Below are 55,402 nucleotides of genomic sequence, written 5' to 3'. Positions count from 1 at the left end.
AGCCGACGACGTCGTGACCGCCGGGCCCGACGTCACCGGCGTACCTGCCGACGTGGGGCACCCGGTCGGTGCCGTTGTTCCGGGCGTGGAAGAAAACGGTCTCGGGCGTACCGGGCCGTGAGGGTTCTTGACCCGTCCATCCGTAAGTTGTAGCTTACCGTTCGTGCCTACTTACCGAACTGATGACGGCTGGGACGCGTTGGGGGACCCGACGAGGCGGGCCATCGTCGCGTGCCTGGCCGAACGGCCGCAGGCCGTCGGTGAACTCGCCGACGCGTTGCCGATCAGCCGGCCTGCGGTGTCCCAGCACCTGAAGGTGCTCAAGGACGCCGGACTCGTCACCGACCGCGCCGCCGGGACCCGTCGGGTCTACCGGCTCAATCCGGCCGGCGTGGCCGCATTACGCGATCAACTCGATACGTTCTGGAACCGCGCGCTGGACGGTTATCAGGACGTCGCCGAGCAACCCACCGGGGAGAAGTCATGACAGGAGCAGAAGCAGAAGCAGCCGAAGTCGTCGTGCGCCGGCACATCGTCGTCGCGGCGCCGGTCGATCGAGCCTTCACCGCCTTCACCGAGCGGTTCGGCGACTTCAAACCGCCGGAGCACAACCTTCTCCGTGCCGCCATCGCCGAGACCGTGTTCGAGCCGAAGGTCGGCGGACACATCTACGATCGGGGCGTCGACGGCACTGAATGCCGGTGGGCGCGGGTCCTGGCCTACGACCCGCCGCACCGCGTCGTCTTCAGCTGGGACATCAGCCCGCAGTGGCAGGTCGAGACCGACCCGGACAACGCCAGCGAGGTCGAGGTCACGTTCATCGCCGAGACCCCACAGCGGACCCGGGTGGAACTGGAGCACCGCCACCTGGACCGGCACGGCCCCGGCTGGCCGGCCGTCAGGGACGGCGTCGCCAACGACGGAGGATGGCCACTGTACCTGGCCCGTTACGCGGCCCTGTTCGCCGAAGACAGCTGATCGTCGCCGATCAACGGCATGACCCACGTGGAGCGGTCCGGGCCGGTTTTCGCCCGCACCACCGACCCGGTCCGCTTCGCGGTCGACTTCGAGGGACACGACGGCAAAGCACGCCGTTCTGGTTCCAGGGCATCTACGTCCCTGGATTCCTTCCGGGGTCGACGGGTACGCGGGTCCGTGGCCGAGCGCCCATTCTGGTTTGATACCGCAGTGACCGTGCCGGTTGACACCACAGCACCGCCATGTCGGTCCACGCCGGAATAGTCCGGTGTCGGACGCAACCTTCTGCCGGCACGCAGCGTCTTGTCAGATGTCCGTCCGGACATTTTCAGTGAGGGGTGCCGGTGCGAAGGCGACTACTGCTGCGTTCGTGTGTCCTCGTGCTGGTGGCCAGCGTCGCCGGCTGCAGCGAGTCGGGCCCGGAGGCGGACACTCCGGCTCTTGCGCCCCGCGGCACGGCCATGACCACGGCGAAGCCGACCCGCCAGGACCTCGACAACCGGGTGAGCCTGTCCGGCAAGGTCACCTTGAACCCGGTGTTCGGAGTGGTGGCTCCCACCGCCGGGGAGATCCGGTACCGCGATGTCGAGGTGCCGGAAAGCACACCGACCAAGCCGACCAGGGTGGCCAGTGTCTGGGCGAAGGGCAGGCCGAACCGCGTCGAGGTGCCGGCCGGCGCGGTGTTCGCCGGTCGACTGGCGGACGACCGGTCCAAGGTGACCGCCGGGATGCCGGTGGTTTCGGCCAAGCGGATCGGGTACGGGCTGGTGGCCGACATCGACGGCTCCCAGGCGTACCAGATCTCGGATTCGCTCACCACCGTGCAGGCCCAGATCAAGAATGGTCCCGGACCGTTCGCCTGCAAGGTTCTCGGCACCATCGCCGCGCTGCCGGCCGGCACGGTCCCGATACCGGAACCCTCCGTCGATCCCTCCGCCGACCCGTCGGCCCCGCCCGTGCCGGTGGACCCGGGGCAGCCGGTCCAGCCCTCGGAGCCGACCGGCATGCGGCTGGTCTGCACGGCGCCCTCCGGAGTGAAGCTGATCAACGGTGCGAACGCGACGATCGAGGTGGTGACCGCCCGGGCCAAGAACGCGCTGGTACTGCCGGTCGAGGCGGTCGCGGGAGGTCAGGGCAAGGGCAAGGTGGACGTGGTCGGCCCGGACGGCACCCGGGAGACCCGGGACGTCGTACTCGGATTGAGTGACGGCAAGGTCGTGCAGATCAAGTCCGGTCTCACCGGCGACGAGACGGTCGCCCTGCCCGGCCCCGACCTGCCGTCCGCCAAACCCGTCGAACCGGGTGGGCCCCTCGACCCGAAGAGTGGGAAATGACGGATCTGCTGGAGTTGCACGGCATCACCAAGACGCTGAAGGGGCAACAGGCACCGCGCACCATTCTCGACGGCGTGGACCTGACCGTCGACAGTGGTGAGAGTGTCGCCATCCTCGGCCGGTCGGGTTCGGGCAAGAGCACCCTGCTCAGCCTGATCGGCCTGTTCGACCGGCCGGACACTGGGCGCTATCTGCTGGGTGGCCGCGATATCAGCCGGGTCGCGGAGCGCCGGGCCGCGGCGCTGCGCAGCGCCGAGTTCGGTTTCGTGTTCCAGCGCTTCTTCCTGCTCAAGCACCTTACCGCCGCCCAGAACGTGGCGATGGCTCTGGTCAACGGCCAGGGTTGGCTGCCCCGCCGCAAACGCCGGGCCCGGACGATGGCAGCGCTCGACCAGGTCGGCATCGCCCACCTTGCCAAGCACCGACCGGCCCGGCTCTCCGGCGGCGAGCAGCAGCGGGTGGCGGTGGCTCGGGCGCTGGTCCGGGAACCGCGCCTGCTCCTGGCCGACGAGCCCACCGGCGCGCTGGACACCGAGACCGGCAACCTGGTGATCGAGGTGATGCGCGCGGCCACCGACCGGGGTTGCGGCCTGATCCTGGTCACCCACGACTGGGACCACGCCAACAAGATGCAACGGGTGCTGCAGCTCACCGACGGAACGCTCAACCCGGCAATCGACACCAGGGGTACGACGCCGACACCAGCGGTCGCGTCGCCCCCGGAACCGGCTGCGGCGGCATCGGCGTCCGCCACCGTGCCGGGCAGGACCGGGCAGGACGACGCCGGGCTCGACGGGATGTTCCGGTGATCCGGCTCTCCGGGCGGTTCCGGTCCGCGGTGATCATCGGACTACAGGGCATCCGGGCCCGGAAGATGCGTACCTTCCTGTCGATGGTGAGCCTGTTCCTCGGAGTGCTCGCCGTGGTGGTGGTCCAGGCCGGGGCCGAGACCCTCGAACGTGCCCAGCTCGCCGACCTGGAACTGCAGGTCGGCAAGGACGGTACCCGCCAGGCGTACCTGCCGGGAAACCCCGACACCCTCCGGATCAGCAACGACACCCTGACGGGCCGACCGGACGCCGTCGCGATCGCCGCCCGGCAGGCGGTGATCGGAGAGCCCGGGGTGACCCCGGTCAATCCGGGCGGGTCCCCGTTCGACCAGCCCGGCAACGGTCCCTATCCGGCCGGTCCGGACGGGTCGGTGGTCTGCGACGGGAACGGCTACTGCCGGCCGTTGCCCTCCGGTTCCGACGCGGCCGACGGCCCCGTGCCCGGTCAGGCGATCGAGTTGACCCTCAGCACGCTCACCGGCGACATTCGTCAGTTCAAGCCGTTCCGGCTGGTCTCCGGACAGTGGCTGGACTTCTCCGGGGAGCCGTCGCTGTCCCCCCGACTGGTGGTCAATCTCGAGGCAGCCAAAGGCTTCGGCCGGCACCAGGTTCCGGCCGAGCTGTGGACGGAGGGGGCGACCGCCAACCCGACCCCCCGGATCATCGGCGTGGTCGACGACGGCAACCAGACCCCGGCCGCGTACACCCGGGCGGACGAGCTACAGAACTGGGTGAGCGCCTCGGCCGGCACCAGCAACTACGGCCCAGGGGTCCAGGTGATGCTGGCCCCGACGGCGGGCGACGTGGAACGGTTGCTGCAACTGCGGTTCGCCGCGGTCGGAGTTCCTTCGGAGCAGATCCACTTCGAAACCGTTCAGGCCCGCCAGAATATCGCCAGGGACCTGGCGCTGATCCGCTGGATCTTCCTGGGCATGGCCGCTCTGGTGCTGCTCATCGGCGTGGCCGGCATCCTCAACGTCGGGCTGGCGACCGTCGGTGAACGGGTCGAGGAGTTCGCGCTGCGGCGCGCGGTCGGTACCTCACGGCTGCTCCTCGCCGGCATCGTGCTCGCGGAGACCCTGCTGATCGGCCTGCTCACCGCCGCCGTCGCGATCGGGGCGTCCGCGTTCGCGCTGTCGGCGGCCGGCACGCTGCTCGGCGACCAGGTGCCGTTCCTCGCCGACGTCGTGTTTCCGTGGCGGGCGGGAGTCGCCGGGATCATCGCCGGACTGGTCGCCGGGCTGCTCGGCGGGCTCATCCCGGCGATCCGGGCGGCCCGCATCCCGATCGCGACGGTGATGCGCGCCTGACAGCGGGGCGTGCGGTCTTTCCTCCCGGCTGAGCTGCCTGTCCGTTCCCCGGCGGCGCGGGGCCGATCTGCCGCCGCATCGCCCGCATGCCTGCCCGCCGGACGGGAACGCCGGTACATCCGAGCCAGACCCATACGTGCCGGACCGCGCCGGCGGTCCGGCCCGGACGACCCGGCAGCGAGGATGGTGGGGATGAGCGCGAAGAAGCGACCGGTGGACTCCGAATCGAGCGGCCAGCTCGGGCCGATCGACCAGCCGGACGGTGCGGGCGACGGGGGGCGCGGCCCGCAGTCGGTACAGCCGTGGGGAACCACCGGCGGCACCGCAGATCGGGACGCACCATGGGGTGCGGCCGAGGACTCACCGTTGGACGAGGGCAGCGAGGAGGCCGGCCTGCCGCCCGGGCGGCGCGGCGAACGCCGGGCCGACGAACAACCGGTCCCGTGGCCGCCGGAATCGGGCCGGCACGGCTTCGGCCCGGTCGAGCCGACCCGGGTACCCGAGGCCGGCCCCGGCGCCGCTCCGCCGGACCCCGCGCCGGCCCGCCGCCTGATCCCCGACGACACCACCCTTGACGACCTGCGCAACAACCCGCTGGAGGAGCAGACCGGGATGCACTCCGAGGGCGTCGCCCGGCACGAGTAGCGCACCGCGACCAACCACCCGGCATGCGGTGCCGGACGGCGCCGGAGGAATGCGGCGCCGCCCGGTCCCGGCTGTCGGGTCAGCGGAAGCGCCCCTGGATCCGCCACAGCCCGAAGCCCGTCAGCAGCCCGCCGAGTGCCAGGAAGATGGCCGATTCGAGCCACTGGAACGACCAGTAGCGGTCGGCCGGGTGGTACGACCCCACGACGTGCAGGTCGAGGCTGGCCAGGCACTCCGGGACCGCGTCCGGGCCGAGCAGCACGCACTCGTGGTAGCGGGTCGGCTCGACCGGCCCGCCGTTCGAGTCCAGGAGTTCGCCGTGGGACACCACCCAGGCGTTCGGGATCTGCACACCCCTGACGGTGGCGTCGGCCTTCATCGAACTCAGGTTCCGGACCGTCTCGGCGGTCATCGGCTGTGTGACGCTGACCGGCGGGCGCAGGTGCGGGCGGACCAGCATCGGCATCACGATCTGCGCCACCGCGAAGACCACCACGGTGAGCGCCATCGCCGGCACCGTACGACGGATCGTCAGCCCGAGGATCGCGCCGAGCACGACGGCGAAGGCCGCGTACCCGACGGGGGCGAGATTGCGGGTGCCGAACAGCAGCGTCGTGAACCGGTCGGCCGCCACCTGGTCGTACGGGCTGGCCGCCCAGGTCAGCAGGAGGCTGAACAGGCCCGTCGCGGCCATCCCGGCCACACCGACGACCAGCAGCTTGACCGCCAGCCACCGGCGTCGGGTCAGGCTCTGGTTCCAGGCCAGGCGGTGCGTGCCCGCCTCCAGTTCCCGGGTGACCAGCGGCGCGCCCCAGAACGTTCCGACGATCCCGGGAACGGCGATGAGCAGGCCGTCGAGGAGATACAACCGGGTGCTGTACCGCTGCGTGAACTCGTTCATCGGCGCCGTGCAGCCGTCGCCCAGGCTCTGACACAGGGCGGGGGCGGCGTCGTACGAGTGCCGGATCTGCATGCCGAGGATCACCAGATAGATCGCGAGCGCGGTCAGGGCCACGGCCCCCACCACCGCCTGGGTACGGAACTGCCGCCAACTCATCCAGATCATCGGGCGGCCTCCCCGGCCATCGTCCTGGAGCCCGCGGCGGACACGTCGGCCGCCCGGCTCAGATAGCTGAGCACCAGTTCCTCGAGCCGGAGACTCTCGACGCTCCACGGCCCTGCCGGACGGGGACCGTCGGAACGCACCACGAGGCTGTGCCCCCGATCGGTCTGCTCGACCCGGATGACCTCGATCCCGGCGGGCAGCCGGTCGACCTCGATCCCGGCGGGCAGCCGGTCGACCTCGACCCCGGCGGGCAGCCGGTCGGGCCCGCCGCCCGGCGCGACCAGCCGGTGGTGGCTGGCCAACAGGTCCCGGACGTCACCGGCGACCTGGACCCGGGAGCCGGCCAGCACGATCAGGTGGTCGCAGACCCGCTCGACGTCGGCGAGCAGGTGCGACGACAGCAGGGCGCTGGCACCGAGTTCGGCGACGAACGCCATCAGGTTGTGCAGGAATCCGTCCCGCGCCAGCGGATCGAGCGCCGCGGCCGGCTCGTCGAAGATCAGTAGCTCGGGGCGCTTGGCGACGGCGAGGGTCAGGGCGAGCTGGGCCCGCTGGCCGCCGGAGAGCCGGCCCGCCTTCTGCCGCGGATCCAACCCGATCTGCCCGATCCGGCGGGTCGCCAGGCCGGCGTCCCAGGACGGGTTGAGCCTGGCACCCATCCGCAGGTGGTCGGCGACGGTCAGCGCCGCGTACACGGGGGTGTCCTGGGCGACGAACGCGACCCTGGCCAACTGGGTCGCGTTCGTGGCGGGACGGGAACCGAGCACCTCGAGTGTGCCCGAGGTCGGCGTGATCAGCCCGCAGGCCAGTTGCAGCAGCGTCGACTTGCCGGCCCCGTTGGGGCCGACCAGGCCGATGACCCGGCCCCGGGGGATGTCGAGGTGGCAGTCGGTCAGCGCCGGGCGGCGGCCGTACCGCTTGGTCAGGCCGTCGGCTCTGAGCACGGGAGTGGAATCGGTATGTGGCATCGGCTCATCCTGGAGAGCCGGCCGGCCGCCGGCATCGGTCCTCGGCACGGTTCGCGCCGCTGGTGACCGTACTTTTGACCGGTTCGACACCCCGGGGAGATCTCCTAGCCTGACGGGTGTGACGATTCGGAGGCGAGCGGCCGGGCGGACCGTGATCGCGGTCGAGGCCGGACTCGCCGCCCTGTTCGGTGTGGTGCTCGTCGGCCAGGCGGTCGCGATCAGGCAGACCTGGGGCGGCGACTACTGGCAGTTCGAGTGTGCCGCGGGGTTGGCGGTCTGTGTGATCGCGCTGCTCCGCCGCCGGCATCGGGCCTGGTCGGCGGTTGCCGGCCTGGCCCTCGCCGCAGTCGCCATCCTGGTCGCCAGACTCGCCGAGCTGCCCGGCGAGCCCGGCCCCGCCATGGTCCTGGGCCTGTCCGTGCTGGTCGGATCGGCGATCAGAACTCTTCCGGTCCGGTTGGCCGGCGCTGTCGCGGCCGGCGGACTCGCGGTGGTCGCCGGCACCTGGCTCGGTGTCCAGCCGGCCTCCTCCGGCGCGGTGATCGGGCTGAACGCGGCGGGATTGCTGGCCGCCGTCGCCGTCGGGCTGGGGTTACGGCTGCTCGACGCGGGCCGCCGGGCAACCGCCGACCAGGTGCGTCGCGAGGAGCGGCTGGAACTGGCCAGGGAGCTGCACGACGTCGTCGCCCACCACATCACCGGCATCGTGATCCAGGCCCAGGCCGCCCAGATCGTCGCCCGGAAACGCCCGGAAGGGGTGCAGGACTCGCTGGCGGGCATCGAGGCGGCCGGCTCGGACGCGCTCGCCGCGATGCGCCGCGTCGTCGGCCTGTTGCGGGACACCGACGACGCGGCCCCGGCCAACCCCGGCCCGGAACAGCTCAGCGAACTGGTCAAACGCTTCGACGGGCCCGGCCGTACGGTACGGCTGCGCCGGCCCGACGACGAGCCGGCCTGGCCGCCCGAGGTGACCAGCACCGTCTACCGGGTGGTTCAGGAGTCGCTGACCAACATCTCCCGGCATGCCCCGCACGCCCACTCGGTCACCGTCAGCATCGCCCAGGATCCGCGGGCCATCACCGTCGAGGTCGTCGACGACGCGCCACCCGCCCCGGCCCGTTACCCACACCGTGGCGGATACGGCCTGATCGGGATGCGGGAACGGGTCGAGACCCTCGGCGGCACGCTCTGCGCCGGCCCGCGTCCCGACGTCGGTTGGTCGGTCCTCGCCACCCTGCCCGCCCCGGAGCCCCGATGACGATCAGTGTCCTGCTCGCCGACGACCAGGCGATGGTCCGCAGCGGTCTGCGGTTCATCCTGGAGGACCAGCCCGACATCAGCGTCGTCGCCGAGGCGTCGGACGGGGTGGAGGCGATCGAGCTGGCCCGGCGGCTGCGCCCGGACGTGTGTCTCGTGGACATCCGGATGCCCCGGCTCGACGGGATCGAGGTCACCCGCGCCCTCGCCGGCCCCGGAGTCCCCAACCCGCTCCGGGTGATCGTGGTGACCACCTTCGACCTCGACGAGTACGTCCACGGCGCGCTGCGGGGCGGCGCGGTCGGCTTCGTCCTGAAGGACGCCGGCCCCGCGCTGCTCGTCGAGGCCGTCCGTGCCGCGCACGTCGGTGACGCCCTGGTCTCGCCGTCGGTGACCCTACGGCTGCTGCGCCACCTCACGGCCGTCGGAGCGCCTGCCGCGCGCCTGCCGGGGCGCCCGCTGTCGGAACGGGAGACCGAGGTCGTCCGGGCCGTCGCCCGAGGCCGGAGGAACCAGGAGATCGCCGCCGAGTTGTTCATCTCGGTGAGTACGGTCAAGAGCCACGTGTCCGGCATCCAGACGAAGCTCGGCGTACGCAACCGGGTCGAGATCGCCGCCTGGGCGTGGGAGAACGGCATCGCGGGAAACCCGTAGCGAGCCGATCAACGGACGTCTCGGGCCGTCTGGCGTCGCCGCGCCCGCGACACGCATGTCGGACAGTGGGCCCTGCGGCGTTAGGGTCGGGTATGGGGCGTAGTTCTTCTCGTTCGCTTGTGGTTGCCGCGCTCTGGGTCGTGACCACGACACTCGTCGGCTGTGTCCGTACGGCGCCGTCGGCGCCGGCCGAGTCGTGGACGCGGAACGGCGGAACCGTCAGCATCGACGTGATCTCCACCAACGACGGGGCCGGCCACTGTGAATGGCAGCGGGCCCGGTTCCTCCAGATCTCCTGGCCGATCTATTCGGCTCCCGACGGCCAGCCGAAGTCCGCGCAGTACGTGCGGGATCCGGAAGGCGTGCTCGGCCAGGAGGCGCTTCGACTCGCGTTCCGGACCGGCGTCACGCTTCCGCAGGATGCGAAACCGACCGGGTACGAGCGGGAGGGCACGGCGCTCTGGCTCGCCGAGAGCGACCGGCAGTCGACCGCCTATCTGGTCACCGAGGGTCCGCGCCGGGTCGAGGCCTGGCCCCGGGCCGATCCACCGCTGGGGTGCGACTGACGGCGTACCGGACGGTGGAGTGCGGGCGCTGGTCAGGACCGGCGGCGCAGCGTGGTGACGGCGCGGGCGAGCCGTCGTACGCCCTCGTCGAGCAGGGGCGGCGGGGCTGCGACGTAGGTCAGCCGCAGGTGCGGGGCCGCCGGTTCGGTGGCGTACCAGGGGCGTCCGGGAAAGACGACCACCTGTTCGGCGGCGGCCTCGGCGGCGAGGTCGACGTCGTCGAGGCCGTCGGGGAGCCGGATCCACAGGTGGAGACCGCCTCGTGGCGGCGTTGGCGGAACGAATTCCGGCAGGTGGCGGCGCAGGGCGGCGAGCAGCGCGTCGCGGCGGGACCCCAGGGCCGTGCGCAGGGTGCGGTGGTGCCGTGTCCAGGCGGGTGAGGTGACGAGGTCGAGTGCCGCCTGCTGGAGGGGGCCGGCGACGAAGAGGTCGTCGAGGGTTCGGGCCGCACGCAGCCGGGCTCCTGCCGCGCCCCGGGCGCCGATGGCCGCCACCCGTAGGCCGGGCGCGGCGGATTTCGTCAGCGACCGCAGGTAGACGACGTGTCCGTCGGGGTCGTCGGCGGCCATCGGGGGCGGCGGGCTGCCGTCGATGGTCAGGTCCCGGGCGTAGTCGTCCTCGAGCAGGAACGCCCCGGCGGCCCGGACCGCTTCGGCCACCGCGCCGCGTCGCTGCGGGGCAAGGATCGCGCCATGCGGGTTGGCGTGCAGCGGCTGGCAGTAGAAGAGCCGGGCGCCGGTGCGGGTCAGGGCGGTACTGAGCAGGTCGGGCCGGACACCGTCGGCGTCGGCGGGTATCGGGATCACCCGCAGACCGGCGGCCCGCGCGGCCGCGAGTGCGCCGAGGTAGGTCGGTGACTCCACCAGGATCGGTTCGCCGGGCGCGGCGAGCGCCCGGAACGCGGTGGAGAGGGCGGCCTGCCCGCCGGGGCAGATCACCATGTCGTCGGCGTGCAGGGCGCCACCGGCCTCGCGGGCGAACCAGGCCCGCAGGTCCGCGCGGCCCTGCACCGGGCCGCGCTGCCAGGCGCTCGGATGCCGGGCGGCCCGAGCCAGCGCGGTGCCGAGTGCCGCGGCGGGTTGCAGGTCCGCGTCGAGGTAGCCGCTGGACAGCGGGATCGCGTCCGGGCGCGGAATGGCGAGCAGGGCCTGCATCGCCTCCGCACCGGCGGGCCGGGGGCCGAGCGCGATGGCCTGCCAGGACAGGTCGGGCGGGATCCGGCGGTGTTCCGGGTGACCGGCCACGAAGGTGCCCTTGCCCGGTACGGCCTCGATCAGCCCTTCGCCGACCAGCCGGCGTACCGCCCGGGCCACGGTCACCGGCGAGGCGTGGTGGCGTGCGGTCAGTTCCCGCACCGACGGCAGGCGGGTGCCGGGGGTTCGGGAGGCGGCGAGGCGCCGAAGATCTTGGATAACGCGTACGGCTGCGTTATCGTCTTCCATGACAGGACATAGTAGCGCTACTGGATCCGGTCGGGTAACGGGTAGCGCGCTCGGCGCCCTGGGCGTGCTCGCCTTCAGCATGTCGCTGCCCGCGACGGAGATCGCCGTCGGCGAACTCGACCCCTGGCTGGTCGCCTTCGGTCGGGCCGTCGGTGCCGGGCTGCTGGCCTCGGCGTACCTCCGCCTGGTCCGGGCGCCTCGGCCCACCGCGACACAGTGGCGTCGACTCGCGGTCGTCGCCGCCGGAGTGGTGGTCGGGTTCCCGCTGTTCACCTCGCTCGCGCTCACCACCCAGACGGCGGCACACGGCGCGGTGGTCATCGCGGTACTGCCGGCCGTCACCGCCGTGTTCGCGGTGCTGCGCGCGGGGGAGCGGCCGTCACCGCTGTTCTGGGCGGCCAGCGGGAGTGGCCTGGTCGCGGTACTCGTCTTCCTCTTCCTGCGCGGGTCCGCCTCGGGAGCGGTGGAACCCGCCGACCTGTTCCTGCTCGCGGCCGTGGCGCTCTGCGGGCTCGGATACGCCGAGGGCGGCGCGCTGGCCCGCGACCTCGGCGGTGCCAGGACGATCTGCTGGGCTCTCGTCCTGTCCCTGCCGTTGACCGTGCCGATCAGCACCGTCGCGGCCCTCGCCCGGCCTCCGGCCGCCGGCACCGGCGCCTGGCTCGGTTTCGGGTACGTCACCGTCGTGTCGATGTTCCTCGGCTTCTTCGCCTGGTACGCCGGACTGGCCCGAGGCGGCGTCGCGCAGGTGGGCCAGATCCAACTCGCCCAGCCCGTACTCACGCTCGGCTGGTCGGCCCTGCTCCTCGCCGAACCGGTGACACTTCCGGCGATCGGCGCCGCGCTTCTCGTCCTCGGCTGTGTCGTCGTCACCCAGCGGGCCCGAGACCTCCGGGCGGTGCCAGCCGGGACCAACTCGCCTCGTCGCCCCAGATCGAGCCCGGATCGACGTACGGCCGGAGCAGGGCGGTGAGTTCGGCGTCGCCCCGACCGTGCAGTTCGTCCGACGCGATTCTTCGAGCCGTGCCGGCGAGGAAGTCGGCGACCTGGACCCGGGGCTCAAGATGCGAGTCGACGAACGTCAGGCTGGTCAACCGGCCCGCCGGTGCGTAGCGGACCGGCTCGGCGTCGGGCTTGCCGAACACCTCCTGGAGTTCCGCGACGCACTCGGCCGTCAGCGCCGTCTGCGTGTCGTGGACGATCGAGACCGGCTCGCCGCCCGCGCCCCAGTGCGCGACGGCCGAGACGATGGCCGGCAGCATGGGGTTCAGTGCCGGCACCGCCCGGGGATCGTCGCGCAGCCGTGCCAGCAGGGCCTCCAGGCGCGGTCGAGCCGCCGGAAGCAACCCGATGACCTCCTCGACCGCGCTGCCGGAGCCGGAGCCGCTGTCGTCGTTGGCGTTGGCGTCGGCGTCGGCGTCGGCGTCGGCGTCGGCGTCGGCGTCGGCGTCGGCCGAGCGCAGCAGGTCGACGAGGTCGTAGAAGGCGTCGACGGAAACCCGTACGCCCCGGCGGTTTCTGGGGCGCAGCAGGTAGTTGAACGCCTCCAGGAATCTCTCCCAGTGGACCCGCCCGAACGTGCGCGAACCCTTCCGGTAGAGGATGGCGGCCATCGCCCCGGCCGGCTGGCCCTGCCGCAGCCCGAGGGTGGCGGCGTACGCGAGATCGTCGACGAGCAGGTCGGCCATCGTGCGTACGACGAAGAACGTCTTCTCGGCCAGGTGTACCCGGGCGTGCCCGTGGATCGGCCCGGTGGGCCCGAGCAGCCAGGTGAGGACCGGCCGGTGTTTCTCCCGGAGCAGGTGGTTGGCCTTGTACTCGGTTGCCGGACTACGGATCCGGCTCCGCAGTTCCGCGACGCAGTCGGTCGCCGATTCGCTCGTCAGCCGCACGCTGGCGTGCGCGAACACGTCGGTGACGCCGCCGAGGAGCCGCTCGCCCTCCGAGCCGGATTCGTCGCAGGCCAGTTCCACCCGACCCAGACTCCTGACCGCACCGTCTGCCGGCAAGTGGATTCGCCGGTTCAGTCCCGCCGGGTCGGCGTCGGCGGTGGCCGGTTGGTGTAGACCGTGATGCCGTATCCGGAGCCCTGGCGCAGCCAGCCGGCAGCGTCGTAGAACGCCAGCGTCTCCTCGACGTCGGTGACGGTCAGCAGCCAGGACGGCCGGTCGCCGGTCAAGGTGGCCAGCAGTCGGCGACCGAGGCCGGCCCGCCGGGCATCCGGGCGTACGGCGAGTTCGGCGACCTCCAGCCAGCCGGCGAACGGCTCGACGGCCGGCCCGAGGATGTTCCGGACACTGCCGTAGGCCCGGTCGGCGGGGAACGGGGTCGGGGTGTCCAGCCCGAGCGCGAACCCGGTGACGGTGCCGCCGTTCCCGACCAGTACGGCGACGAAACCGGGCTGCCCCGCCCAGCCGACCAGCAGGTCCCCGAACCGGGTGGCCCGCTCGGCGGACTCGTTCCACGGCGGCGCGCAGAACACCGCCGCGTACGTCTCGACCAGTTGGTCCCGCAGTCCGATCGCCTCGGCGCCGGTGACCGTCCGCAGCGGGGTCACGGCGCCGGCCGGTGTGCCCGGACGAGGGTGTCGATCGCCTCGCGTTCGGCGCCGGGCACCGGACGCCGGACCCGATCGGCGCGGCCCACCCGCAGCCCACCGAGTCGGGTGGCGATGCTCTCCGGGGTGTAGAGCAGGTCCGGGTCCTGCGGCCCGCCGACCCCGTCGGAGAGATTCGTGGCGTCGTGCCCGACCACCAGCAGCATGCCGCCCGGGGCGACGGCTCGGACGGCCCTTCCCAGCACCGCGCCGAGCTGCTCGGGCGGCAGTTGCAGGTACGCCACCAGGACGAGGTCGAAGCCGGCCGGCTCGGGTACGTGCTCGAGCAGGTCGGCGACGACCCAGTCGACGTGGACGCCCGCCGCCTCGGCCAGCCGGCGCCCCTTGTCGATGGCGACCGGGGAGAAGTCGACGGCGGTGGCCCGCCAGCCCCGGCTCGCGAGCCAGATCGCGTTCCGGCCCTCACCGGCGGCGAGGTCCACGGCCCGGCCCGGCGCCAGGTCGGCCAGTTCGGCGGCGACGAACCGGTTGGGCTCGGCGCTCCAGAGCAGTTCGGACTCGGCGTAGCGCCGGTCCCAGGCCGAGGCATCCATGATCAGGCAGCCTACCGGCATCCGGGGCCGTGCCCCGGACCGGCGGCGGCGCACCACTGCGCGCAACCTGTCGGGTATGCGGTGACGGCGGCGCGGCCCCAAGGGGTCGCGCCGTACCGATCGGCCGGGAGGGTTCAGCGGGTCGCGGCCCGCCGCAGCACCGCGACGATCTCCCCGATATCGCTCTCGGAGAGCCGGGGCAGTTCGGTCGCGAACCGCTGGTGCGCGGCGGCGATCACGCCCTCCGTCGGCGCGCCGGCCTCGAGCGCCAGCCGCAGATCCTTCGCGGCCAGTCCGTACGAGAACTGGGTGGGCGCCTCCGGACTGTCCAGCCGGGCGCGCACCCGCGGCACGAGTGAACCGAGGGCGGTGCCGCTCAGCGCCGCCAGGGTGGTCTCGGTGGACAGCCCGAGCCGATCGCCCAGCGCCAGCGTCTCACCGACGAGCGCGAACGAGCCGCACAGTGCCACGTTGACGACCAGTTTGACGGCCGCGCCCGCACCCAGGGGTCCGACATGCTGGACTTTGCCGAGCACCTCCAGCACCGTGCGTACCCGGGCCAGGGTCCTGTCGCTGCCCCCGAAGAGGATCGCCAACTCGCCGGCCGCGGCGGCCGGCAGGCTGCCCTTGACCGGGGCGTCCGCGAGGTCCAGGTTGGGCAGCCGACCGTGCAGCGAGGCGATGTAGCCGGGGCCGACGGTCGACATCTCGACAAGCGTCGCGGCCGGGTCGAGCGCTGCGGCGGCACCGTGGTCGCCGAAGAGGACCGTGTCCACGGCGGTCGGTCCGGTCAGCATGGTGATCACCACGTCGGTGCCGGAGACCGCCTCGGCGGGGGTCGCGGCGGCCCGGGCTCCCGCCTGTACCAGCGGCGCCGCCTTGTCGGCGGTACGGTTCCAGACCGTCACCTCGTGGTCGGCGGCGACCAGTCGACCGGCCATCAGGGAGCCCATCCGGCCAAGGCCGAGAAATCCGATGCGTGTCATCCGGACAAGCTAACGTCACCCGATGCGGCGTGCCTCACCCGCTCACCGACCTCGCCCGTTGGCCGGTTGTGGGTAGGGTTCGCCGGATGACTGTCGACCAGACGCCGCTCTTCGTTGTCGCCGACGTTCACGGCCACCGCGCCGAACTGCGGAACGCGCTGCACGATGCCGGCCTCACTGACGCGACCGGGCGCTGGTCCGGCGCGGACGCGCGGCTGTGGCTGCTCGGTGACTACGTCGACCGTGGACCCGACGGCATCGGGGTGATCGACGACGTGCGTCGGCTGACCGGGCAGGCCGCCGAGGCCGGCGGCGAGGTGCAGGCACTGCTGGGCAACCACGAGGTGCAGTTGCTTGCGGCGTACCTCTTCGACACCAGCACGGTGCCCGGCTGGCCGGAGCAGGACGGCTTCCGGGGTGGCTGGTCGCGATTCGGCGGCCGGGACGACGACCTGCGCCGGCTCGGCGACGAGCAGATCTCGTGGATCGTCTCCCGGCCGGCCATGGCGGTGGTCGACGGCTACCTGCTGGTCCACTCCGACACCATCCGCTACCTGGAGTTCGGCGACAGTGTCGCCACCGTCAACGCCGGGATCGCGGAGGCGCTCGCCAGCCGGGACGCCGCCGCATGGTTGGCGTTCTGCGGGCAGATGAGCGACCGTGGCGCGTTCCGGGACAGCGAACCGGCCAGCCCGGACGACCCGGTGGCCGTCATGCTCAGCACGTACGGTGGCGAGGTGCTGGTGCACGGACACAGCACGCTCACCAAGTACTTCGGCGTGGCCCCGGGCGAGGTGCGCGAGGCCCTGCGGTACGCCGACGGCCGCGTCCTCGCGATCGATGGCGGCGTGTACGAGGGGGGTCGGATCCTGGTCACCCGACTCGACGTTCTCCCACCGCCCACCACGGCTCACTGATCTCGTGATGCCGGGAGATCTCTGAACCGGCATCCCGCGCCGCCACGGTAGCCACCTTTTAGTGGGTACTTGTCGGTCGCGCGGGTCCTGCCCGAGGCTTGGTCGTACGGGCCGCAGGGCTCTCCGGACCAGATGAGATGGGGCGGTTGGGTGGATCAGGAGACCGGTCGGGTTTCGGCCAGCTTCTCCAGGCGGCGGTGGCCCCAGTCGGAGAGCGGTGCCAGCGCTTCGGAGAGTTCGCGGCCGAACGAGGTCAGCGAGTACAGCGTCTTCAGCGGCCGTACGTCGTGCACTTCCCGGTGGACCAGTCCATCGGCCTCCATCTCCCGCAACGTCTGAGTCAGCACCTTCTCGGTGAGCCCCGGCAGCCGCCGGCGTAACGCGCCGGGGCGCTGTGGACCGGATTCCAGGAGCCAGAGCAGGATCGTCTTCCACTTGCCGTCGATCACGGCGATCGCGGCGGTCACTCCACAGACGTTCGGATCCTGGGCACGACTACGCGTCACTTTCATCCTATTCATCAGTATTTATTCATTGTTGAGGAGTTGAGGCATGACCTCGCACCCGGAACATTCTGCCGTCACCGTGCTCGGCCTCGGGCCGATGGGCCGGGCGCTGGCCGGCGCCTTCCTGGCTGCCGGCCGGCCGACCACCGTCTGGAACCGGACGCCGGGCAAGGAGCAGGAGCTGGTCGAGCGCGGCGCGGTCAGCACCCGGTCACCCGAGGAAGCGGTCGCCGCGAGCGGGCTGACCGTGGTCTGCGTGGTGAACTACGACGCGGTCGACGCCATCGTGCGGCGTGGTGCGGTCACCGACGCGCTTTCGGGGCGCACCGTCATGAACCTGACCGCCGACACCCCCGACCGGGCCCGGGACACCGCGACCTGGGCGGCCGAGCACGGCATCGACTACCTGGACGGCGCGATCATGACGCCGACCACGACCATCGGAACACCGGGTGCCGTGTTCCTCCACAGCGGCCCGGAGGACCTCTACCGCCAGCACCAGCCGACGCTGGACGCCCTGGGCGGCACCCACACCCATCTTGGTGAGGACATCGGCCGGGCAGCGGCGTACGACATCGCGTTGCTCGACATCTTCTGGACCGCGATGGCGGGCTACGCACACGCGCTGGCGGTGGCGAAAGCCGAGGGCGTCACCGCGCGGGAGCTGACACCGTTCGCCAAGGGCATCGGCGAGATCCTCCCGCCGCTCTTCGAGCAGGCTGCGGAGGAGGTGGACAGCGGCAGGTACTCCGGCGAGGACAACCCGATCACCTCGGCGGCGTCGTCCATGGCCCATATCGTCCACACCTCCGAGGCCCACGGCATCGACGCGAGTGTCATGCGGGCAGCCGAAGGCCTGGCGCGCCGCGTCATCGGACGGGGCCACGGCACCGACGGGTTCCTCCGGATCACCGAGATCATGAACCCCTGACGAAGAGGCCTTCCCCTGAATCCCTTATTTACCAGGCTCTTACTGTGGCAGGGTGACAGCGTCCCGAGCGACACCGCCGTCGGAGATGAGTCGCCGGCTGACGTTCCTGTTCGCGGTGGCGGCCGGAGCGGCCATCGCCAACCTGTACTGGGCGCAGCCGCTGCTCGGCTTCATCGCGGCCGACCTGCACGCCGGGACCGCGACGGCCGGATGGCTCGTCACCGCGACGCAGGTCGGGTACGCCGTCGGCGTGCTGCTGCTCGTGCCGCTCGGCGACGTCCTCGACCGCCGCCGGTTCGTTCCGGTGATGCTGCTGACCTCGGCCGCCGCGCTGCTGCTGTGCGCGCTGGCGCCGTCGATCGGCGTACTCATCCTCGCGGTCGGCGTGCTCGGCGTGACGACGATCTCCGGGCAGGTCCTCACACCGCTCGCCGGGGACCTGGCCGGCGACGCCCATCGCGGCCGGATCGTCGGTGTCGTCGGGTCCGGAACCCTCACCGGTATCCTGGCCTCCCGCGCGATCAGTGGGTTCGTCGCCGACGCCGCCGGGTGGCGTGCGATCTTCGGGCTCGCCGCGGGCGTCGCCGTCCTGCTCGCGATCCTGCTCCATCGCGCGATCCCACCGCTGGCACCACGCACCCGGATGCCGTATCCGGCGCTCATCGCCTCGGTCGGTGGGGTGGTCGTGCGCGAGCGGGCAGCCCGGTGGACGCTGGTCCTCGCCGCCACCGGGTTCGCCTCGTTCACGTTGCTCTGGACGGCGCTGACGTTCCTGCTCAGCGGCCCGCCGTTCGAGTACCCGGTACCGGTGATCGGGTCGTTCGGGTTGGCCGGGCTCGCCGGTGCCCTCGTCGTCCAGCGCGCCGGTCGCCTGCACGACCGCGGTTGGTCGCTGCCGGCCACCGGCGCGGCCTGGGTACTGGCCCTCGGTGCCTTCGCCGTCGCGGCGTTCGCCGGCCGGTCCGTCGTGCTCATTGTCATTGTTCTCATCATGATCGATGTCGCCCTCCAGGCGCAGGCCCTCCTCAACCGGGCCCGGCTGTTCGCCGTCTCCCACGTGGCGCGCAGCCGGCTCAACACGGCGCTGGGCATCGGCAACTTCATCGGCGGCGCGCTCGGCTCCGCCGCCGCGACCGTGCTCTGGTCCGTGGGCGGCTGGACGGCGGTCACGACCACGGGAATGGGGCTCTGCTGCTTCGCGCTCGCCGTGTGGGCGCTGGGACGTCGGGGACCACTCGTGGTCCGCGGCGCCACGGCGGACCACGGCGAGGGCTGAGGCCGCTGTCGTGGTCGTCGCATAGCCTGCTGTTATGACTGGCGGGCCGGCTCGTTTCGGTGGACGGACCGACGTGGTCCTGGCGGTGGTCCTGGACTGTGCCGATCTGGCGCGTGCGGCGGAGTTCTGGAGCGGCGCACTCGGGTACATCGCCGAACCACTCTCGCCGGGGTGCTACCGGCGACTGCTACCCGCGGACGGGAACGGCGTCGAGTTGCTGTTGCAGCGAGTTTCCGAGCCGAAGGCGCACAAGAACAGGATGCATCTGGATCTGCGCGTGCCTGACCTGGAGGTCGAGGTGGCCAGGCTGGTGTCGCTTGGGGCGCGGTGCAGCACGGAAAGCCCGATCGAGGAGGACGGCTGGGCCTGGCACGTGCTCGCCGACCCCGACGGCAACGAGTTCTGCGTGCTACGGCCACCGGTACCGCCCACCGAATCCTGACCACATGCGCGGCTGACGACGAACCAGTGGCTCGGCGCATCGGTCGGCACTGTCATTCCCACGACACTGGCGAACCGCAGCCGCCGGCCGCAGGACCAACCGGTTGACAGCTCATCCAGGAACCGATGAAGCGGAGCACGCAATGCATCAACCATCAAGTCCTCGCAGCCACCACGCCCGCGCGGCCGTACGGGTCACGGTCACGACGTTGCTCACCGTGGTGCTGGCGGCTACCGGAGTGCTGGCGGCCGGTGTCGGCCCGGCGACCGCGAGCGACGCGGTCACGTCGGCCGATTCGACGGCCGCCGCCTACCGCACCCTCGGGAACGCCGACCGTTGTGTGCCGATCCGACCCGAGGTCGGCTTCTACGCGGCCGGCCGGATCGGCAGCGAGGAACTGCGGACGCCGAACTCCCGCTGCACGACGATCAGCGTCTCCCACATCCGCGACCTGGCCAATCCGGCCGACCGCTGTCAGAGCTTCGCGCTCGGGTTCTGGCCGCTCGTCGACGGCTCGCTCACCTACACGGAGCCGGTGACCGCGTGTGGCCGGGACCGGACGGTGTTGGCCCGCAACGTGCCTGACAACGCCCGCTACATCGTGCTCTACGCCGTCGACTACATCGAACCCGCCGTGCAGAGGGTGGAGTTCCGCGTCTGGCACTGAGCCACCCCTGCCGGTCGATGAAGTGGACCCGAACCGGAGCGCCGGTCGCCTACTACTCCAACGTCACTTGGCTTCGGCGTTGGGCGTGGCGCGGGCATGAGGACGGCCACCGCGTTGATCATCGATGGTTTGTGAGGACAACCGAAGATCGTGCGGTGGCCGTGTGCCACAGCGTAGACCCGACCGGGTGGCGGGTCATCCTGGACGAGGCGGTGACACGTGTCGCGGACCGGTTCGTGCGGGCGGAGCTCCGTCGGACCGCCGGGCAGTTCGTGGAAGGGCTGCTGTCGGGCGTGGAACGTAAGACCTGCTGGTCGTTGGCCGAACGGGCGGGTCACGACGATCCGCAGGCGATGCAGCGGCTGCTGCGTACGGCGGTGTGGGACGCCGACGCCGTCCGATCGCCGGCTCTACCTACCCGAGGCATCCTGGCGCGATCGCCCCGACCGTCTCACCGCCGCCGGCGTCCGGACGACGTCGGGTTCGCTACGAAGCCTGCCCTGGCCCGGCAGATGATCGCCGCTGCGCTGGACGCCGGTGTCCCGGTCGGGTGGGTGACTGGCGACGAGGTTTACGGCGCCGACCCCGGCCTGCGCGCTGACCTGGAACACCGCGGGATCGGCTACGTCCTGGCCGTCGGCTGCGACCGACGCGTGCACGTCAACGACGGCCGCACTTTGATCCGCGTCGACGACCTCGCCGACCGGATACCCACCGCCGAGTGGCAGCAGCACAGCTGCGGACCGGGAGCGAAAGGTCCCCGCGACTATCTGTGGGCCTGGGTCACCACCGCCACCAGCCCCGGTGAGCACCGGTGGCTGCTCATCCGCCGCAACCGAACCACCGGCGAGCTGGCCTTCTACCTGTGCTGGTCACCTCGCCTGGTGCCGCTGCACACCCTCGTGACCGTCGACGGATCCCGCTGGAGCGTCGAGGAGTTGTTCCAAACCGGCAAAGGCCAGGTCGGCCTTGACCACTACCAGGTCCGCGGCTGGACCGGCTGGCACCGGTTCGTCACCCTGGCCATGCTCGCCCTGGCCGTCCTGACCATCCTCGCCGCCACCACCGCGCAGCAGCCCGACCCCGACCCGGAGATCATCGCGTTGACCGTCGCCGAGATCCGCCGACTCCTCAACGCCTTCGTCCTCGCCCTGCCACTACCCCCAGCGCACACCCTGCACTGGTCCAGCTGGCGACGAACATCCCAAGCCCGAGCCCGGCGATCCCACTACCAGCGCAGACTCGGCCACTTAGCTTGAGACTTACTCGTCTAGGGCTCGAGCGTGGCGGGCATGCTGAAGGCGGCGACGTGACGGGCACCGATGAAGGCGTTGCTCTCTACGATCTTCCCGTTCTCGATCCGGAGTACGTCGACGACCAGCGCCTCATAGTGCGGGCTGCCGGGCCGGCGGAGATAGTTGATCAGTGCCGGGCGCCCGTTGGCCGAGGTGGGGAAGGTACGCCAGTCGAGCGGTCGGCCGAGGAACTCCGCGGCCGCGTCGATCCCGACGACCGGCGGCTCGGGCGGCATCGTGATCCGTACGTCCTCGGCGAGCAGTGCCCGGACCGTCTCCGGGTCCTTCGCGTTGGCGTAGCGGCGCAGGATCTCTTCGTCCTCGCTGGTGAGCTGCGGGCGGCGCCAGTCCTGTGGGTCCGACGGAGCGCGCCGCCGGAGGGTGTGGCGGGCCCGCTGGAGGAGGCTGTTGACGGCCGCTACGGCGGTGTCGAGCGCGCCGGCGATCTCCTGCGGCGTCCAGCCGTAGACGTCGCGCAGCACGAAGGCCGCCCGCTGCCGCGGCGGCAGGTACATGAGCGCTGCGATCAGGGCCAGCTCGACGGTCTCCCGGGCGGCGAGACCGGTCTGCGGATCGTCGGCCAACAGGGCGTCTGGATAGGGACCGAGCTCGGTGGACCACTCCAGCGGGTCACCATACGGAACCGTCCGGTGACCGGCCGCCTTGCGGCTGTCGAGGAAGACGTTCGTGGCGATCCGGTAGAACCAGGTGCGCGCCGACGCCCGACCCTCGAAGCGGTCGCGAGCCCGCCAGGCACGCAGGAAGGCCTCCTGCACCAGGTCGTCCGCGTCGGTGACGTTCCCTGCGAGGCGGTAGCAGTGCACGTGTAGCTCGCGCCGGTGCTCGTCGAAGGCGCGCTGCAGCCAGACCGCCTGCTCGTCAGGCGAGTCGGACATGTGATCTCCCCGGGGCTGAGTGGTCCTCACAACCGTACTGACGACCGCGGACCCCATCCGTCATCGGTCACCGATGACGATCGCCGACTCGGTCGTCTGTACCTGTGACCGATCCCCACTCCACGAAGGAGACAGCCATGACGGCAACCCCCGAGTCCAGCGCCGCCGCGCCCCCGGTCGTCGACCGGGAGACCTGGCTGCGCGAGCGCGACGAACTGCTGGTCCGGGAGAAGGCCCATACCCGCGAAGGAGACGCCATCGCAGCCGCTCGTCGTCAGCTGCCGATGACCTTGATGCCGACGGTGACGGTGCGGGGCCCTGGCGGGGACACCCCGCTGGTGGAGGTGTTCGAGGGCCGCCGGATGCTCATCGCCTACTTCCACATGTGGCACGACGGCAAGCCGCACGAGGATCAGTGTGAGGGGTGCACCTTCTCGACCTGTCACATGCAGATGCTGGACTACCTGCACGCTCGGGACGTCACCTACGCCGTGTTCTGCGACGGTCCCTACGAGGAAAATGCCCCGTTCGCGGAGTTCATGGGCTACCCGTTCCCGTGGTATTCGGCGAAAGAGTCCGACCCGGCTCTGGCCGACGGTCGTGACTTCGGGTTCATCGCGTGCTACCTGCGCGACGGCGACAAGGTCTACGAGACCTACTGGACCACCGGGCGGGGCGTGGAGGCGTTGATGACCACCTACCACGCCCTGGACCTCACCGTGTACGGCCGGCAAGAGAACTGGGAAAACTCACCCCAAGGTTGGCCGCGGGTCAGTGGTCACCCGTGGCGGCTCAACGGCCGCCCCACCGCGCAATGGTCACGCCCCGGCGTTACGCCGGCGGTGACGTCCTGACGCTCGAGATGATCATGCTCGGGTCGGCCGCGGTGTCGGCCTGCTGCTGCGTCGCGCCGCGGGCGGGCGCGTCCCGCAGGGCCCGAATGCTCGCGGGTGCGATGGTGGCTGTCATGGTCGCGGTGACCCTCGACGCCGCACCGGTTGTGCAGTACGCGGGCGCGCTGCTGCTCCTCGCCTTCGCGGTGGCACTCGTCACCAGCGGTCCGACCGAGCGCGGCCCGGAGGTGGAGTGGCACCGTACGGCCGGGGCCGTGCTCATGGCGCTCGCCGTGCTGATGCATCAACACGGCGGGTCGATGGCTATCCACCACATGGCCGCCGGGCCCCGGATGGACCACGGCACCGTCACCGGCCATGACGCGGCGCTCGTGTTGCTACGCGCCGCCACGGCGGCTTACCTCTGCTGGATGGCGGCCGCACTCGTCCGGCTGCGCAATCGACCGATCACGGACCTGCTCCGTTGGGAGCACCTGGCCATGGGGGCAAGCCTCGCGGCCATGATCTTCTTCATGAGCTATCCGAGTAAGCCAGCCGGCAGATCAAGTGACGTTGGAGTACTACCCGAGGTGACCGGCGCTCCGCATGCCGCGCCAACCGCACGCCTTTCCTCCGGCACGGCGCGTTGTCCGGTACGGCGGCGCGGACGAGGGATCTTCCGGTCCGGCCGATCCGTCTAGGGTTACCGACGTGAATATCCGGGGCGGCCGTGCTGACCGGGGCAGGAATCTCACCGCGATGGAGAGGGCAAGATGACAGCCGTGACCAGAAGTGCCCGAACGGGTCCGGGCGAGAACGGGTTGATCCGGAACCCGGTGTTGCCGGGCTTCAACCCCGATCCCTGCATTCTCCGGGTCGGCGCGGACTACTACATCGCCACCTCGACCTTCGAGTGGTATCCGGGCGTCCGGGTGCACCACTCCACCGACCTGGTGCACTGGCGCCCGCTCGGCGGCATCCTCACCGAGCGGCGGCTGCTCGACCTCGCCGGTGCCGCCGACTCGGCCGGGATCTGGGCTCCGGACCTGAGCTACGTCGACGGCGTGTTCTACCTCGTGTACACCGACGTCTCCAGCTTCGCGAGCGGATACTGGGACTCCCAGAACTACGTCGTCAGCGCCACCGACCTGGCCGGTCCGTGGTCCGACCCGGTGCCGCTGCACGCCCGCGGCTTCGACCCGTCGATCTTCCACGACGAGGACGGTTCGAGTTGGTTGCTGACGATGGGCTCGGACTGGCGGCCGGGGCGGGATCCGTTCGGCGGCATCCGGATCCAGGCGTACGACCGGGCGGCGGGCAAGCTGGTCGGTGACGAGCGACTGATCTTCGAGGGAACCTCGACCGGGCTGACCGAGGGTCCCCGGCTCTACCGCAGGGACGGCTGGTACTACCTGGTCACCGCCGAGGGGGGAACCAGTTGGCCGCACCAGGTCACGGTGGCGCGGTCACGGGCCCTGCACGGCCCGTACGAGGTGGACCCCGACGGGCCACTGCTGACCTCGTTCGGGCGTCCGGACCTGACGCTGCAGAAGGCGGGGCACGGCAGTCTGGTGTCCACACCGGACGGCGAGTGGTACCTGGCCCACCTGGTGGCGCGGCCGTACTCGCCACTGGGCCGGTGCGTGCTCGGTCGGGAGACGGCGATCCAGTCGGTCACCTGGGAGCCGGGCGGCTGGCCGCGCATCGAGGGTGGCCGACCGTCCGAGACCGCGCCGGCGCCGGCCGGGGCGACGGCGGTCCCGGCCCGGTCCGACTCGCACGACGGGCACGACGACTTCGACGGGCCGGTGCTCGGGCCCGACTGGTCGACCCTGCGCCGTCCGGCCACGTCCGACTGGCTGCAGCTCACGAGCCGGAGGTCGCACCTGCGAATCTTCGGCGGACAGTCCCCGGTCGGCCGGCAGCGCCCCAGCCTGGTGGCCCGTCGGGTGACCGCCCCGCACTGTGTCTTCGAGACCACGATGGAGTTCGATCCGGCCACCTTCCGGCAGCTCGCCGGCATCACCGCGTACTACAACAGCCGCAACTGGCACTACGCGTACGTCACCGTGGACGACGAGGGTCGGCGGATGCTCGAGGTGATGTCGTGCGACACCGGTAGGCGGACCCCGCACCCCGACTGCCGGGTCGACGTCACGGGAGTCGACCGGATACGCCTGCGGGTCCGGTTCGACGGCCCGGTCGTCAGGTTCGCCTACTCGTCGTGCCCTTCGGTCGGGTCGGCCGGGGTCGGCGCCGCCAAGGGGTCGGCCGGTGACGACTGGCGCGAGCTGCCCGTCGAACTGGACGCGACGATCCTCTCGGACGAGTACGCGTCGATCCTGGTGGAAGGCGAGCCCGACGCGTGGGGCTTCACGGGTGCCTTCGTCGGGCTGTGGGTGCAGGACCTGGGCGCCGACGGCGGGTTCGCCGACTTCGACTCGGCGACGTACGAGGTCGTCCGCCACGACGGGTTCCAGCCCGGGTAGCTGGTTCGCCGTCCGGGGGCGATCAGGACGTTCTCGGGCGGCTCGCGACGTAGACGGTGTTGGCCGCCTCGCCGCCGTGCAGGTGGTTACGGAACCGGACGAGGTGTGACCGCGCGGTGTCGAACACCTCGGCGAGCGTGGCGTCGAGTTCCTCGTCGGGCGGATCGTCGGACCAGAGCGCGAACACGCCCTCCGGGTGGAGGTGGGCGGCGAGGCGGCGCAGCCCGTCGGGGGTGTAGAACGCGGCGTGGCTCGGATGCAGGACGTGCCGGGGCGTGTGGTCGATGTCGACCAGGATGGCGTGGAAGCGTCGGCCGGGCGTACGGGGATCGAAGCCGTCGACGTCGTCCACCATCGCGAAGAAGTTTCCCTGGACGAGGTGGCTCCGCGGGTCCCGGGTGATCCGCGGAGCGAGCGGCAGCAGCTCCCGCCGGTGCCAGTCGATCACCTCGCCGAGCGTCTCCACCACCGTGAGCGTGCGCACGCGCGGATCGTCGAGTACGGCCCCGGCGGTGTAGCCGAGGCCGAGGCCGCCGACGACGACATCGAGATCAGTCCCGCTCAGGGCTGCCAGGCCGAGTCGTGCGAGTTCGATCTCGGCCACCGTGAACAGGCTCGACATCAGGTACTCGTCGTCGAGTTTGATCTCGTACACGTCGATGTTGAGCGTCGGATCCAGCCGGCGCCGCAGGCTGATGGCGCCAATCGGTGTTTCGCGCCAGTCGATCTCCTCGAAGCGAGTACCCATCGGCCACGTCCCTTCTCCCGCGTACCTGCTGGTGACGGTCGCAGTGGGACCGGTCGTTCCGGCGGCTGCGTCCTGGTTCGGCACGGTACAGGGCATTGCTGGCGGTGGTCGGGACACCGGGCGACGGCGGCTTGACAACGCTCGGTTCCTTATCGATTATCGGTATATCGATTTTCAATAAGGAGGCTCGGGATGTCGTTCCTCGAAAAGCTGCGCAAGCCGGACTGGCTCGGCGAGATGCAGGCCCTGCTCGTGCTGGGACTGGTCGGTACGGGCCTGGCGGTGGTGCTGACCGGTGGCCGGACCGTCCTGGGCGACAGTCCGGTTACCGTCCAACTGCCGGCCGAGGCGATGACCGACGTCGCCGGACCGGTCGCCGGAACGGCCGACGGCATCAGCATCGGCCCGGACTCGATCGTCGAGGTGCAGATCGCCGATCCCAGCGTCCACCAGGTGGTCGCGGAGGCGATGACCGGCCTGCCCACGCTGCTCGTCGTGCTCGGCATGCTGCTGATGCTGCTGCGCACCGTGCGGCGGGCCCGCCGCGGCGATCCGTTCACCGTCGGCACGGTACGTCGGCTGCGTGTCCTCGCCGTGCTGCTCATCGCCGGTGGCGTTGCCGCCGGCATCGTGGAGAGCCTCGCCGCCCTCGATCTGTCCCGCACCATCGGCAACGAAACGGTCTACACGGTCTGGCAACCCCCGGCCGGCTGGCTGCTCGCCGGATTCGGCCTCCTGGCCATCGCCGAGGTGGTCAACCGTGGCGTGGTGATGCGCGACGAACTGGACAGGGTGATCTGATGCCTCCCGAGGAGAGGCATCGGGTCGAGATCCACGTGGACAAGCTGCTCGCCGAGCGTGGCCTGACACTGACCGAACTGGCCAACCGGGTCGGCCTCACCCTGGCGAACCTCTCGGTGCTGAAGAACGGCCGGGCCCGCGCGATCCGGTTCAGTACGCTGACCGCACTCTGCGACGTGCTCGACTGCCAGCCTGGCGACCTGTTCAGCGTGCGGTCCGACCCGGCGAGCGGAAGCGGCCAGGCGCCGCCCGGTTGAGCCGGCCGAGTCGGCGCTCCGGTGCCCGGTACCGAACCCGTGACGGTGACCACCGACGCGGCCGATACCTGCCGGCAACGGGCGGGCAAAACGCGGGAAACGCCGGCGCCTTACGTTTCGATGCGACTCAGCCACTGAGGCGCGCCTAGGGTTCCGCCGCCCCGGCAACGGGACGGGACTGGTCCGAGAGGCGCAGGCGGAGCCGGCGGCGCTGTCGGCTCCGTTCCACGGCGGGACAAAAGCCCGGGAGACAGCCAGCTCCCGGCTGTTCCCGGCCGGGCGACCTTTCCGGAGGTGCCCATGGGCTTCGCACACCATCATCACGGTCAGTCGGACGGGCAGACCCCGCCGCCGCACGACAACTACGGCCCCGAGGCCCGCTACGCGGTGCAGCGTGAGGCGGAACTTCCCACCGCCGGATGGGAGGCGGAGGTCGAACGCGGACTGCGGCTCGGACTGCCCGCCGCCGACTCCATCGTGGACCGGCGGATCCCGACGTTCTCCCGCGGCGAGCTGCCGCACTTCGCCGGGATCAACACCTTCCTGAAGGCGCCCTACGTCGAGGACGTCACCACCTGCGGCGAGTACGACGTCGCGGTGCTCGGCGCCCCATTCGACGGCGGTACGACGTACCGGCCGGGCACCCGGTTCGGCCCGCAGGGGATCCGGAAGATCTCCGCGCTGTACGGGCCCTACAGTTTCGAGCTCGGCGTCGACCTGCGGGAGTCGATCACGATCGCCGACCTCGGTGACGTCTTCACCATCCCGGCCAACATCGAGAAGACGTTCGACCAGATCTCCAAGGCGGTCGGTCACGTCTACGCCTCCGGCGCCTTCCCGGTCGTGCTCGGCGGCGACCACTCGATCGGCTACCCGACGGTGCGTGGGGTGGCCGAACACCTGTCGGGCAACCTCGGCATCATCCACTTCGACCGGCACGTCGACACCCAGGAGACGGATCTCGACGAGCGGATGCACACCACGCCGTGGTTCCACGCCACGGACATCCCCAACGTCCCGCCGAAGAACCTGGTCCAGATCGGCATCGGCGGCTGGCAGGCGCCCCGACCCGGCGTCAAGGTCGGCCGGGAACGCGGCACCACGATCATGACTGTCACCGACTGCGTCGAGATGGGAATCGAGGCGGCCGCCGAGAAGGCGCTGGAGGTCGCCTGGGACGGCGCCGAGGCGGTCTGGCTCTCCTTCGACGTCGACTGCCTCGACGCCGCGTTCGTTCCCGGCACCGGCTGGCCCGAACCGGGCGGCTTCCTGCCGCGCGAGGTCCTCAAGTTCATCCAACTGATCGCCGAACGACCGCTCGCCGGCATCGAGGTGGTGGAATGCTCCCCGCCGTACGACAACGCGGAGATCACCTCGCTCATCGCCACCCGGGTCATCTGCGACACGCTCGGGTGTCTCGTCCGCGCCGGTCATCTGCCTGGGAGAAGGCCATGAGAAGACGGCACCTGACGGAACTCCTGGCGGTCGCGGCGTGCGCCGTCGTACTTGCCGCCACGGCGGCCTGTGGCGGGGACGGAGATGCCCGAGCCGGCCAGCCCACGGCGGTACGGCTCGGCTTCAGCGCCTGGCCGGGCTGGTTCCCCTGGCAGGTCGCACAGGAGAAGGGACTGTTCCAGGAGAACGGCGTCACCGTCGAGTTGACGTACTTCGACAGCTACACCGACAGCCTCCAGGCGCTGAGCACCGGCAACCTCGACGCCAACAGCCAGACCCTGAACGACACTCTCTCCTCGGCCAGCGGTGGCGCCAGACAGACGATCGTCCTGGTCAACGACAACTCGACCGGCAACGACCAGATCATCGCCGCTCCCGGCATCAACGGCGTCGCCGACCTGCGTGGCAAAAAGGTCGCCGTCGAGCAGGGCACCGTCGACCACTACCTGCTGCTGCTCGCCCTCGAGAAGGCGGGTCTGACCGAACGGGACATCACCCTGACCCCGCTGCTCACCGACGCCGCCGCGGCGGCGTTCGTGGCCGGACAGGTCGACGCGGTCGGGGCGTTCGCGCCGTTCACCACCACCGCGCTGGGGCGTTCGGGAAGCCGGGCCATCGCGACGTCGAGGGATTTCCCCGGCGCGATTCCCGACCACCTCGCCTTCGACAGCGAATTCGTCGCCGACCATCCGGACGAGGTGCAGAAGGTCGTGCAGACCTGGTTCGACACCCTGAAGTGGATCGCGGCGAACCCGGCCGAGGCGGTCACCATCATGGCCCGCCGGGGCGGGGTCAGCGAGGCCGACTATCAGACCTACAACGCCGGCACCACCATCTTCACCCGGGAGGAGAACCTCGCGGCGTTCACCCCCGGCAGCGGACCCAGCCATCTGAATCATCAGGCCGACCGGATCGCCGAGTTCCTGGTCAAGACCGAACTGGTACCGGCAAAGCCGTCCCTGGACGGGCTGCTGGAGCCGAAGTTCGTCCAAGCGGTCACCTGATGGCGGGCCTCGCCAAGGCGCGTCCGGCCGGGGGAGTGGCGCCGGAACGCCCGCCGACCGCCCGGCAGCTCTTCGGGGCGTTGCCCCGCCGCCGCCCCTCCGGCCCGCCGGGAACCCTTCTGGCGCTGCGTACCCCGTTGCCCGGCCGGATCCGTACCCTCCTGGTGCTGGCGTCGGTGGCCGTACCGCTGCTGGTCTGGCTGGTGCTCGGCGCCAGCGGGGCGGTCGAGCCGCGGTTCCTGCCGGCCCCGGGCGCGGTCTGGACGGCGGGCGTCGAGATGGCCCGCAGCGGCGAACTCGTCACCGACGCCTGGGCCACCGTCCGGCGGATCCTCTACGGGTACGGGCTCGGCGTCGCGGTGGCGGTGCCGCTCGGTGTCGCGATGGGCAGCTTCACCGCCGCCCGTTCGGCGCTGGAACCGGTCAGCGGACTGCTGCGGTACCTGCCCGCCGCCGCGTTCACACCGTTGCTGCTGATCTGGCTGGGCATCGGGGAGTCCCCGAAGATCGCGCTCATCTTCATCGGCACGGTCTTCTTCAACATGCTGATGGTCGCCGATGCGGTCCGACAGGTGCCGCTGGAACTGGTAAACGTGTCGTACACGCTCGGCGCCCGCCGGGGCGAGGTCCTCGGCAAGGTGATCCTGCCGTACGCCCTGCCCGGCATCGTCGACGCGGTACGGGTGAACTTCGCCGCCGCCTGGGGGCTGGTCGTCGTCGCCGAGCTGGTCAACAGTCAGGAGGGGCTGGGCAAGCGGATCCTGCTCGCCCAGCGCTTCACCCAGACCGACAAGATCTTCGCGATTCTCGTGGTGATCGGCCTGATCGGGGTCACCGCCGACGTGGCACTGCGGATCACCCGGGACCGGATCGGCAGGTGGGTGCCGTGACCGGGCTGCTCGAACTCGTCGGAGTCGGCAGGGAGTTCCCACGGCGGGGCCGGGCCGTACCCGCGCTGACCGACATCGACCTGCGGATCGCCCGTACCTCGTTCGTCTGCGTGGTCGGGGCGAGCGGTTCCGGCAAGTCCACGCTGCTGTCCCTGGTCGCCGGGCTCGACCGGCCGTCGAGCGGGGAGATCCTGCTCGACGGCAACCCGGTGCTCGGGCCCGGCCCGGACCGTGGCCTGGTGTTGCAGAGCGGGGCCGTCTACCCCTGGCGGACGGTCGAGCGCAACGTCGCGTTCGGCCTGGAACTGCTCCGGATCGACCGGGCGGAACGGGCCCGCAGGGTCGCCTGGTACCTGGAGGAGACCGGGCTCACCGCACTCCGCTCGGCCCTGCCGAAACAGCTCTCCGGCGGGCAGCGCCAACGGGTGGCGATCGCCCGGGCGCTGGCCTGCGAGCCGGACGTCCTGCTCCTCGACGAGCCGTTCGGCGCGTTGGACGTGCAGACCAAGGAGGACATGCAGCTCTTCATCCGGCGGGTGTGGCGGGACACCGGTACGACCGTGCTGATGGTCACCCACGACGTGGAGGAGGCGGTCTTCCTCGGCCAGCGGGTGGTGGTGCTGGCCAGCGATCCCGGGCGGATAGCCGCCGACATCACGCTGGAGTTGCCCGAGGAGCGCGAGCTGGCCATCAAACGGACGCCGGAGTTCCTGGAACTGCGGGCCCGGGTCGAGGACCTGGTCCGGACGTTCCACCAGCACGCCGGATAGCCGGGACGCGGACGGTCGCGACGCCTCCGATCAGGCGTTCGGAGGCGGCTCGGCGGGCAGGTCGAACGCCGCGACGGCACCGCCGTGCAGGCTGCCCAACCACACGGTGCCGTCGTGCTCGCGTACCCCGGTGACCATCGAGAAGCCCGCGACGGTCGCCTGCAGGTCGTGCACGACCCGACCCCCGGCGTCGACGGCCTGGACCCAGGCGGTGTTCGCCGGCTTGGGTTGCAGCGGCTCCGGCAGCGCCCAGACCGCCCGGCGCAGGGCCGGGGATCTCGGCGAGAGCAGGTCCAGCAGCGTGTTGCGCGGTGAGCCCATCGCGATCCAGATCAGGCCGTCGCTGCCCCGGGCCAGGTTGTCGGGAAAGGCCGGCAGGTTGTCCACGAGCCGGTCGACCTTTCCCGCGTCCGGGCCGGTCAGCCAGATCCGGGTCAGCCGGTACGCGCCGGTCTCGGCCACCACCACGTAGGACTCGTCGGCGGCCAGCGCCACACCGTTGGCGAAGTGCAGACCGTCCAGTACGACGTCGTGCCGCCCGTCCGGGCCCAACCGGAGCAGCCGGCCGGTGCCGGAGTGCTCGAGCAGGTCCGCCTTCCAGTAGGGCAGCGCGAACCGCTGGGTCGAGTCGCTGAAGTAGATCGACCCGTCCTCGGCGACGGCCGCGTTGTTGCACAGCCGGAGCGGGGCGTCCCCGATCGGCGTACCGGCGGCGACCAGCGTCTCCATCCGACCCGTGGGAGGATCGACCCGGAGCAGCCCGTGCGTGGCGTCGCAGACGACCAGCCGACCCTCCTGGTCGGTCTCGATGCCGAGTGGCCGCCCGCCGGTCTCGGCGATCACCTCGGGGCCCGCGTCCTGCCGGGGTCGGCCACCGTGGTCCGGGTCGGTGCCGTCCGGCGGCAGTCGGATCAGGCGGCCGTCGGCGAGACCGGTGTAGACCTGGCCGGCGGCGTCGACGGCGACGTCCTCCGGCCCGTGGCCGGGAACGGCGCGCAGTCGTACCGGTGGCATCGCGAGGTCACCACCGCGTCGTCGGGCCCGGGCGGGTGCCGGCGCCGGATGCCACACGACGGGATCGATCCGAGGTCTGGCCATGTCGCGCATGCTATCGAACCGGTTCGGATCCTGGTCCGGCCCGCGGCGGGCCGGGTGATGGCGATGCATCGATGACTGTCGTAATGCCTGGGGTGGTGGCAGGATGGCTCTAGTTCGTATGGAGACCCAACTAACTCCTACTGCTCCGTCGCGGAGAACCGCGACACGACACGACCAGGAGGCCCAGATGAGATCCACCCGGAATCTCCGACGGGGGCTGAGAGCCGGCGTCGCGGCGGCCGCCACGCTGCTGCTGGGGATCGGCCTGACGGCGGTGCTGAGCGCGCCGGCCAGCGCCGCCACCGGCTGCCGCGTGAACTACACAGTCAACCAGTGGTCGGGCGGCTTCAGCGCCAACGTCGCGCTGACCAACCTCGGCGACCCCCTCAACGGATGGACGCTGGCGTGGACCTTCGCGAACGGCCAGACCGTCACCCAGGGTTGGGGCGGCCAGTTCAGCCAGAGCGGTGCCCGCGTGACGGTGACCAACGCGTCGTGGAACGCCGGACTGGGCACCAACGCCACCGTCACCCCCGGCTTCAACGGCACCTGGAACGGCACCAACACCCCGCCCACCTCGTTCACCCTCAACGGGACACCGTGCACCGGTTCCCCCGCCACGGGGCAGCCGCCCACCAGCAGCGCCCCCACCCCCTCGCAGCCCAGCGGCGCCGCGTGGACGTCGTCCGACCAGTGGGGGACCTGGACCAACGGCGGGTACACGCTCTACAACAACATCTGGGGCAGCGGCGCCGGCTCCCAGACCATCTGGGCGAACTCGTACGGCAACTGGGGTGTCACCGCCAACCACCCGAACACCGGCGGTGTGAAGTCCTACCCCAACGCCACCCGGAACGTGAACCGCAACCTCAGCGCCATCGGCAGCCTCACCAGCAGCTTCAACGTCACGGTGCCGAACGGCGGGGCGTACGCGAGCACGTACGACATCTGGGCCAACAACCACGCGTACGAGATCATGCTGTGGATGAACAAGACCGGCCCGGTCGGCCCACTGGGGTCGCTCCAGACCACCGCGTCGGTCGGCGGGCACACCTGGCAGATCTACCGCGGCTCCAACGGCGCCAACGAGGTCTTCTCGTTCATCCGCACCAGCAACACCAGCTCGGGGACGGTTGACATCCGCGCCGTGCTCAACTGGATCCGCAATGCCGGCTGGTACGGCGACGTCCTGGTCGGTGATGTCCAGTTCGGATATGAGATCACCTCGTCGGCGGGCGGCCTGAACTTCACCACGAACAACTTCTCGGTGTCGTACGGCTGATCCCGCCGGCCGGCCGGGCGCGCCGCCCGTGGCGCAGCGGCGCGCCCCGGCCGGCCGTCGTGCCGGTTCAGCTGGGCAGTTCCGCGCCCGTCTGCTCGCTCACCAGGTACGTCGCGTACCAGTCGGGCCAGTTCGGGTCCTCCTGGCCGATCCGCTTCTCGTGCTCGCCGTGGGCGGCGGCCGCGCGCCCGAGCGCGGCCGCCAGGTCGCTCGCGGAGCCGAACGACGTCGGGCCGGCCTCGATGCGCCCGGGCAGTCGGGTCGTGATCTCCTGTAGGAGCCAGGTGTTGCCGTCCGGATCGCGGAACGTGGCGCGCGAGAAGTAGCTGCGCCCCTCGGGATCCATGCCGTCCACCGGACCCTCGGAGCCGGGGTGGAAGATGGCGCTCACCTCGACACCGGCGGCGACCAGCGCCTTCCGGACCGCCTGGAGGTCGGACACGACCAGGTACGAGTTGCCCGAACCGGGCGTCGCCGAGGTGAGACCCGGGCCGAACTGCACCGAGCAGCCGGAGCCGTGCGGCGTGTACTGGACGATCCCGGGCGGTGTCTGGTCGAGCCGCCATCCGAGCCGCCCGTAGAACTCCTTCGCCCGGTCGGCATCCGAGACGGGAACGATGACCACCTCGAGTTTCATGTCGACGTTCTCGATGCTCGTCGTCCCACTCGCGTCGCTTCGGGCGTTCCCCGTGCTCATCGCTGCCTCCCTGGGCCGGGTCAGGGCGTCGGCGCTTTCCGGCGTACCCGTGGCTTCCCCGTCGATCTGCCGCGACGGCGGCCGGGCTCCCGAGTTGCCGGGCGGGCCACGGCTTCCCCGAGGGCGCCGGTGACGCAGGGTCCCGATCACCACGCTACTGCCCCCACCCGTGCCGGATGCCTCGTTCGCGGTATCAGCCGGGCGCCATCTTCGTGGCTCTGCGTACGCCGAACAGGGCGACCAGGGCGAGGAGGATGACCGCGGCGGAGTATTCGTCGGCGGTCCGGGGCAGGCCGCCGGCGTAGACGACGAGGAAGCCGGCGATGACGGTGGGTAGGCCGAAGCCGATGTAGCAGACGATGTACATCAGGGAGAGCACCCTGGCGCGCTCGTGCGCCTCGACCAGCGGCATGACGGTCTTGAGGCTGCCCTGGAACCCGCCGCCGAAGCCGACGCCGCCGAGGGCGAGGCCGACGAAGAGGCCGATGACGGAGTGGGCCATGACCGACACCAGCGTGACGATCATGCCCAGGATGAGAGCGACGATCCCGGTGAGCATCACGGTCCGCGCGGCGCTGTTCCGCAGCAGCAGGACGGCGACCGATCCGAAGAGGGCGAAGACGAAGAGGACCAGGCCGCCGACGACGATCGAGGTGTTCATGAGGGCACGCACGAGCGCCGGGCCGAGCGCACCGAAGAAGCCGGCCAGTGCCCAGACGGCGAACAGCACCGGTACGACGACGAGTACCGGCCCGCGTACGGCACGGGGCAGCGTTATCTCCGGCCGCAGGCTCCGTCGCGCTCCCGCCGTCGGCGTGACCGTCTCCGGCATCAGCGCGACCCCGAGGGCCTGGATCAGCAGGATGGCGAGCAGGACGACGTACACCAGTCGGGTCGGTGCGGGCAGGAACTGGATGAGCAGTGCCGAGAGCAGGGCCCCGCTGCCGGTTCCGATACCGGGGGCGATCGAGTTCGCGAGCGTGCCGCGGGCACGGTCGATGTCGAGCATGGCGGCGCCGACGGCGCCGGTGGCGGTGCCGGCCGCGAGCCCCTGCACGAGGCGGGCGGCGAGCAGCGTGGGTACGCCGTTGGCAAAGATGAAGACGACCAGCGAGACCATCTGCACCGCGATCGCGACGGCCAGGACCGGACGCCGGCCGACATGGTCGGACAGCTTGCCGAAGGTGAGCAGCGACGCCAGCACCGCGACCGCGTAGACGGCGAACACCACGGTGGTGGTGATCGGCGAGAAGTGCCAGCGCTCCTGGTAGATCCCGTACAGCGGGGTCGGTGCCGCCGAGGCGGCCAGGAACGACACGAGAATCGACGCGAGCAGCACCAGGGAGAGTCTCGGCGAGAGTCGCGCCCGCTCGGCGGTCACCATGTCGGCTCCTTCCGTGCGCGGGACGAGGTCGGGCCCGGCCGCCCTGCTGCTGGTTGTAGGGCCGTGGGGTACCCGGTGTGCTCCGTCGCACTCAGGGCGGCCGGCAGGGTGACCGGGCGTGCCGGCGGAGCGGCACACGCGGTGAGACGAGGGCGAGTGGGAGTTCGTGGTCGGCACGGTGCTGACCGCCGCCGAAGGGGACGGCGACGACGAGACCGCCGCGTCCGGCCCGGGGACGCACCGGCGGGTACGCCCCCGGGCCGACCGGGTCAGCCGTCGGCCACCACGCCGGTCAGCACCGTGCTCGGCACCGGCCCTTCCTCCGTCTCGGCGAAGTGCAGCTCGACCACCTCGTCGGGCTCGGCCACCGAGTCGGCGACCGTCGGGACGGTTACCTCGCCGGTGTTCGTGCTCGCGTCGATGTACACGTACGGCATCAGCAGGGTCTGCGACAGCGGCCTTGCCGGTTCCACCGGCTCGAACGCGTTGTCGACGAACCAGACCGGGTCGACGTCCGTGCTGGACAGCTCGACGCCGGTGGCCGGGGGCTGCGGCACGGTGATCAGGAAGATGCCCGTCTCGGTCGGCGCGGACGCGGAGAAGCGCCAGGTCAACGTCTCGCCCTCGGCGACCCGGGCGGAGGCGGACTCGACGGACAGGATCGGTTCCGGATCGTCGTTGAGGGCGGAGATCCCGCCGACGTAGCTGCCGATCACGAATCCCCGTTCCGCCTTGGCGGTGAGCGTGTACTCCTCGGTGTAGTTCCACAGGGTGTCACCGGTGACCTCGATCGGCACCGGAATGGTTCGCTGGCCGGACCGGACGGTGGCCAGCCAGGTACGTCTGGTGAACGTCGTGAGATCGGTCAGGAACAGCCACACCTTCCCGCCGCCGCGTCCGGTGACGGTCACCGGGATCTCGTACGTCTTCGTGCCGGAATTGCCCTCGGCGACCGTGAGCGTGCCGAGGTCGAGCCTCGGCGGGGGTGTCGCGCGCGGGTCGGGCGTGCCCGGCTTCCAGCCCCACGCGTCGAGCAGCCAGGCGCGGCCAGTTGCGGTACGGGGCGTGAGTTCGATGGCGGCCAGCCTCGCGGGCGCGCCCCTGAGTGGCACCCGTACCTCCTGACCCCAGTACGACGTCGTCCTGTCGGTGCCGGGCAGGCCGTCGATCCGTACGTCGCCCAGTGCGGTGCGGTGGCCGTCCGTGCCGACGACGGTGACGCCGAACCGGGTTCCGGTCGTGTTCGGCGGGACGATCAGGCGCAGCGCCAGGTCACGGGCTCCGGTGACGGGAACGGGCCGGGCCGGGGACAGCCGGATCGGCCTGTCGGCGGCGGACCAGTTCAGCGCCGCCGCGTACCGGCCGGGCTCGGGGATGGTCCAGACGAACGGCACGAAGTGCCCCAGACGGGCGTTCCGGTCCTCCGGCTCGATGCAGGACCGGTCCGCCTCGTAGCTGACCTGGTCGCAGATCCGCGCGCCACCGGAGACCGTCACCGACGGGTCCGGGATGATCAGCGGGGTCCGGTTGCCGCCCAGTGCCTGGCTGAGCACCCGGGCCGGGTCGGCGGAGGGTGTCCGCAGGCCGCTGCCGTCGAGCAGTGGTCGGACCCGGTCGTCGCCGTCGACGAAGAGCCGCGCGGCGGCGGCGATGTAGGTCGCGCCGACGGTCTGCTGCTGCGCCGGGGTGAGCCGGGTCGCGGTACCGGGGGAGCAGACCGGGTCGGGCTCGTCACCGGTAGGGAAGTCGTCCGTGGACGGTGCCGCGGACTGACCGGGCGTCCACTCGGTGTTGAAGAAGTTGTGGTTGGCGCCGACCACGTACAGCGCGCTGTGCAGGGCTCGGCCGCGGCCGACACCCCGGGTCTCGTCGACGAACAGCTGGCCCGGCAGTTCGGCGACGTCACCGTCGCAACCGGGCAGGATCGTGGCCGACGGGACGTCCGGGACGGGATCGTGGCCGAAGATGGTGGGACCGATGAGCAGCAGGCCGCGGATGGTCCAGCGGACGCTGCCGTGGTAGCCGTCCCGCACGGCGGGCGGTGGGGTGAGCGAGTCCATCGCCGCGCGGCTGACGCCCTCGCCGCCTCGGGAGTGGCCCATCAGGAACACCCGGGACAGGTCGGCTCGCGGCGCGGCGCGCACGATCGCCGGTGCGGCGGCGCGTCCGGCACCCGCCCAGTCGGCCCACTTCGCCAGGTGCAGCCGGACGAGCGAGGAGCGGGCCTGGGCGCCGCCGTCCTCGGCCTCCCAGTCCTGACCGTTGACCCCGTTCGCCGAGATGGACACGGTCACGTAGCCCTGCGAGGCGAGCAGTCGCTGGGCCTGCGGATAACCACGGTGGCTCGGGACCGGGTCGGTGCCGGCCGGGCACGGCCACTGCTGGGGCACCTCCTCGTCGGCGCGGTAGCAGACGGTGTGCCGGCCGTGCAGGAACAGGGCGAGGGGCCGGGTGCCGGACGTACCCTGCGGTGCGACCACGACGGCCCGCATCTCGACCTTCTCCGGAAGGTCGGGCAGTTTGACGGCGGGCAGGTCGTATTCCCCGGTGATCGACCGGTAGGGCCCGGCGACGCCGGGATCGACGGCACCGGCCGGCTGCGGGGCCGACCCGGCGGGGGGCGCGGACCGGCGGGTGCCGCGCGGTGGAGCCTGGTCGATGCGCCCGCCGCCGGCCCGTACCGTCAGATCGTCGAGCCGGACGGATCCGCTCAGCCCGAGGCTGAAGGTCCGACCGTCCGGGTGGGGGCGGGGCCGACCGAGCCGCTTGTCGCCCGACCAGAACTCCACGGCGGCGTCGCCCATCGGCACCCGCTGGCCCGAGCGCCAGGTCAGCCTGCCGTCGGTCACCGACCATCCGTCGGCTGCCGAGGATGGCGGAGGGCTTGTGGGAGGAGCGGCTCCCGCCTGCCCGGCCGCCCCCGCTGCCAGCGTCAGGACGAGCGCGGCCGAGATCAGGAATCTACGCATGCAATCGTGTCTATCCCACCCATGCCATCTCGCCCAGTGCTACCGGAGCGTAACCCGGTACGACCGTGCCTGCCCGGCCGCCGCCGACCGGGGAACCCGTCGGGCAGCCAGAACGGTCAGACGGGCACCACCATCGGAGTGCCGGCGACGGGATCGGGTACGACGAGGCAGTCGAGCCCGAAGACCTTCTGGACCAGTTCGGCGCTGACCACGTCGGCCGGGGTGCCTTCGGCCACGATCGCGCCGTCCGACATCGCGATGATGTGGTCGCAGAAGCGGCAGGCGAGGTTGAGATCGTGCAGGACGACGACGATGGTCTTGCCGGACTGGGCGTTCAACGTGCGGAGCAGCCGCAGCAGTTCGACCTGGTGGTTGATGTCCAGGTAGGTGGTGGGCTCGTCGAGCAGCAGCAGGTCGGTTTCCTGGGCCAGGGCCATGGCGACCCAGACACGCTGGCGTTGGCCACCGGACAGGTCCCGGATCGGACGGTCGATCAGGTCCGTGGTGCCGGTGGCGTCGAGTGCCCGGGTGACCGCGTCGTGGTCGCGGTCGGTCCAGCGCCGGAACCAGCCCTGGTGCGGGTAGCGGCCGCGCGAGACGAGGTCGGCGACGGTGATGCCGTCCGGCGCGACCGGGGTCTGCGGAAGCAGCCCGAGCACCTTCGCCACGTCGGCGGTACGCATGTCGGCGACGGCCCGGCCGTCGAGGTAGACGGCGCCGTCGCGGGCCGGCAGCAACCGGGCCAGGCCGCGCAGCAGGGTGGACTTGCCGCAGGCGTTGGCACCGACGATCGCGGTGATCCGGCCGTCGAGCACCGTGACGTCGAGGTTGGCGACAACGGTCCGGTCGTCGTATCCGAGGGTCAGTCCCTCGGCGCGCAGTCGGGTCATCCGCCCGCTCCTTGCCGGTTGGTGGTGGCCAGCAGCCACAGCAGATACGGAGCACCGACCGCGCCGGTCACCACGCCGGTGGGCAGCGGCGTGGGCATCAGGTGCACGGCGACGAGGTCGGCGGTGAGCAACAGTGCGGCGCCGACCAGCGCGGCGGGGACGATCCCACCGGTGGCCGGGCCGAGCAGGCGGTTGGCGATCGGCCCCGCGACGAGGGCCACGAAGACGATGGGGCCGGCCACCGCGACCGCCAGGGCGACCAGCACGACGGCGGTGGCGAGCAGGCCGGCTCGGCTCAGGTCGGGCCGGGTACCCAGGGTCCGGGCCGCGTCGTCGCCGAGTTCGAGGGCCCGCAGCGGCCGCTGGAGCAGCACCGCGACGGGCAGCAGGACGAGCAGGGCAGCGCAGAGCAGCCGTAGTTCGTCGCCGCTGGCCTGCCCGACGGAGCCGGTCAGCCAGTGCATCGCCTGGCGGGCCTCGAAGAGCCGGGCCCGGCTGAGCACGTAGCCGACAAGACCGTCGAAGAAGACCGACGCACCGATGCCGATGAGGATGAACCGGTAGCCGGTGACGCCGTCGCGCCAGGCCAGCACGTACATGAGCAGGCCGGCGACGACCGCGCCGCCGAGGGCGAGCCCGCTGACGACGAGTCCACCGGCCTGGAGCAGGACGATTCCGGTGACTGCGGCGAACCCGGCGCCGGAGGTGATGCCGACGAAGTCCGGCGAGGCGAGCGGGTTGCGCAGCAGTTGTTGGAAGATCGTCCCGGAGGCGCCGAGCGCGAGGCCGACCGTCAGCGCGGTGGCGGCGGTGGGCAGTCGTAGGCCGCGGACGACGAAGTCGACGCTGGGGTTGTCGGACAGGTGCAGCACCGATGCCACGACCTCGCCGGCGCCGATCCGGAAGCTGCCCACCATCATGGTGAGGACGAAGAGCGCGGCCACCGCCACGGTCAGGGCACAGGTCACCAGGACGGAACGGGCGCGGCGACGCCGCCGGTTGCCGCGCAGTGCCGACGCCGCGGTGCCGGTCGGGGCGGTGGCCGGATGCGTTGTCGCGGTCATCGGCTCACACCTCCGAGAGCCGGCTGTAGCGCACGATCGCCACGAACGCGGGCGCACCGATCACGCCGAGCACCACGCCGACCTGCAACTCGTCGGGGGCGGCCGCGACCCGGCCCAGCACGTCGGCGAGGAGCAGCACGATCGGCGCCAGCACCATGGAGTAGGGCAGGATCCACCGGTAGTCGGGGCCGCAGAGCAGCCGGGCCAGGTGCGGCACGACCAGACCGACGAAGATGATCGGTCCGCAGGCGGCGGTGGCCGCGCCGGCGAGCAGGGCGACCACGGCGAAGGCGGCCGCGCGGGTCCGGGTGACGTGCTGGCCGAGGCCGCGGGCGGTGTCCTCGCCGAGCGCGAGGCCGTTGAGGGCACGCCCGAATCCGAGGGACGCGGCCAGGCCGAGCAGCAGGAACGGCGCGACCCCGGTCAGGACCGGGGTGTACCGGCCGGCGAGCGATCCGACCTGCCAGAAACGCAGCTCGTTGAGCGCGTCCACGTTCGTCATCACGATTCCGGTGGTCACCGAGACGAGACCGGCGGTGACCGCCGCTCCGGCCAGGGCCAGCTTGACCGGGGTGGCGCCCTCCCGGCCCAGCGACGCGATCGCGTACACCAGGGCCAGCGCGGCGATCGCTCCCGCGAAGGCGAACCAGATGTAGACGCCGACGCCGCGTACGCCGAGCACGGTGACGGCGACGACGACGAAGGCCGCGGCGCCGGAGTTGATGCCCATGAACCCGGCGTCGGCGAGCGGGTTGCGGGTGACGCCCTGCAGGATCGCCCCGGCGACGCCGAGCGCGGCGCCGACCAGGATGCCGAGCAGGGTACGGGGTACCCGCAGCTCCAGCGTGACCGTACTGGTGATCGACCCGTCGGTGTCCAGGTTTCCGAGCGCGCGCAGTACCTCGGACAGGCCGATGGAACGGGAGCCCATCGTGATGCTCAGGAACGCGACGACGGCGAGGAGCACGCCGAGCGCGGCGAGCCCGGGGCCGAGTGCGATGGCCCGGCGCCCGCCGCGCGCCGGGGTGCGCGTCGCGTACCGGCTAGTTGCCGACATTCGGATCCGCGGCCTTGACCGCCTCGGTCAGTTTGTTCAGTTCGATGGCGAAGTCGCCGTACGTGTGCAGCCAGAACGCCGGCCAGGAGACGGCGGCGCCGGCCTTGGCAGCCTTGATCTTGAACCAGGTCGGCTGCTTCCCGCCCCACTCGGCGTTGGCCGTCGGGGTGAAGGAGCGGCCGTCCCACAGGATCAGGTCCGGCTGGTACTTGTCCGCGTTCTCCCAGCTGAGGTTCTCCCAGTACGGGAAGCCGGGGTCGGGGCTGCCCGGGTTGATCACCTTCAGCCCCCAGCTCTGCAGGTCCAGCAGTTCGGGCGCGTACTCGGGGTTGGCCACGTACATCTTGTCGTCGGCGGGGGACATCGCCGCGACCGTCAGACCGGGCTTGCCCGCGGTCGCGGCCTTGAAGGCGGTGACCGCCTCCTCGAAGCGCGTCTTGTTCGCCGCGATCTCCGGCTTGTCCACGTCGGCGCCGAGGCTCTCGGCGAGGTCCTCGTACCCCTCGGCCAGCGCGACGATCGACTTACCCTGGGTGACTCCGGCGACCGGGGCCAGTTCGGCGAGTTTCTTGCTCTGCGCGTCGACGCCTTCCTCCATGCCGCTGTGCGCCTTCTCCGCCGGCCACCAGTCGCCGACGATGAGGTCCGGTCGCAGGGCGGCGGCCTTCTCGACGTTGATCTTTCCCCACTCCTCGCCGAGGATCTCGATCCCGGTCAGGTCGAGGTTGCGCAGGTTGGGGTCGGTCTTGACCGGCTCGTCGGAGTAGATGCCGACCGGCTTGATGCCGAAGGACATCAGGGCTGCCGCCTCACCCGCGTGCGCGATGATCCTGGTGGGAATTTTGTCCGCCTTGACCACCTGGCCGGACCCGTCGGTGAAGGACCAGGGTCCATCGGCGGCGGCGGGAGTCTCGCCGGTGTCGGAGCGGCCGCCGCAGCCGGCGAGCACGACGCTCAACGCGGTCACGGCGAGGATCGGACGCCATGCGCGCATGGTGAGGATTCCGTTCTCTCGGTTCGACCGAGCCGCAGCGGCTCGGAGTTAGGTTAGGCTAACCAGCGTTCTTCCCGTTGGCTAGCCCGCATGATCTGCTTCACCCGAAGGTCGCGGTCCCGGTGAGCTGCCCGGACAGGCTGACCCGACCTCCTCGGACAACCACCGACGCGGCGGTCGCCGGGCAGAACTGCCCCGACGGCGATGTCGGTCGGTGCACGTACCATCCGCAGCCGTGAACGCCGTTGCGACGTACCGGTATCTCGGTTCCTCCGTGCTGCGCCCCGACGGGCTCGCCCTACAGACCAGCGGCGGGCCGGTGCCGAATCCCCGGTTCTTCTCCGGGTTCCTCACCACACCCCGGGCGGCCGCGACCGGTCTGCTCGCCGTCGCCGAGGTCGCCCGCACCCGCTACCACCGCCCGGTCGCCCCGGCCAGCCTGGACCCGGTGGTGACCGGCAGTCGCGACCGGCTGCGCTTCGAGTCCTTCTCCGGCTGCTGCGGCGTCTACGCCCGGCTCGACGCGCTGCCCGCCGGCATCGACGGCGACATCGTCGCGCACGGCACCACCAACGTCGACGTCAATCCGCCGCTGCGGGCGGCGCTCGCCCGGGTCGGCGGGATCGATCCGCTGCACCTGTCGGTCGGACCCGACGACCTCACCGTCTCCACCATGGACGGTACCGTCGTGGAGAGGAAGGTCCCGCTGCCGGCCCGCTGGCTGCGGGGCTTCGCCGAGGTCCACGTGCTCGCGGCGGACTTCGCGCCCCGGGCCGAGACATCCGCGGTCGAAGCCGGCGCGTTCCTGCGCCGACTGCCCGGCGCCGGCGACCGGTCGGTGCTCTGGGCGGTGCCGGCCGGCCGGTCGCTGCGGCTGACCGCCCGACCGGTACCGGGCGCCGTCTGCCTGACCGGCACCGACCGCCTGGCCACGCTGCGCGGGATGCTGCGCTACGCGAAGACCCTCCGGGTGTACGGGCCGACCGTCACCACCGGCTCCCCACCGTTGCCGAGCACCTGGGAACTGGACACCGGAGAGCTGCGGTTGTCGCTCACGCTCTCCCCGGAACCGTACCGGGGCTTCTCCGGCGAGGGGGCCAGCCTGACCGCGCTGGCCGGAGACGACGTGACCGACGACGCCGACCTGATCGGCGTGCTGCTGTCCTGGGATCCGACCATCGAGGTCGACGCGCTCTCGACCGCGGCGGGGATCGGCGCCGACCGGGTCCGCGCCGCGCTCGCACAGCTCGGCACGGCCGGCCGGGTCGGCTTCGACGTCGCGCAGGGGGCGTACTTCCACCGTGTCCTGCCGTACGACGCCGGGCGGGCCGAGCGGGACAACCCACGGCTGGTCGGCGCGCGGGTGCTGGTCGAGGCGCACGCGGTGGAGCGCGACGGTGCCAACGCGACGGTACGCAGCGGCGACCAGGTCTACCGGGTACGCGGCCATCCCGACGGCCGGTACAGCTGCTCGTGTCCCTGGTGGGCGAAGCAGCAGGGACAGCGGGGGCCGTGCAAGCACGCACTCGCGCTGTCGATGGTGGACGGCTCCCGGCAGGCTCGGGCGTGACCACCCTGTTCGACCTGATCACGAACGGTTCGGTCGTCGAGGCCGGGGCGCTGCTGACGGGTCTCGACGAGCAGCGCCGCCGGCAGCTCGGCACCGAGCTGCTGGCGTACGTCCGGCGGCGCCGGGACAACTGGTGGGGCGGTGCCGAGGGGACGGCCCTGGCGGTTTCCGCCGTCGGCTGCCTGCCCAGCGCCGCGAAGGCGGCCGACCTGCTCGGCCGCCGGTCGGTGCGGCTGGACGAGAACGCCGGGCCGCCGGTCGTCGACGCGGCCCGGGACCGGGGTGTCGACTGGCTGCCCGACCTCGCCCGCCGGCTGGCGGACCGGCTCGTCCGGACCGACTTCGACGGCAACTGGTCGTTCGTCGCCCACCTGCTCGTCGCGGAGAAGGCACCGCCGCCGACCGGGGACATGTTCGTCGAGGGCTGGCTCGACTCGCTGACCTGGCCGACGGAGCGGCTGCGGCCGTATCCGCTGATCGACCGGCTGCGCGCCGACCCGTTCCTCGACGCGTTGCTGCCCCGACTCTTCGAGGTCGACGGCATCGGCACCCGGATGGCGTTCCAGGACCGCAAGACCCGGGAGTCACTCGCGTTACCGCACGCGCTGATCCGGCTGGCAGCGCAGGGGCGCCTGGACCGGGCGGCACTGCTGCACGGCTGCATCGACCGACTGCTGCGTGGTGACCGTCCGGTGGCGTTGCGGCCGTTCGTCGTCCTGCACGACCTGCTCACGCCGACCCCGGGCGAGCGGGCCGACCGGTGCGCCGACTACCTGCGGCTGCTCGCCGACGCGCCCGGCCCGGTGGCGTCGATGGCGCAGAAGGCCTTGCGTGGGATGGCCGACGTCGAGTTCGAGGCGGTACTGGACGCCTCCCGGGCCGTGCTGGTCCGGCCGGAGAAGGCACTGGTACGTGGCCAGCTCGGCTGGCTGGACCAGCTTGCCCGGCAGCGGCGGGACCGGGCGCCCGAGGTCGCCGCCGTTCTCGCGGCGATGGGCGACCATCCCGCCGTGGAACTCCGGGACCGGGCCGCCGCACTGGCCGCGAAGCACGGTGCCGCGCCGGCCGCCGTCACCGTCGTGGTGCACGCGGGCGACGACCTGCCGGCACCGCCGCCACCGGCACCGGCACCGCCGCCGATCACCGACCCGGACGAGCTGGCCGAGGAGGTCGCCACCCTGCTCAGCACCCGGATCACGGCGCTCGGGCTGGAGCGGATCCTCGACGGGGTGGTCCGGCTTGCCGGCACTGACCACCCCCGGCTGACCCGGGCGTTGACGCCGGTGCTGGACCGGCACCCGCAGCAGGTCGAGGAGCACCGCTGGGATCCGTCCTGCCTGCACGGTGAGCTCGGCCGCCTGTTGCGGGCCGACCTCCAACCGACCGGGACCAGCGTCGGTCAAGGCTGGTGGAACGGTCTGCTCGGTGCCGCCCGACGGTCCCAGGCGTACGATCCCCGGGTCGCACCCGCCCACCGGCTGCTCCGGGTCCGGTTGGCGGAGATCGGTACGCAGCTCGGCCCGACCCGGTCCGTCGGCCTGCTCGCGGCGCCCACCCAGGCGTCCGGCGTCCTCGACCCGTCCGTGCTGCACGATCGACTGGCCGCCCTGGGCGACGAGGTGCCGTGGCCCTGGGACCTGACCCAGGCGCTGCTGCGACTGCCGCCCGTCGTCGACGACGCGTTGGCGGACCGCGCCGCCGCACTCGGTACGCCGGGCGGTGGCCGGCTCGCCGCCTGGCTGCGCTCCGGCGGGCTACCCCGGCCGCAGTCCCAGGTCGTCACGGTGCGGTTCCAACGGAGCACCTCCTACTACTTCGGAGACCCCCGCCTGTCCGCCGAACGGGTGCAGGTCGAGCTCAGCCCGCCGGAGGCACCGCCTTCCGGGCGCGGCCCCGACGCCGAGCGGTTCGACGATCCGCTCGGGCTGCTGAATGGTCGGGTGGTGCGGTTCCCCCACCATTGCGCCGGCTGGTCGCTGCTCTGGCCGGCGGTGTTGCCCGGCTACCGGGAACTTGTCGCGGCGTACGCGCTGACCGACGTCAGCAGCGCCGCAGACCTGGGCGTCCAGGGTGCCGCGGGCGTTCTGCCGCTGATCGCCGAGTGCACCGGACCGGGCGGCGTGGCCCTCGACCTCGCCCTGGCCTACGGACTCGGTGCCCGGCACCGGTCCGACCGGGCCGCCGCCGTCGACGCCCTGCTGCTGCTCGCCGCCGCCGGTGACCTCGACCCGGGAGCCGTCGGCCGGCAGGTCGGCGAACTCGGCGCGGGAGGCATGCTCACGCTGACCCGGTGCGTCGAGCCGCTCCGGGACGTGGCGATGGCGGGCGCCCGGCTCAGCGTCTGGCGGCTGCTCGCCGCCGCGTTGCCGGCGTTGCTGGCCGCGCCGAAGCCACCACGCGGCACTCCGGACCTGCTCACCCTGGCGGCGGAGACGGCGACCGCGACCGGCGTGTGGATCGAGGTGCCCCGGCTGGCCGAGGTCGCCGCCCGAGGTGGAGCCAGCCGGCTGGTGGCCGAGGCGCGTCGTCTCAGCACCGCGCTCGACCGCTGACCGGCCGGTCGGGCCTCGGACCAGACCTGCCGGATGCCGTCATGTCCATCGACGTCGTACCGCGCCGGCAACTTCGGACGCGTCGAAGGGCGTACCCGTGGACGGGTCCGGGACGCAGGCAGGAGGGCCGTGTGCCACCTCGGCCCTGCCGGCGACCGGGTCAGGTCGTGGCGGCCCCGTGCGGGACCGCGCCCGATCGGGCGGGTCCCAGCCCGGCGCGATCGTCCAGGCGAACTGCCAGGACCGGGCCGCCGCGTGGGCGGTGCGCAGGTAGTGGTCGAGCACCCGGCGGATGGCCTCCGCCCGCTCGGCCTCGGGTTCCAGTTCGCGGGCCAGTTCGGCGCTGTAGGCGCGGAGCAGGTCATGGCAGCCGTACCGGCCCGGGGTGCGTTCGACGAGCAGGTTCGCCCGGCTCAGTTCGGCCAGCGACGGGCGTACCTCCTCGACCGGAACACCGAGCAGGCTGGCCGCGGCCGAGGTGCCGATGTTGGGTCCAGGATGGAGCCCGAGCAGCCGGAACAGGCGTGCCGCCGGAGGACTGAGGGTCTGGTACGACCACGAGAAGACGGCCCGGACGTCGGTTCCCGTGTCCCCGTCGGCGAATCCGGCGAGTCTGCTGTCGGTCGACCGCAGCTCCCGGGCCAGCGCCCGCAGCGGAAAGGTGGGATTGGCAGCGGTCCGGGCGGCCGCGACGGCCAGCGCCAGGGGCAGCCGGGCGCAGTGCGAGATGAGTTCGTCCACCGCCGCGGGTTCGGCTGCTACCCGGTCGGCGCCGATCCGGCGGATCAGGAGCTGCCGGGCCTCGGCGGCCGGCGGCAGGTCCAGCAGAAGCGGACGGGCACCCGCCGTGGCCACCAGTCCCGACAGCCGGTTACGGCTGGTCACGATCACCGCGCAGCCGGGGGAGCCGGGCAGTAGTGGGTGGACCTGCTCGGCGTCCGCGGCGTTGTCCAGCATGATCAGCATCCGTCGGCCGGTGAGCAGGCTCCGGTAGAGCGCGGCCTGCTCGACCAGCTCCGCCGGAATCCGCTGGGGTGGCACCCCGAGCGCGGTCAGGAATCCCCGGAGCGCCCGGGCCGGCTCCAGCACCGAGCCGGTCGGTTCGAAACCGCGCAGGTCGACGTGGAGTTGCCCGTCGGGGAACCGGTCGGCCTGCCGGTGCGCCCAGTGCACGGCAAGCGTCGTCTTGCCCACTCCGGCGGTTCCAGAGACCACCGCGATCAGTACTCCGGTCGGTTCGTCCCGCCCCGGCAGCAGGGCGGCGTCGAGCTGGTCGAGTTCCGGATCCCGACCGACGAAGACGGACAGTTTCGGCGGCAGTTGTGCCGGCACGCCCAGCGGTCTCGGCGGAACTCCGTCGTACGTGGCCGCCCGGTTTCCGGCCGGCGGCGCCGACGGGTCGTTGCCGTTGCCGTTGCCGTTGCCGTTGCCGTTGCTGTTGCCGTCGCGGTCGGTGTCGGTGTCGGTTCCGACCGGGCACGGGTCCAGGACGGGGTCGGCGCGCAGAATCGCCCGGGCCAGCGCGCCGAGCCGGTGGCCCGGATCCAGGCCCAGCGCCTCCGCGAGCCGCTCCCGCGTCCGGTGGTACGTCTGGAGCGCGTCCTGCCGCCGGCCCGCCCGATAGAGCGCAATCATCAGATGGCCGGCCAGCGTCTCGTCCAGTGGATCCCGCTCGACCAGTTCGGTCAGCTCGCCGAGCAGTTCCTCGTGACCGCCCAGCGCGAGGTCCGTCTCGATCCGGAGCAGCATCGCGGACCTGCGCAGCCGATCCAGTCCAGCGCAGACCCGCTCCCGCAGTGGTGTCGCGGCATCGGCCAGCGGCGTACCGCGCCACAGGCCGAGCGCCTCGCGCAGTAGCCGTGACCGCTCGACACCAACGGCGGTCCGGGCCTGTTCGACCAGCCGGACGAACCGGTGCGCGTCGACGGCCGCCACGTCGATCTCGAGCGCGTATCCGTCGCCGCGCCGGACCAGCGCGTCGCCGCACCCGTCCGCGCCGGAGTTGAGCGCCGTACGCAGCCGGGACACGTACGTGCTCAGCACCGCCGTGGCGGTGGCCGGTGGCTCCCCGTGCCACAGCAGGTCGACCAGCCGGGGGATCGGTACCGGCCGACTCGCCTCCAACAGCAGGAGTCCCAGTAGGCAGCGTTCCTGACGTCGGCCCACCACGACCGGCAGTCCATGGTGTTCAACCTCTATCGGACCCAGTATTCGAAATTCCATTGTCGAACCCCCCGTCGATCCTCATGTATTTGGCAGACATATTTCGTGTACGGCGCCGTCCTAGGGTGGATGGAGCGGATTCTCGAAAGGAGGTGAGTCATGATCCGTACGATCGTGGACCTGGGCGACCGTATGATCGCCCGGTTGGTTCCCCAGTCGCGCGCCGCCGCCCGCTACTGCGGAAACTCCGGCTGGTGCGGTTCCGGCAACCGCAGGTGCTGCTGCAACAGCCCGCCGCCCGCGACCTGCTACTGCAGCGGATCCAGCGCATCCTGTTCCTGACAACCTGGAGCGCTTCCCGGTCTGGCGGAATGCGAAGGAAAGCGCACGTCAGGAATCGGGAAGTGTCGTGAGCGGAAAGAAGACCGAAGATGATGAATTGGATCGGATCGTTGGGGGACCGGGTGCTCACCCGGTTCGTCCCGCAGGCGAAAGCAGGGGCACTGCCCTGCTGGACCGAGCAGTGTTACTCGGGCAGCAGCAGGATCTGTCGGAGTTGCTGCGCCACCTGGCAGGGCGTGGTGTGCCAGGCCTGCCAGTACTGCGGCTGACCGGCAGCCCGTTGGCGCGGGTCCGTTCCCGGCGGCCTGTCGGGGACGTACCCGTCCGTTCCGTTAGGAGATCCATGTGATGCCCTTCCTTCTCGCGCTCGTCCTGTTCGTCGGGGCGCTGTGCGTGCTCGACCTAGTGTTGACAATTGGGGTGATCCGAAGGTTGCGTGAACACTCGGACCTGATTGCCCGGGCAGCGGTCGGCGGAGCCGAGGTGATGCGTCCGGCCGGCGCCCGGGCCGACGCGTTCGAGGCGACCACCACCGACGGTGAACTGGTCTCCCGGAGCACCCTCGTCGGATCCACCCTGGTCGGGGTCTTCTCGCCCGGCTGCGGCGCCTGTGCGGAGCGGCTCCCCGGATTCGTCAGCCGGGCCGGGGAGTTTCCCGGCGGGCGCGACCGGGTGCTGGCGGTAGTGGTGACGGACGAGAGCCCGACCGAGGAATTCGCGGCGCTCCGTCCGGTGGCCAGGGTCGTGCTCGAAACGCGGAACGGGCCGGTGAGCGCGGCGCTGGGCGTACACGGCTTCCCCGCCTTCGCCGTGCTGGACGACGCGGGCCTGGTGCTGGGCAGCGGTACCGAACTGGATCAGCTGAAGCTTCCTGTCGGGGCGTGAGCCGGGTGTCCACGGTGGTCGATGAACCGGACCAGGCTATGCGGGTCGGCACCGGTCTGCTGGGTGCGCTGGCCCTGGCCTGGCGTGCCGGCTGGCACACGCTGGTCGGTCAGGCCGGACTCGCGTTGCTCGGCTCGGTGCTGCCGGTCGCGTTGGCCTGGCTGACCAAACTGGCGCTGGACGGGGTGGCCCGGCCGGCGCCGTTCCGGGACCTTCTTCCGATCGGTCTCGGCCTGGCGGCGGTCGGGGTCGGTGCCGGCCTGGTGCCGCACCTCGAGCGGTACGCCCGACAGGACATGCAACGCCGGACCGGACTTCTGGCCCAGGACCGGCTCTTCGCCGCGGCCGAGGGCTTCGTCGGCCTGGCCCGGTTCGAGGCACCCGCCTTCCTCGACCGGCTGCGGCTGGCCCATCAAGCCGGCGGGATCGCACCGGGCGCCGTCGTCGCCGGCGCGCTCGGGGTGGGCCGTGGCCTGGTCACCGTGCTGGGATTCCTGGGCGCCCTGTTCCTGATCAGCCCGTGGCTCGCGGTCGCGGTGGTGGCTGCCGCCGCACCCGCGCTCGCCGCCGAGCTGGCGCTGTCGCGGCGCTGGGCGGCCCTGCTCTGGCGGATCGGGCCGGTCCAGCGTCGGGAGTCGTTCTACCAGCAACTCCTGACCAGCGTGCAGGCGGCCAAGGAGCTCCGGCTGTTCGGTGTCGGCCGCTACCTGCGCGAGCGGATGGCCACGGAGCGACGTACCGCGAACGCGGAGCACCGCACCATGGACCGGCGGGAGCTGAGGTACCAGTCGGGACTCGGACTGCTGGCCGCCGTCACCAGCGGAGTGGCCCTGCTGTGGGCGCTCCACGCGGCGGCCCGGGGAAGCATCACGGCCGGCGACGTGGCGCTGCTGGTCGCCGCCGTGGCCGGAGTGCAGGCGGGCACCACGGGCCTGGTCACCGAGATCTCCACGGCACACCAGCAGCTACTGCTCTTCGGGCACTACCGCGCCGTGCTGGCGAGCGGACCCGACCTGCCGACACCGGCCGACACCTCGACGGCCGGAACGCACCGACCGGCGCCGCTGCGCGTGGGTATCGAGTTCCGGGACGTGTGGTTCCGCTATTCGCCCGACCATCCGTGGACCCTTCGCGGGCTCGACCTGACCATTCCGTACGGCCGGTCGGTCGCGCTGCTGGGACGCAACGGCGCGGGCAAGAGCACGGTGGTCAAACTGCTGTGCCGCCTCTACGACCCGGATCGCGGTGCGGTGCTCTGGGACGGTGTCGACCTGCGCGACCTGGACCCGGCCGAGCTGCGTCGGCGGATCGGCGCCGTCTTCCAGGACTTCATGGAGTACGACCTCAGCGCGGCGGACAACATCGGTCTCGGCGATCTCGACGCGCTCGGCGACGAGTCCCGGATTTCCGCTGCCGCCCGTCGTGCCGGTGTGCACGACACCATCACCAACCTGCCGCGCGGCTACCAGACCCTGCTGTCCCGGCTGTTCCCGGACGACCATGCCGAGTCCGAGGACGGCGCCACGTCCGACGAGACCGCTGCCTCCGGAGGTGGGGTGGGCGTTCCGCTCTCCGGCGGGCAGTGGCAACGGCTCGCCCTGGCCCGTGCGTACCTGCGCGGCGAGCGGGACCTGCTGATCCTGGACGAGCCGAGCGCCGGCCTGGACGCCGAGGCCGAGTACGACATCCACGTGGGGCTTCGGCAGTTCCGCGCCGGACGTACCAGTCTGCTCGTCTCGCACCGGCTCGGGGCGGTCCGGGACGCGGACCTGTTGGTCGTGCTCGACGGCGGGCGGGTCGTCGAACAGGGCGACCACGCGACACTGCTTCGCGCGGACGGCCGGTACGCGCAGATGTTCCAGCTACAGGCCCAGGGTTACCTGACGGACTCCCCGCACAGTGTGGGGGTGCGCTGAGATGGCCTGGCCGGCTGGCCCGGACTGGCCGATCGAGCTGGGCCGGTGGCTCGGCGACGGCAGCGCCCCGGTCTGGGTGACCGCCGCCGCCGGTGTGCTGCTGGGGCTCTGCGGGCTGGCCATCTCGGGCTGGATCCTGCGCCGGCATCTCGCCCTGCTGGAGGTGTACGGGCCGAGCATGACGCCGACGTTGGTCCCGGGCGACCGGGTGCTGGTACGGCGGATCTCCGCTCGACGGGTCCGGGCGGGTGACATCGTCGTGATCGAGCGGTCCGGGTTCGACGGTCGATGGGCGCTTCCGCCGCTGTCCGGCCGACTCCAGGAGCGGGACTGGGTGATCAAGCGCGCCGCGGCCGTACCGGGCGACTCGGTGCCGGCGGTGGTGGCGCCGGTACTCGGCGTCCCGGCCGGAACACCGGTCCCCGAGGGGAACCTGGTCGTCCTCGGGGACAACCCGGCCCGGAGTACGGACTCCCGGAGCTGGGGTTACCTTCCCGCGAACCGCCTGCTCGGGGTGGTACGCCGACGACTGCCCCGGGGATGAGTCCGGTCTCCGATCGCGTCCGTTCCGGAGCGGCTCCGGTCCTGGTTCGCCCGGTGCGGTCGGGTGCGCCCGGCCGTCGGCGCTCAGCCGTGCCGCACGGGGCGCTCGGGCCTGTGACAGTGCTCGCAGTGCGGGCCCACCGACGCGGCCCAGTTCAGCCAGGTCGACGACGGCCCGAGCCGCGGGTCGCGGTTGAGGATGGCCCGGTGCAGGCCGACCAGCTGCGGTCCGGGCTCGATCCCGAGCTGGTCGCGCAGCGCCGACCGGGCCCGCCCGTACATGGCCAGTGCCGTCGCCAGATCGCCCCGGCGGTAGAGCGCCAGCATCAGCTGCCCCCAGAGGGTTTCCCGGGTCGGGTACATCCGGATGAGGCGCCGCAGCTCGTCGACGAGTTCGTCACCATCGCCGAGGGCCAGGCGCGCCCGCAGATGAGACTCGACCGCGAGTTGACGCATCTCGTCGAGGGCGCTCAGCCGCGCGGTCAGGGCCAGCGTTCGAGGCACGTCGCCGGCCGCGTCACCGCGCCACAGTGCCAGGGCGGCGGCCAACTGCGTCCCGGCCCGGACCGGATCGTTCTCGGCGAGCGCGGTGCGCCCCAGGCGGAGCCGCTCGGTGAACACCAGCAGGTCCAGTTCGTCCGGCCGGACCCGCAGCAGGTATCCGCCGCCGCTGGTCGCGAGCCGGCCCCGCTCGGCTCCGGGGGAGCCGCCCAGCGCCATACGGAGCCGGGTCGCGTAGGTCCGCAGGTTGGCGATGGCGGAGGCCGGTGGGGGGCCGTCCCAGAGCAGTTCGGTGAGTACGTCGAGCGAGACCGGCCGGTTGGGTTCGAGCAGCAGGGCGGTGAGCAGCGTTCGCGGCCGAACTCCGTTCAGCCGTACCACCTGACCGTCCCGCCAGACCCGTACCGGACCGAGTATCGCGAAGCGTAGCTGTGGGCTGTCGGCATCCGGTGGTGGTGACATGCGCCCAGGGTGCGGCCCGACGGTTTCCGTTCTCCTTCCATCGGCGTTCCACGCCGCCCGAGGCGCCGGATGGCCGGGGTGCGGTGCCGGATGGCCGGGTGAGGGGCCGGACGGGCCGGGTGCGGTACCGAGTGGGAAGCGTCACCCCGGTGCCGGGAAGCGCCGCGTCGGACCGGCCGGAGAGCTTAAATGGGCGCCATGGGCCATGCCTCTTCCGCCGAACTCCGCGTCGGCATTCTCGGGTACGGCATCGGTGGGCAGCGCTTCCACGCCCCGCTGGTGGATGCCACGCCCGGCCTCTCCGTCGCGACGATCGTCACCGGCGACCCGGAACGTGCCCGGCGGGCCCGAGCCGGTTACCCGCAGGCGCGGGTCGTGCCGACCGCCGACGAGCTGTTCGACCAGGTCGACTCGCTCGACCTGGTGGTGGTCAGTACCCCCAACCGGACCCACGTGCCGCTGGCACTGCGGGCCGTCGAGTCGGGTACGCCGGTGGTCGTGGACAAGCCGTTCGCGCCCACCTCGGCCGAGGCCGAGCAGGTGGTCCGGGCCGCCGAGCAGGCGGGCGTCGGGCTGACGGTGTTCCAGAACCGCCGGCTCGACTCGGACTTCCTGACCGTGCGTAAGGTGCTCGCCTCCGGCCGGCTGGGCAGCGTGTTCCGGTTCGAGTCCCGCTACGACCGCTGGGTGCCGAAGCCGAAGGAGAACTGGCGTGAGTTCGGCGATCCTGCCGAGGCCGGCGGCCTGCTGTACGACCTCGGCGCGCACATCGTCGATCAGGCGCTCCAGTTGTTCGGCCCGGTGACCGAGGTCTATGCGGAGCTGGACCGGCGACGTGCCGGAGTGGCGGTCGACGACGACAGCTTCGTCGCACTGCGGCACGCCGACGGGGTGCGTTCGCACCTGTGGGCCTCGGCGCTGGCCGGTACCCGCAACCCCCGCTTCCGGGTCCTCGGCGACCAGGCCACTTTCACGAAGTACGGGCTCGATGTGCAGGAGCCACAGGTGATTTCCGGAATGCGTCCCGGCGCTCCGGGTTGGGGTGTCGAGCCAGAATCCGACGCCGGCCTGCTCGGTGTCAACGACCAGCTCGAGCGGATCCCCACCGAACGGGGCCGCTACGAGCAGTTCTATGCCGAGGTACGCGATGCGCTGCGTGGCGACGGCGATTTCCCGGTCGATCCGGCCGGTGCGGTGCTGACGCTTCGGGTCATCGAGGCGGCCCGCACCGCAGCCGCCGAGCGGCGGGTCGTCACCCTGCCGGCCTGAACCCCGTCGCCGGTGATTTCGCTACTATCTGCCGCCCAGTGGCGACGTGAGGTAGCGAAACTCTGCGAATGCTCGCTTTTCTGGGGTTTCGACCGGACATGGCTGGCCACAACGGGTTTCGGTGTCCAGTATTGAGCCCGTGTCGGGCCGCCATCGCATACGTAGACGTTTCCGTGGGGCAGGCGCCACCGCCGTTGCGGTGGCGGTTGTTGCCGTCGTGTCCGGGGTTTCCCTCGGCTACCAGCAGTTGGCCGGGACGGGTTGCACGGGTCAGGCGAAACTCACGGTGGCCGCCGCCCCGGAGATCGTCCCCGCCCTGCGATCGGCCGCCGCGTCCGGGGTCGAGCAGGGTGGCACGCTCGGCGGTGTCTGTGTGACGGTATCCGTCACCGCGGTCGACC

The 55,402-nt window shown here is 71.6% G+C and carries 54 protein-coding genes, 1 pseudogene and 1 riboswitch (1 of these 56 cut by a window edge); of the genes and pseudogenes, 35 read left to right on the top strand and 20 right to left on the bottom strand.

All coding sequences use genetic code 11. The features are described 5' to 3' along the window. The 7 genes from I0C86_RS16570 to I0C86_RS16540 all read left to right on the top strand — a co-directional run. A protein-coding gene (locus I0C86_RS16570) for a hypothetical protein (protein WP_196202130.1) crosses the window boundary here: on the top strand, positions 1-17 show its final stretch. The gene continues 262 nt to the left of window position 1, outside the view; the window shows 17 of its 279 coding nt (coding positions 263-279); its start codon lies beyond the left edge, outside the window; its stop codon occupies positions 15-17. Positions 18-163: 146 nt separating this feature from the next. Continuing rightward, the gene (locus tag I0C86_RS16565) at positions 164-487 is read left to right on the top strand and encodes an ArsR/SmtB family transcription factor (protein ID WP_323373678.1); all 324 of its coding nucleotides are present in this window, start codon (positions 164-166) and stop codon (positions 485-487) included. After that, the gene (locus I0C86_RS16560) at positions 484-978 is read left to right on the top strand and encodes an SRPBCC family protein (RefSeq protein ID WP_196202129.1); all 495 of its coding nucleotides are present in this window, start codon (positions 484-486) and stop codon (positions 976-978) included. The genes I0C86_RS16565 and I0C86_RS16560 overlap by 4 nt, the downstream gene beginning before the upstream one ends. A 344-nt stretch (positions 979-1,322) precedes the next feature. Then, the gene (locus I0C86_RS16555; RefSeq protein ID WP_196202128.1) at positions 1,323-2,312 is read left to right on the top strand and encodes an efflux RND transporter periplasmic adaptor subunit; all 990 of its coding nucleotides are present in this window, start codon (positions 1,323-1,325) and stop codon (positions 2,310-2,312) included. After that, positions 2,309-3,121: an ABC transporter ATP-binding protein gene (locus I0C86_RS16550; RefSeq protein WP_196202127.1), complete on the top strand. Its 813-nt coding sequence runs from the start codon at positions 2,309-2,311 to the stop codon at positions 3,119-3,121. The genes I0C86_RS16555 and I0C86_RS16550 overlap by 4 nt, the downstream gene beginning before the upstream one ends. Further along, positions 3,118-4,452 carry an ABC transporter permease gene (locus I0C86_RS45060; RefSeq protein ID WP_196202126.1) on the top strand — a complete coding sequence of 445 codons (1,335 nt, stop codon included), beginning with the start codon at positions 3,118-3,120 and terminating at the stop codon, positions 4,450-4,452. Before I0C86_RS16550 ends, I0C86_RS45060 begins: the two co-directional genes overlap by 4 nt. Positions 4,453-4,644: 192 nt before the next feature. Then, positions 4,645-5,097: a hypothetical protein gene (locus I0C86_RS16540; protein WP_196202125.1), complete on the top strand. Its 453-nt coding sequence runs from the start codon at positions 4,645-4,647 to the stop codon at positions 5,095-5,097. Between the two features lie 79 nt (positions 5,098-5,176). On the opposite strand, the gene I0C86_RS16535 is transcribed toward I0C86_RS16540, so the two are convergent. Both I0C86_RS16535 and I0C86_RS16530 read right to left on the bottom strand, forming a co-directional pair. Then, positions 5,177-6,163, bottom strand: a complete 987-nt coding sequence (locus tag I0C86_RS16535; RefSeq protein ID WP_196202124.1) for an ABC transporter permease subunit — start codon at positions 6,161-6,163, stop codon at positions 5,177-5,179. Next, complete coding sequence (locus I0C86_RS16530) at positions 6,160-7,131, bottom strand: ABC transporter ATP-binding protein (protein WP_196202123.1); 972 nt, start codon at positions 7,129-7,131, stop codon at positions 6,160-6,162. Before I0C86_RS16530 ends, I0C86_RS16535 begins: the two co-directional genes overlap by 4 nt. 118 nt (positions 7,132-7,249) lie before the next feature. On the opposite strand from I0C86_RS16530, the gene I0C86_RS16525 reads away from it, so the two are divergent. The 3 genes from I0C86_RS16525 to I0C86_RS16515 all read left to right on the top strand — a co-directional run bounded on the left by I0C86_RS16525 (position 7,250) and on the right by I0C86_RS16515 (position 9,608). Continuing rightward, positions 7,250-8,389, top strand: coding sequence for a sensor histidine kinase (locus I0C86_RS16525; RefSeq protein WP_323373677.1), 1,140 nt, complete (start codon positions 7,250-7,252; stop codon positions 8,387-8,389). Then, on the top strand, positions 8,386-9,042 hold the full coding sequence (locus I0C86_RS16520) for a response regulator (RefSeq protein ID WP_196202121.1): 657 nt from the start codon (positions 8,386-8,388) through the stop codon (positions 9,040-9,042). The genes I0C86_RS16525 and I0C86_RS16520 overlap by 4 nt, the downstream gene beginning before the upstream one ends. A 140-nt stretch (positions 9,043-9,182) precedes the next feature. Then, on the top strand, positions 9,183-9,608 hold the full coding sequence (locus I0C86_RS16515; RefSeq protein WP_196202120.1) for a hypothetical protein: 426 nt from the start codon (positions 9,183-9,185) through the stop codon (positions 9,606-9,608). 32 nt (positions 9,609-9,640) lie between these two features. Here I0C86_RS16515 and I0C86_RS16510 read toward each other — a convergent pair whose 3' ends face one another. Then, positions 9,641-11,050 (bottom strand): aminotransferase-like domain-containing protein, encoded by a 1,410-nt coding sequence (locus tag I0C86_RS16510; RefSeq protein WP_196202119.1) that lies wholly within the window; start codon positions 11,048-11,050, stop codon positions 9,641-9,643. On the opposite strand from I0C86_RS16510, the gene I0C86_RS16505 reads away from it, so the two are divergent. Beyond that, entirely contained in the window at positions 11,049-12,023 is a 975-nt protein-coding gene (locus I0C86_RS16505; protein ID WP_196202118.1) for a DMT family transporter, read from the top strand. The two genes, I0C86_RS16510 and I0C86_RS16505, sit on opposite strands and share 2 nt — an antisense overlap. On the opposite strand, the gene I0C86_RS16500 is transcribed toward I0C86_RS16505, so the two are convergent. The 4 genes from I0C86_RS16500 to I0C86_RS16485 form a co-directional block, all read right to left on the bottom strand. Next, a complete protein-coding gene (locus tag I0C86_RS16500) occupies positions 11,920-13,023 on the bottom strand; it encodes a DUF3800 domain-containing protein (RefSeq protein ID WP_323373676.1) in 1,104 nt (367 codons plus the stop codon). The genes I0C86_RS16505 and I0C86_RS16500 overlap by 104 nt on opposite strands. Positions 13,024-13,073: 50 nt before the next feature. Continuing rightward, complete coding sequence (locus I0C86_RS16495) at positions 13,074-13,607, bottom strand: GNAT family N-acetyltransferase (RefSeq protein ID WP_196202116.1); 534 nt, start codon at positions 13,605-13,607, stop codon at positions 13,074-13,076. Further along, positions 13,604-14,200 (bottom strand): class I SAM-dependent methyltransferase, encoded by a 597-nt coding sequence (locus I0C86_RS16490; protein WP_196202115.1) that lies wholly within the window; start codon positions 14,198-14,200, stop codon positions 13,604-13,606. The genes I0C86_RS16495 and I0C86_RS16490 overlap by 4 nt, the downstream gene beginning before the upstream one ends. Before the next feature lie 134 nt (positions 14,201-14,334). After that, positions 14,335-15,186, bottom strand: coding sequence for an NAD(P)-dependent oxidoreductase (locus I0C86_RS16485; RefSeq protein WP_196202114.1), 852 nt, complete (start codon positions 15,184-15,186; stop codon positions 14,335-14,337). A gap of 86 nt (positions 15,187-15,272) precedes the next feature. Here I0C86_RS16485 and I0C86_RS16480 point away from each other — a divergent pair, with 86 nt between their 5' ends. Next, positions 15,273-16,103: a metallophosphoesterase gene (locus I0C86_RS16480; protein WP_196202113.1), complete on the top strand. Its 831-nt coding sequence runs from the start codon at positions 15,273-15,275 to the stop codon at positions 16,101-16,103. A 155-nt stretch (positions 16,104-16,258) separates the two neighbouring features. Here the strand turns inward: I0C86_RS16480 and I0C86_RS16475 are convergent, their stop codons facing one another. Further along, a complete protein-coding gene (locus I0C86_RS16475; protein WP_230394266.1) occupies positions 16,259-16,615 on the bottom strand; it encodes a winged helix-turn-helix transcriptional regulator in 357 nt (118 codons plus the stop codon). Positions 16,616-16,655: 40 nt separating this feature from the next. Between I0C86_RS16475 and I0C86_RS16470 the strand changes: the two genes are divergently transcribed. The 5 genes from I0C86_RS16470 (at position 16,656) to I0C86_RS16450 (ending at position 21,184) form a co-directional block, all read left to right on the top strand. Continuing rightward, positions 16,656-17,540: an NAD(P)-dependent oxidoreductase gene (locus I0C86_RS16470; protein ID WP_196202111.1), complete on the top strand. Its 885-nt coding sequence runs from the start codon at positions 16,656-16,658 to the stop codon at positions 17,538-17,540. A gap of 52 nt (positions 17,541-17,592) precedes the next feature. Further along, positions 17,593-18,816: an MFS transporter gene (locus I0C86_RS16465; protein ID WP_323373675.1), complete on the top strand. Its 1,224-nt coding sequence runs from the start codon at positions 17,593-17,595 to the stop codon at positions 18,814-18,816. Positions 18,817-18,850: 34 nt separating this feature from the next. Then, the gene (locus I0C86_RS16460; protein WP_196202110.1) at positions 18,851-19,258 is read left to right on the top strand and encodes a VOC family protein; all 408 of its coding nucleotides are present in this window, start codon (positions 18,851-18,853) and stop codon (positions 19,256-19,258) included. A 142-nt stretch (positions 19,259-19,400) separates the two neighbouring features. Further along, positions 19,401-19,925, top strand: coding sequence for a hypothetical protein (locus tag I0C86_RS16455; protein ID WP_196202109.1), 525 nt, complete (start codon positions 19,401-19,403; stop codon positions 19,923-19,925). A 161-nt stretch (positions 19,926-20,086) separates the two neighbouring features. Further along, complete coding sequence (locus I0C86_RS16450) at positions 20,087-21,184, top strand: IS701 family transposase (protein WP_323373674.1); 1,098 nt, start codon at positions 20,087-20,089, stop codon at positions 21,182-21,184. An 11-nt stretch (positions 21,185-21,195) separates the two neighbouring features. Here I0C86_RS16450 and I0C86_RS16445 read toward each other — a convergent pair whose 3' ends face one another. Continuing rightward, positions 21,196-22,116: an RNA polymerase subunit sigma-70 gene (locus I0C86_RS16445; RefSeq protein ID WP_030490338.1), complete on the bottom strand. Its 921-nt coding sequence runs from the start codon at positions 22,114-22,116 to the stop codon at positions 21,196-21,198. Between the two features lie 137 nt (positions 22,117-22,253). Between I0C86_RS16445 and I0C86_RS16440 the strand changes: the two genes are divergently transcribed. The 3 genes from I0C86_RS16440 to I0C86_RS16430 all read left to right on the top strand — a co-directional run bounded on the left by I0C86_RS16440 (position 22,254) and on the right by I0C86_RS16430 (position 25,438). Next, on the top strand, positions 22,254-22,970 hold the full coding sequence (locus I0C86_RS16440; RefSeq protein ID WP_196202108.1) for a DUF899 family protein: 717 nt from the start codon (positions 22,254-22,256) through the stop codon (positions 22,968-22,970). Between the two features lie 113 nt (positions 22,971-23,083). Continuing rightward, entirely contained in the window at positions 23,084-23,650 is a 567-nt protein-coding gene (locus I0C86_RS16435; RefSeq protein WP_196202107.1) for a hypothetical protein, read from the top strand. Positions 23,651-23,722: 72 nt separating this feature from the next. After that, complete coding sequence (locus I0C86_RS16430) at positions 23,723-25,438, top strand: glycoside hydrolase family 43 protein (protein WP_196202106.1); 1,716 nt, start codon at positions 23,723-23,725, stop codon at positions 25,436-25,438. Positions 25,439-25,460: 22 nt separating this feature from the next. Here the strand turns inward: I0C86_RS16430 and I0C86_RS16425 are convergent, their stop codons facing one another. Further along, a complete protein-coding gene (locus I0C86_RS16425; protein ID WP_196202105.1) occupies positions 25,461-26,186 on the bottom strand; it encodes a polyamine aminopropyltransferase in 726 nt (241 codons plus the stop codon). 192 nt (positions 26,187-26,378) lie between these two features. Here I0C86_RS16425 and I0C86_RS16420 point away from each other — a divergent pair, with 192 nt between their 5' ends. The 6 genes from I0C86_RS16420 (at position 26,379) to I0C86_RS16395 (ending at position 31,363) form a co-directional block, all read left to right on the top strand. Continuing rightward, positions 26,379-26,987 carry a DUF2975 domain-containing protein gene (locus I0C86_RS16420; RefSeq protein WP_196202104.1) on the top strand — a complete coding sequence of 203 codons (609 nt, stop codon included), beginning with the start codon at positions 26,379-26,381 and terminating at the stop codon, positions 26,985-26,987. Then, positions 26,987-27,244, top strand: a complete 258-nt coding sequence (locus I0C86_RS16415; RefSeq protein WP_196202103.1) for a helix-turn-helix domain-containing protein — start codon at positions 26,987-26,989, stop codon at positions 27,242-27,244. The genes I0C86_RS16420 and I0C86_RS16415 overlap by 1 nt, the downstream gene beginning before the upstream one ends. A gap of 134 nt (positions 27,245-27,378) precedes the next feature. Beyond that, positions 27,379-27,496, top strand: a riboswitch (guanidine-I (ykkC/yxkD leader). Between the two features lie 48 nt (positions 27,497-27,544). Further along, on the top strand, positions 27,545-28,699 hold the full coding sequence (locus I0C86_RS16410) for an agmatinase family protein (RefSeq protein WP_196202102.1): 1,155 nt from the start codon (positions 27,545-27,547) through the stop codon (positions 28,697-28,699). Beyond that, positions 28,696-29,703 carry an ABC transporter substrate-binding protein gene (locus tag I0C86_RS16405; protein ID WP_196202101.1) on the top strand — a complete coding sequence of 336 codons (1,008 nt, stop codon included), beginning with the start codon at positions 28,696-28,698 and terminating at the stop codon, positions 29,701-29,703. The genes I0C86_RS16410 and I0C86_RS16405 overlap by 4 nt, the downstream gene beginning before the upstream one ends. Continuing rightward, positions 29,703-30,593, top strand: coding sequence for an ABC transporter permease (locus I0C86_RS16400; RefSeq protein ID WP_196202100.1), 891 nt, complete (start codon positions 29,703-29,705; stop codon positions 30,591-30,593). Before I0C86_RS16405 ends, I0C86_RS16400 begins: the two co-directional genes overlap by 1 nt. After that, a complete protein-coding gene (locus tag I0C86_RS16395) occupies positions 30,590-31,363 on the top strand; it encodes an ABC transporter ATP-binding protein (RefSeq protein ID WP_323373673.1) in 774 nt (257 codons plus the stop codon). The genes I0C86_RS16400 and I0C86_RS16395 overlap by 4 nt, the downstream gene beginning before the upstream one ends. A gap of 30 nt (positions 31,364-31,393) precedes the next feature. Here I0C86_RS16395 and I0C86_RS16390 read toward each other — a convergent pair whose 3' ends face one another. After that, positions 31,394-32,461, bottom strand: coding sequence for an SMP-30/gluconolactonase/LRE family protein (locus I0C86_RS16390; protein WP_196202098.1), 1,068 nt, complete (start codon positions 32,459-32,461; stop codon positions 31,394-31,396). A gap of 187 nt (positions 32,462-32,648) precedes the next feature. On the opposite strand from I0C86_RS16390, the gene I0C86_RS16385 reads away from it, so the two are divergent. Then, the gene (locus I0C86_RS16385; protein ID WP_230394260.1) at positions 32,649-33,743 is read left to right on the top strand and encodes a cellulose binding domain-containing protein; all 1,095 of its coding nucleotides are present in this window, start codon (positions 32,649-32,651) and stop codon (positions 33,741-33,743) included. Between the two features lie 67 nt (positions 33,744-33,810). On the opposite strand, the gene I0C86_RS16380 is transcribed toward I0C86_RS16385, so the two are convergent. The 7 genes from I0C86_RS16380 to I0C86_RS16350 form a co-directional block, all read right to left on the bottom strand. Further along, the gene (locus tag I0C86_RS16380; RefSeq protein WP_196202097.1) at positions 33,811-34,440 is read right to left on the bottom strand and encodes a VOC family protein; all 630 of its coding nucleotides are present in this window, start codon (positions 34,438-34,440) and stop codon (positions 33,811-33,813) included. A 193-nt stretch (positions 34,441-34,633) separates the two neighbouring features. Then, entirely contained in the window at positions 34,634-35,824 is a 1,191-nt protein-coding gene (locus I0C86_RS16375; protein ID WP_196202096.1) for an MFS transporter, read from the bottom strand. 269 nt (positions 35,825-36,093) lie between these two features. After that, positions 36,094-38,793 (bottom strand): hypothetical protein, encoded by a 2,700-nt coding sequence (locus I0C86_RS16370; protein ID WP_196202095.1) that lies wholly within the window; start codon positions 38,791-38,793, stop codon positions 36,094-36,096. 116 nt (positions 38,794-38,909) lie between these two features. Continuing rightward, the gene (locus I0C86_RS16365) at positions 38,910-39,683 is read right to left on the bottom strand and encodes an ABC transporter ATP-binding protein (protein WP_196202094.1); all 774 of its coding nucleotides are present in this window, start codon (positions 39,681-39,683) and stop codon (positions 38,910-38,912) included. Further along, the gene (locus tag I0C86_RS16360) at positions 39,680-40,747 is read right to left on the bottom strand and encodes a FecCD family ABC transporter permease (protein WP_196202093.1); all 1,068 of its coding nucleotides are present in this window, start codon (positions 40,745-40,747) and stop codon (positions 39,680-39,682) included. The genes I0C86_RS16365 and I0C86_RS16360 overlap by 4 nt, the downstream gene beginning before the upstream one ends. 4 nt (positions 40,748-40,751) lie before the next feature. Then, positions 40,752-41,804, bottom strand: coding sequence for a FecCD family ABC transporter permease (locus I0C86_RS16355; protein WP_196202092.1), 1,053 nt, complete (start codon positions 41,802-41,804; stop codon positions 40,752-40,754). Next, positions 41,791-42,798 (bottom strand): ABC transporter substrate-binding protein, encoded by a 1,008-nt coding sequence (locus I0C86_RS16350; protein WP_196202091.1) that lies wholly within the window; start codon positions 42,796-42,798, stop codon positions 41,791-41,793. Before I0C86_RS16350 ends, I0C86_RS16355 begins: the two co-directional genes overlap by 14 nt. Positions 42,799-43,033: 235 nt before the next feature. On the opposite strand from I0C86_RS16350, the gene I0C86_RS16345 reads away from it, so the two are divergent. Further along, positions 43,034-44,368: an SWIM zinc finger family protein gene (locus tag I0C86_RS16345; RefSeq protein WP_196202090.1), complete on the top strand. Its 1,335-nt coding sequence runs from the start codon at positions 43,034-43,036 to the stop codon at positions 44,366-44,368. Continuing rightward, on the top strand, positions 44,365-46,920 hold the full coding sequence (locus I0C86_RS16340; protein ID WP_196202089.1) for a DUF6493 family protein: 2,556 nt from the start codon (positions 44,365-44,367) through the stop codon (positions 46,918-46,920). The genes I0C86_RS16345 and I0C86_RS16340 overlap by 4 nt, the downstream gene beginning before the upstream one ends. Before the next feature lie 39 nt (positions 46,921-46,959). On the opposite strand, the gene I0C86_RS16335 is transcribed toward I0C86_RS16340, so the two are convergent. Continuing rightward, positions 46,960-49,089, bottom strand: coding sequence for an AfsR/SARP family transcriptional regulator (locus I0C86_RS16335; protein WP_196202088.1), 2,130 nt, complete (start codon positions 49,087-49,089; stop codon positions 46,960-46,962). Positions 49,090-49,514: 425 nt separating this feature from the next. Between I0C86_RS16335 and I0C86_RS16330 the strand changes: the two genes are divergently transcribed. The 4 genes from I0C86_RS16330 (at position 49,515) to I0C86_RS16315 (ending at position 52,770) form a co-directional block, all read left to right on the top strand. After that, positions 49,515-49,694: a hypothetical protein gene (locus tag I0C86_RS16330; protein ID WP_196202087.1), complete on the top strand. Its 180-nt coding sequence runs from the start codon at positions 49,515-49,517 to the stop codon at positions 49,692-49,694. Positions 49,695-49,773: 79 nt separating this feature from the next. Next, positions 49,774-50,310, top strand: coding sequence for a TlpA family protein disulfide reductase (locus I0C86_RS16325; RefSeq protein ID WP_196202086.1), 537 nt, complete (start codon positions 49,774-49,776; stop codon positions 50,308-50,310). 14 nt (positions 50,311-50,324) lie between these two features. Continuing rightward, positions 50,325-52,226 carry an ABC transporter ATP-binding protein gene (locus I0C86_RS16320; RefSeq protein ID WP_323373672.1) on the top strand — a complete coding sequence of 634 codons (1,902 nt, stop codon included), beginning with the start codon at positions 50,325-50,327 and terminating at the stop codon, positions 52,224-52,226. Between the two features lies 1 nt (position 52,227). Further along, positions 52,228-52,770, top strand: coding sequence for a S26 family signal peptidase (locus tag I0C86_RS16315; RefSeq protein WP_196202085.1), 543 nt, complete (start codon positions 52,228-52,230; stop codon positions 52,768-52,770). Positions 52,771-52,853: 83 nt separating this feature from the next. Here the strand turns inward: I0C86_RS16315 and I0C86_RS16310 are convergent, their stop codons facing one another. Next, positions 52,854-53,732, bottom strand: a complete 879-nt coding sequence (locus tag I0C86_RS16310; RefSeq protein ID WP_196202084.1) for an AfsR/SARP family transcriptional regulator — start codon at positions 53,730-53,732, stop codon at positions 52,854-52,856. 198 nt (positions 53,733-53,930) lie between these two features. Here I0C86_RS16310 and I0C86_RS16305 point away from each other — a divergent pair, with 198 nt between their 5' ends. Further along, complete coding sequence (locus tag I0C86_RS16305) at positions 53,931-55,001, top strand: Gfo/Idh/MocA family oxidoreductase (protein WP_230394258.1); 1,071 nt, start codon at positions 53,931-53,933, stop codon at positions 54,999-55,001. Between the two features lie 217 nt (positions 55,002-55,218). Continuing rightward, positions 55,219-55,402: pseudogene (locus I0C86_RS16300) on the top strand (VWA domain-containing protein); the annotation flags it as partial.

The sequence above is a fragment of the Plantactinospora alkalitolerans genome (assembly GCF_015690345.1).
Lineage (GTDB): Bacteria > Actinomycetota > Actinomycetes > Mycobacteriales > Micromonosporaceae > Plantactinospora > Plantactinospora alkalitolerans.
Note: the sequence above shows the minus strand (reverse complement) of the source record. Positions and strands in the feature narration are given on the sequence as shown.

Excerpts from the sequence above, each read along its gene's own strand:
- I0C86_RS16535 (WP_196202124.1), bottom strand. The coding sequence starts at position 6,163 with ATGATCTGGATGAGTTGGCGGCAGTTCCGTACCCAGGCGGTGGTGGGG.
- I0C86_RS16520 (WP_196202121.1), top strand. The coding sequence starts at position 8,386 with ATGACGATCAGTGTCCTGCTCGCCGACGACCAGGCGATGGTCCGCAGC.
- I0C86_RS16455 (WP_196202109.1), top strand. The coding sequence starts at position 19,401 with ATGCATCAACCATCAAGTCCTCGCAGCCACCACGCCCGCGCGGCCGTA.
- I0C86_RS16370 (WP_196202095.1), bottom strand. The coding sequence starts at position 38,793 with ATGCGTAGATTCCTGATCTCGGCCGCGCTCGTCCTGACGCTGGCAGCG.
- I0C86_RS16375 (WP_196202096.1), bottom strand. The coding sequence starts at position 35,824 with ATGGTGACCGCCGAGCGGGCGCGACTCTCGCCGAGACTCTCCCTGGTG.
- I0C86_RS16400 (WP_196202100.1), top strand. The coding sequence starts at position 29,703 with ATGGCGGGCCTCGCCAAGGCGCGTCCGGCCGGGGGAGTGGCGCCGGAA.
- I0C86_RS16425 (WP_196202105.1), bottom strand. The coding sequence starts at position 26,186 with ATGGGTACTCGCTTCGAGGAGATCGACTGGCGCGAAACACCGATTGGC.
- I0C86_RS16380 (WP_196202097.1), bottom strand. The coding sequence starts at position 34,440 with ATGAGCACGGGGAACGCCCGAAGCGACGCGAGTGGGACGACGAGCATC.
- I0C86_RS16560 (WP_196202129.1), top strand. The coding sequence starts at position 484 with ATGACAGGAGCAGAAGCAGAAGCAGCCGAAGTCGTCGTGCGCCGGCAC.
- I0C86_RS16440 (WP_196202108.1), top strand. The coding sequence starts at position 22,254 with ATGACGGCAACCCCCGAGTCCAGCGCCGCCGCGCCCCCGGTCGTCGAC.
- I0C86_RS16305 (WP_230394258.1), top strand. The coding sequence starts at position 53,931 with ATGGGCCATGCCTCTTCCGCCGAACTCCGCGTCGGCATTCTCGGGTAC.
- I0C86_RS16510 (WP_196202119.1), bottom strand. The coding sequence starts at position 11,050 with ATGGAAGACGATAACGCAGCCGTACGCGTTATCCAAGATCTTCGGCGC.
- I0C86_RS16415 (WP_196202103.1), top strand. The coding sequence starts at position 26,987 with ATGCCTCCCGAGGAGAGGCATCGGGTCGAGATCCACGTGGACAAGCTG.
- I0C86_RS16365 (WP_196202094.1), bottom strand. The coding sequence starts at position 39,683 with ATGACCCGACTGCGCGCCGAGGGACTGACCCTCGGATACGACGACCGG.
- I0C86_RS16485 (WP_196202114.1), bottom strand. The coding sequence starts at position 15,186 with ATGACACGCATCGGATTTCTCGGCCTTGGCCGGATGGGCTCCCTGATG.
- I0C86_RS16475 (WP_230394266.1), bottom strand. The coding sequence starts at position 16,615 with ATGAAAGTGACGCGTAGTCGTGCCCAGGATCCGAACGTCTGTGGAGTG.
- I0C86_RS16550 (WP_196202127.1), top strand. The coding sequence starts at position 2,309 with ATGACGGATCTGCTGGAGTTGCACGGCATCACCAAGACGCTGAAGGGG.
- I0C86_RS16420 (WP_196202104.1), top strand. The coding sequence starts at position 26,379 with ATGTCGTTCCTCGAAAAGCTGCGCAAGCCGGACTGGCTCGGCGAGATG.
- I0C86_RS16355 (WP_196202092.1), bottom strand. The coding sequence starts at position 41,804 with ATGTCGGCAACTAGCCGGTACGCGACGCGCACCCCGGCGCGCGGCGGG.
- I0C86_RS16410 (WP_196202102.1), top strand. The coding sequence starts at position 27,545 with ATGGGCTTCGCACACCATCATCACGGTCAGTCGGACGGGCAGACCCCG.
- I0C86_RS16385 (WP_230394260.1), top strand. The coding sequence starts at position 32,649 with ATGAGATCCACCCGGAATCTCCGACGGGGGCTGAGAGCCGGCGTCGCG.
- I0C86_RS16325 (WP_196202086.1), top strand. The coding sequence starts at position 49,774 with ATGCCCTTCCTTCTCGCGCTCGTCCTGTTCGTCGGGGCGCTGTGCGTG.
- I0C86_RS16540 (WP_196202125.1), top strand. The coding sequence starts at position 4,645 with ATGAGCGCGAAGAAGCGACCGGTGGACTCCGAATCGAGCGGCCAGCTC.
- I0C86_RS16460 (WP_196202110.1), top strand. The coding sequence starts at position 18,851 with ATGACTGGCGGGCCGGCTCGTTTCGGTGGACGGACCGACGTGGTCCTG.
- I0C86_RS16390 (WP_196202098.1), bottom strand. The coding sequence starts at position 32,461 with ATGGCCAGACCTCGGATCGATCCCGTCGTGTGGCATCCGGCGCCGGCA.
- I0C86_RS16435 (WP_196202107.1), top strand. The coding sequence starts at position 23,084 with ATGGTCGCGGTGACCCTCGACGCCGCACCGGTTGTGCAGTACGCGGGC.
- I0C86_RS16350 (WP_196202091.1), bottom strand. The coding sequence starts at position 42,798 with ATGCGCGCATGGCGTCCGATCCTCGCCGTGACCGCGTTGAGCGTCGTG.
- I0C86_RS16430 (WP_196202106.1), top strand. The coding sequence starts at position 23,723 with ATGACAGCCGTGACCAGAAGTGCCCGAACGGGTCCGGGCGAGAACGGG.
- I0C86_RS16530 (WP_196202123.1), bottom strand. The coding sequence starts at position 7,131 with ATGCCACATACCGATTCCACTCCCGTGCTCAGAGCCGACGGCCTGACC.
- I0C86_RS16445 (WP_030490338.1), bottom strand. The coding sequence starts at position 22,116 with ATGTCCGACTCGCCTGACGAGCAGGCGGTCTGGCTGCAGCGCGCCTTC.
- I0C86_RS16310 (WP_196202084.1), bottom strand. The coding sequence starts at position 53,732 with ATGTCACCACCACCGGATGCCGACAGCCCACAGCTACGCTTCGCGATA.
- I0C86_RS16405 (WP_196202101.1), top strand. The coding sequence starts at position 28,696 with ATGAGAAGACGGCACCTGACGGAACTCCTGGCGGTCGCGGCGTGCGCC.
- I0C86_RS16490 (WP_196202115.1), bottom strand. The coding sequence starts at position 14,200 with ATGGATGCCTCGGCCTGGGACCGGCGCTACGCCGAGTCCGAACTGCTC.
- I0C86_RS16505 (WP_196202118.1), top strand. The coding sequence starts at position 11,049 with ATGACAGGACATAGTAGCGCTACTGGATCCGGTCGGGTAACGGGTAGC.
- I0C86_RS16315 (WP_196202085.1), top strand. The coding sequence starts at position 52,228 with ATGGCCTGGCCGGCTGGCCCGGACTGGCCGATCGAGCTGGGCCGGTGG.
- I0C86_RS16360 (WP_196202093.1), bottom strand. The coding sequence starts at position 40,747 with ATGACCGCGACAACGCATCCGGCCACCGCCCCGACCGGCACCGCGGCG.
- I0C86_RS16470 (WP_196202111.1), top strand. The coding sequence starts at position 16,656 with ATGACCTCGCACCCGGAACATTCTGCCGTCACCGTGCTCGGCCTCGGG.
- I0C86_RS16330 (WP_196202087.1), top strand. The coding sequence starts at position 49,515 with ATGATGAATTGGATCGGATCGTTGGGGGACCGGGTGCTCACCCGGTTC.
- I0C86_RS16480 (WP_196202113.1), top strand. The coding sequence starts at position 15,273 with ATGACTGTCGACCAGACGCCGCTCTTCGTTGTCGCCGACGTTCACGGC.